This window comes from Streptomyces sp. NPDC006207 (assembly GCF_040613835.1).
GTDB lineage: Bacteria > Actinomycetota > Actinomycetes > Streptomycetales > Streptomycetaceae > Actinacidiphila.
In genome coordinates, this window is the sequence record NZ_JBEXSX010000009.1 from 56751 (window position 1) to 112579 (window position 55829).

Annotated in this window: 59 protein-coding genes (2 of these 59 cut by a window edge); 10 read left to right on the forward strand and 49 right to left on the reverse strand. The window is 71.7% G+C overall.

Annotation, left to right across the window (positions count from 1 at the left end):
• On the forward strand, positions 1–547 hold the final stretch of the coding sequence (locus tag ABZ312_RS09290; RefSeq protein ID WP_500436946.1) for an Ig-like domain-containing protein. Its footprint begins 581 nt before the window's first position; only the last 547 of its 1128 coding nucleotides appear in the window; its start codon lies off the left edge, out of view; its stop codon occupies positions 545–547.
• 12 nt (positions 548–559) lie between these two features.
• On the opposite strand, the gene ABZ312_RS09295 is transcribed toward ABZ312_RS09290, so the two are convergent.
• A complete protein-coding gene (locus tag ABZ312_RS09295; RefSeq protein ID WP_500436948.1) occupies positions 560–2479 on the reverse strand; it encodes a hypothetical protein in 1920 nt (639 codons plus the stop codon).
• Positions 2480–2786: 307 nt separating this feature from the next.
• Here ABZ312_RS09295 and ABZ312_RS09300 point away from each other — a divergent pair, with 307 nt between their 5' ends.
• From ABZ312_RS09300 to ABZ312_RS09310, 3 genes are all read left to right on the forward strand, one after another.
• Positions 2787–3467: a class I SAM-dependent DNA methyltransferase gene (locus ABZ312_RS09300; protein WP_500436950.1), complete on the forward strand. Its 681-nt coding sequence runs from the start codon at positions 2787–2789 to the stop codon at positions 3465–3467.
• Positions 3468–3486: 19 nt separating this feature from the next.
• On the forward strand, positions 3487–5385 hold the full coding sequence (locus ABZ312_RS09305) for a SpoIIE family protein phosphatase (RefSeq protein ID WP_500436952.1): 1899 nt from the start codon (positions 3487–3489) through the stop codon (positions 5383–5385).
• A gap of 124 nt (positions 5386–5509) precedes the next feature.
• Positions 5510–5932, forward strand: coding sequence for a hypothetical protein (locus ABZ312_RS09310; RefSeq protein ID WP_500322624.1), 423 nt, complete (start codon positions 5510–5512; stop codon positions 5930–5932).
• Between the two features lie 135 nt (positions 5933–6067).
• Here the strand turns inward: ABZ312_RS09310 and ABZ312_RS09315 are convergent, their stop codons facing one another.
• From ABZ312_RS09315 to ABZ312_RS09325, 3 genes are all read right to left on the reverse strand, one after another.
• Positions 6068–6652, reverse strand: coding sequence for a DUF4352 domain-containing protein (locus ABZ312_RS09315; RefSeq protein WP_500322623.1), 585 nt, complete (start codon positions 6650–6652; stop codon positions 6068–6070).
• A gap of 713 nt (positions 6653–7365) precedes the next feature.
• Positions 7366–8898 (reverse strand): site-specific integrase, encoded by a 1533-nt coding sequence (locus ABZ312_RS09320; RefSeq protein ID WP_500436954.1) that lies wholly within the window; start codon positions 8896–8898, stop codon positions 7366–7368.
• A 17-nt stretch (positions 8899–8915) separates the two neighbouring features.
• Positions 8916–9692 (reverse strand): helix-turn-helix domain-containing protein, encoded by a 777-nt coding sequence (locus tag ABZ312_RS09325; RefSeq protein ID WP_500436956.1) that lies wholly within the window; start codon positions 9690–9692, stop codon positions 8916–8918.
• Here ABZ312_RS09325 and ABZ312_RS09330 point away from each other — a divergent pair.
• A complete protein-coding gene (locus ABZ312_RS09330; protein WP_500436958.1) occupies positions 9610–9840 on the forward strand; it encodes a helix-turn-helix transcriptional regulator in 231 nt (76 codons plus the stop codon). The genes ABZ312_RS09325 and ABZ312_RS09330 overlap by 83 nt on opposite strands.
• A gap of 96 nt (positions 9841–9936) precedes the next feature.
• On the opposite strand, the gene fabI is transcribed toward ABZ312_RS09330, so the two are convergent.
• The 5 genes from fabI to ABZ312_RS09355 form a co-directional block, all read right to left on the reverse strand.
• Positions 9937–10716 (reverse strand): enoyl-ACP reductase FabI, encoded by a 780-nt coding sequence (fabI, locus tag ABZ312_RS09335; protein ID WP_500436959.1) that lies wholly within the window; start codon positions 10714–10716, stop codon positions 9937–9939.
• 4 nt (positions 10717–10720) lie between these two features.
• A complete protein-coding gene (locus ABZ312_RS09340; protein WP_500436960.1) occupies positions 10721–11482 on the reverse strand; it encodes an acyl carrier protein in 762 nt (253 codons plus the stop codon).
• Entirely contained in the window at positions 11479–12663 is a 1185-nt protein-coding gene (locus ABZ312_RS09345) for a 4Fe-4S cluster-binding domain-containing protein (RefSeq protein ID WP_500436962.1), read from the reverse strand. Before ABZ312_RS09345 ends, ABZ312_RS09340 begins: the two co-directional genes overlap by 4 nt.
• A gap of 125 nt (positions 12664–12788) precedes the next feature.
• On the reverse strand, positions 12789–13262 hold the full coding sequence (locus ABZ312_RS09350) for a DUF6415 family natural product biosynthesis protein (protein WP_500436964.1): 474 nt from the start codon (positions 13260–13262) through the stop codon (positions 12789–12791).
• Complete coding sequence (locus ABZ312_RS09355; protein WP_500436965.1) at positions 13259–13744, reverse strand: hypothetical protein; 486 nt, start codon at positions 13742–13744, stop codon at positions 13259–13261. Before ABZ312_RS09355 ends, ABZ312_RS09350 begins: the two co-directional genes overlap by 4 nt.
• Before the next feature lie 179 nt (positions 13745–13923).
• Between ABZ312_RS09355 and ABZ312_RS09360 the strand changes: the two genes are divergently transcribed.
• Entirely contained in the window at positions 13924–15312 is a 1389-nt protein-coding gene (locus ABZ312_RS09360) for an NsdA family TPR-like regulatory protein (protein ID WP_500436967.1), read from the forward strand.
• A gap of 88 nt (positions 15313–15400) precedes the next feature.
• Here ABZ312_RS09360 and ABZ312_RS09365 read toward each other — a convergent pair whose 3' ends face one another.
• From ABZ312_RS09365 to ABZ312_RS09440, 16 genes are all read right to left on the reverse strand, one after another.
• A complete protein-coding gene (locus ABZ312_RS09365; RefSeq protein ID WP_500436969.1) occupies positions 15401–15610 on the reverse strand; it encodes a hypothetical protein in 210 nt (69 codons plus the stop codon).
• A 229-nt stretch (positions 15611–15839) separates the two neighbouring features.
• Positions 15840–15971, reverse strand: coding sequence for a hypothetical protein (locus ABZ312_RS09370; RefSeq protein ID WP_500436971.1), 132 nt, complete (start codon positions 15969–15971; stop codon positions 15840–15842).
• A complete protein-coding gene (locus tag ABZ312_RS09375; protein WP_500436973.1) occupies positions 15968–16330 on the reverse strand; it encodes a hypothetical protein in 363 nt (120 codons plus the stop codon). The genes ABZ312_RS09370 and ABZ312_RS09375 overlap by 4 nt, the downstream gene beginning before the upstream one ends.
• Entirely contained in the window at positions 16327–16560 is a 234-nt protein-coding gene (locus tag ABZ312_RS09380) for a holin (RefSeq protein ID WP_500436975.1), read from the reverse strand. The genes ABZ312_RS09375 and ABZ312_RS09380 overlap by 4 nt, the downstream gene beginning before the upstream one ends.
• Positions 16561–16574: 14 nt before the next feature.
• Positions 16575–17507: a peptidoglycan-binding protein gene (locus tag ABZ312_RS09385; RefSeq protein ID WP_500436976.1), complete on the reverse strand. Its 933-nt coding sequence runs from the start codon at positions 17505–17507 to the stop codon at positions 16575–16577.
• 16 nt (positions 17508–17523) lie between these two features.
• Complete coding sequence (locus ABZ312_RS09390; RefSeq protein WP_500436978.1) at positions 17524–18048, reverse strand: hypothetical protein; 525 nt, start codon at positions 18046–18048, stop codon at positions 17524–17526.
• A gap of 67 nt (positions 18049–18115) precedes the next feature.
• The gene (locus ABZ312_RS09395; RefSeq protein ID WP_500436980.1) at positions 18116–18475 is read right to left on the reverse strand and encodes a hypothetical protein; all 360 of its coding nucleotides are present in this window, start codon (positions 18473–18475) and stop codon (positions 18116–18118) included.
• 12 nt (positions 18476–18487) lie between these two features.
• Complete coding sequence (locus ABZ312_RS09400) at positions 18488–20773, reverse strand: hypothetical protein (RefSeq protein WP_500436982.1); 2286 nt, start codon at positions 20771–20773, stop codon at positions 18488–18490.
• Positions 20774–20848: 75 nt separating this feature from the next.
• Complete coding sequence (locus ABZ312_RS09405; protein WP_500436984.1) at positions 20849–21646, reverse strand: hypothetical protein; 798 nt, start codon at positions 21644–21646, stop codon at positions 20849–20851.
• Positions 21647–21887: 241 nt separating this feature from the next.
• A complete protein-coding gene (locus ABZ312_RS09410; protein ID WP_500436986.1) occupies positions 21888–22607 on the reverse strand; it encodes a glycine-rich domain-containing protein in 720 nt (239 codons plus the stop codon).
• A 68-nt stretch (positions 22608–22675) separates the two neighbouring features.
• The gene (locus ABZ312_RS09415) at positions 22676–23110 is read right to left on the reverse strand and encodes a hypothetical protein (RefSeq protein ID WP_500436988.1); all 435 of its coding nucleotides are present in this window, start codon (positions 23108–23110) and stop codon (positions 22676–22678) included.
• Positions 23110–24138: a hypothetical protein gene (locus ABZ312_RS09420; protein ID WP_500436990.1), complete on the reverse strand. Its 1029-nt coding sequence runs from the start codon at positions 24136–24138 to the stop codon at positions 23110–23112. Before ABZ312_RS09420 ends, ABZ312_RS09415 begins: the two co-directional genes overlap by 1 nt.
• 35 nt (positions 24139–24173) lie before the next feature.
• The gene (locus ABZ312_RS09425; protein WP_500436992.1) at positions 24174–25502 is read right to left on the reverse strand and encodes a hypothetical protein; all 1329 of its coding nucleotides are present in this window, start codon (positions 25500–25502) and stop codon (positions 24174–24176) included.
• Positions 25502–29971 (reverse strand): hypothetical protein, encoded by a 4470-nt coding sequence (locus tag ABZ312_RS09430; protein WP_500436994.1) that lies wholly within the window; start codon positions 29969–29971, stop codon positions 25502–25504. The genes ABZ312_RS09425 and ABZ312_RS09430 overlap by 1 nt, the downstream gene beginning before the upstream one ends.
• Before the next feature lie 85 nt (positions 29972–30056).
• Entirely contained in the window at positions 30057–30317 is a 261-nt protein-coding gene (locus ABZ312_RS09435; protein ID WP_500436996.1) for a hypothetical protein, read from the reverse strand.
• Positions 30314–30847, reverse strand: a complete 534-nt coding sequence (locus ABZ312_RS09440; RefSeq protein ID WP_500436998.1) for a hypothetical protein — start codon at positions 30845–30847, stop codon at positions 30314–30316. Before ABZ312_RS09440 ends, ABZ312_RS09435 begins: the two co-directional genes overlap by 4 nt.
• Before the next feature lie 99 nt (positions 30848–30946).
• Here ABZ312_RS09440 and ABZ312_RS09445 point away from each other — a divergent pair, with 99 nt between their 5' ends.
• Together ABZ312_RS09445 and ABZ312_RS09450 are read left to right on the forward strand one after the other, a co-directional pair.
• Positions 30947–31501 (forward strand): hypothetical protein, encoded by a 555-nt coding sequence (locus tag ABZ312_RS09445; RefSeq protein ID WP_500437000.1) that lies wholly within the window; start codon positions 30947–30949, stop codon positions 31499–31501.
• A 171-nt stretch (positions 31502–31672) separates the two neighbouring features.
• A complete protein-coding gene (locus tag ABZ312_RS09450) occupies positions 31673–31819 on the forward strand; it encodes a hypothetical protein (protein WP_500437001.1) in 147 nt (48 codons plus the stop codon).
• Here the strand turns inward: ABZ312_RS09450 and ABZ312_RS09455 are convergent, their stop codons facing one another.
• The 18 genes from ABZ312_RS09455 to ABZ312_RS09540 form a co-directional block, all read right to left on the reverse strand.
• Complete coding sequence (locus ABZ312_RS09455) at positions 31820–32197, reverse strand: hypothetical protein (RefSeq protein WP_500437003.1); 378 nt, start codon at positions 32195–32197, stop codon at positions 31820–31822.
• Between the two features lie 10 nt (positions 32198–32207).
• Positions 32208–32372: a hypothetical protein gene (locus tag ABZ312_RS09460; protein WP_500357160.1), complete on the reverse strand. Its 165-nt coding sequence runs from the start codon at positions 32370–32372 to the stop codon at positions 32208–32210.
• Entirely contained in the window at positions 32369–32962 is a 594-nt protein-coding gene (locus tag ABZ312_RS09465) for a hypothetical protein (protein WP_500437005.1), read from the reverse strand. The genes ABZ312_RS09460 and ABZ312_RS09465 overlap by 4 nt, the downstream gene beginning before the upstream one ends.
• Positions 32953–33765 (reverse strand): hypothetical protein, encoded by an 813-nt coding sequence (locus ABZ312_RS09470; RefSeq protein WP_500437007.1) that lies wholly within the window; start codon positions 33763–33765, stop codon positions 32953–32955. The genes ABZ312_RS09465 and ABZ312_RS09470 overlap by 10 nt, the downstream gene beginning before the upstream one ends.
• Entirely contained in the window at positions 33765–34466 is a 702-nt protein-coding gene (locus ABZ312_RS09475) for a hypothetical protein (RefSeq protein WP_500437009.1), read from the reverse strand. Before ABZ312_RS09475 ends, ABZ312_RS09470 begins: the two co-directional genes overlap by 1 nt.
• Entirely contained in the window at positions 34466–35131 is a 666-nt protein-coding gene (locus ABZ312_RS09480) for a hypothetical protein (protein ID WP_500437011.1), read from the reverse strand. The genes ABZ312_RS09475 and ABZ312_RS09480 overlap by 1 nt, the downstream gene beginning before the upstream one ends.
• A 150-nt stretch (positions 35132–35281) precedes the next feature.
• Positions 35282–35596: a hypothetical protein gene (locus tag ABZ312_RS09485; RefSeq protein WP_500437013.1), complete on the reverse strand. Its 315-nt coding sequence runs from the start codon at positions 35594–35596 to the stop codon at positions 35282–35284.
• Positions 35597–35603: 7 nt separating this feature from the next.
• Positions 35604–36077 carry a hypothetical protein gene (locus ABZ312_RS09490; RefSeq protein ID WP_500437015.1) on the reverse strand — a complete coding sequence of 158 codons (474 nt, stop codon included), beginning with the start codon at positions 36075–36077 and terminating at the stop codon, positions 35604–35606.
• Positions 36078–36125: 48 nt separating this feature from the next.
• Entirely contained in the window at positions 36126–36587 is a 462-nt protein-coding gene (locus tag ABZ312_RS09495) for a hypothetical protein (protein WP_500437016.1), read from the reverse strand.
• Between the two features lie 51 nt (positions 36588–36638).
• Complete coding sequence (locus tag ABZ312_RS09500; RefSeq protein WP_500437018.1) at positions 36639–37286, reverse strand: hypothetical protein; 648 nt, start codon at positions 37284–37286, stop codon at positions 36639–36641.
• Positions 37286–37936: a hypothetical protein gene (locus ABZ312_RS09505; RefSeq protein WP_500437020.1), complete on the reverse strand. Its 651-nt coding sequence runs from the start codon at positions 37934–37936 to the stop codon at positions 37286–37288. The genes ABZ312_RS09500 and ABZ312_RS09505 overlap by 1 nt, the downstream gene beginning before the upstream one ends.
• Positions 37936–38622, reverse strand: a complete 687-nt coding sequence (locus ABZ312_RS09510) for a hypothetical protein (protein WP_500437022.1) — start codon at positions 38620–38622, stop codon at positions 37936–37938. The genes ABZ312_RS09505 and ABZ312_RS09510 overlap by 1 nt, the downstream gene beginning before the upstream one ends.
• Positions 38622–38804 (reverse strand): hypothetical protein, encoded by a 183-nt coding sequence (locus ABZ312_RS09515; protein WP_500437023.1) that lies wholly within the window; start codon positions 38802–38804, stop codon positions 38622–38624. The genes ABZ312_RS09510 and ABZ312_RS09515 overlap by 1 nt, the downstream gene beginning before the upstream one ends.
• Before the next feature lie 65 nt (positions 38805–38869).
• Complete coding sequence (locus tag ABZ312_RS09520) at positions 38870–43381, reverse strand: hypothetical protein (RefSeq protein WP_500437025.1); 4512 nt, start codon at positions 43379–43381, stop codon at positions 38870–38872.
• Positions 43378–47340, reverse strand: a complete 3963-nt coding sequence (locus tag ABZ312_RS09525) for a hypothetical protein (RefSeq protein WP_500437027.1) — start codon at positions 47338–47340, stop codon at positions 43378–43380. Before ABZ312_RS09525 ends, ABZ312_RS09520 begins: the two co-directional genes overlap by 4 nt.
• A gap of 3 nt (positions 47341–47343) precedes the next feature.
• Positions 47344–47835, reverse strand: a complete 492-nt coding sequence (locus ABZ312_RS09530; protein WP_500437028.1) for a hypothetical protein — start codon at positions 47833–47835, stop codon at positions 47344–47346.
• Entirely contained in the window at positions 47832–48665 is an 834-nt protein-coding gene (locus ABZ312_RS09535; RefSeq protein ID WP_500437030.1) for a cupin, read from the reverse strand. The genes ABZ312_RS09530 and ABZ312_RS09535 overlap by 4 nt, the downstream gene beginning before the upstream one ends.
• 76 nt (positions 48666–48741) lie before the next feature.
• Entirely contained in the window at positions 48742–50385 is a 1644-nt protein-coding gene (locus ABZ312_RS09540; RefSeq protein ID WP_500324216.1) for a major capsid protein, read from the reverse strand.
• 463 nt (positions 50386–50848) lie between these two features.
• Between ABZ312_RS09540 and ABZ312_RS09545 the strand changes: the two genes are divergently transcribed.
• Positions 50849–51064, forward strand: a complete 216-nt coding sequence (locus ABZ312_RS09545; RefSeq protein ID WP_500324215.1) for a hypothetical protein — start codon at positions 50849–50851, stop codon at positions 51062–51064.
• A complete protein-coding gene (locus ABZ312_RS09550) occupies positions 51064–51618 on the forward strand; it encodes a glycine-rich domain-containing protein (RefSeq protein WP_500437032.1) in 555 nt (184 codons plus the stop codon). Before ABZ312_RS09545 ends, ABZ312_RS09550 begins: the two co-directional genes overlap by 1 nt.
• Positions 51619–51664: 46 nt before the next feature.
• On the opposite strand, the gene ABZ312_RS09555 is transcribed toward ABZ312_RS09550, so the two are convergent.
• The 6 genes in view from ABZ312_RS09555 to ABZ312_RS09580 are tightly spaced (each overlapping or abutting the next) and all read right to left on the reverse strand, a layout consistent with a single transcriptional unit that may run on beyond the window.
• A complete protein-coding gene (locus ABZ312_RS09555; protein ID WP_500324213.1) occupies positions 51665–51850 on the reverse strand; it encodes a hypothetical protein in 186 nt (61 codons plus the stop codon).
• Positions 51850–55164, reverse strand: coding sequence for a phage minor head protein (locus tag ABZ312_RS09560; RefSeq protein ID WP_500437034.1), 3315 nt, complete (start codon positions 55162–55164; stop codon positions 51850–51852). Before ABZ312_RS09560 ends, ABZ312_RS09555 begins: the two co-directional genes overlap by 1 nt.
• Positions 55157–55360 (reverse strand): hypothetical protein, encoded by a 204-nt coding sequence (locus tag ABZ312_RS09565; RefSeq protein WP_500359872.1) that lies wholly within the window; start codon positions 55358–55360, stop codon positions 55157–55159. Before ABZ312_RS09565 ends, ABZ312_RS09560 begins: the two co-directional genes overlap by 8 nt.
• Complete coding sequence (locus ABZ312_RS09570; protein WP_500359873.1) at positions 55353–55565, reverse strand: hypothetical protein; 213 nt, start codon at positions 55563–55565, stop codon at positions 55353–55355. Before ABZ312_RS09570 ends, ABZ312_RS09565 begins: the two co-directional genes overlap by 8 nt.
• Entirely contained in the window at positions 55549–55758 is a 210-nt protein-coding gene (locus tag ABZ312_RS09575; RefSeq protein WP_500437036.1) for a hypothetical protein, read from the reverse strand. The genes ABZ312_RS09570 and ABZ312_RS09575 overlap by 17 nt, the downstream gene beginning before the upstream one ends.
• Positions 55755–55829, reverse strand: the end of a protein-coding gene (locus ABZ312_RS09580) for a hypothetical protein (RefSeq protein WP_500437038.1). 1671 nt of this gene lie beyond the right edge of the window; 75 of the gene's 1746 nt are visible here — the last part of the coding sequence; its start codon lies beyond the right edge, outside the window; its stop codon occupies positions 55755–55757. Before ABZ312_RS09580 ends, ABZ312_RS09575 begins: the two co-directional genes overlap by 4 nt.

Genomic DNA, 55829 nt, shown 5'->3' on the forward strand with positions numbered 1-55829 from the left:
CGCCCTCGCCACCGACCGGGCCGGCACCGTCTACGCCGTCGTCGACGGCCGCGTACGGCGCCTCGACCGCGACGGCCGCGTCACCCCCGTACCGGGCACCGCCCGGGTCTCCTCGGGCGAGGTCCACGGGCTGGCGGTCACGGAGGACGGCTCCCTCTTCTACCCCTCCCCGCGCACCCGCTGGGGCACCGCCCTCGCCCCGGACGGGCGGCTGTACGTCTCCGACCCCGCCGCCCACCGCATCTGGGTCGTCCCCCGCCCCGTCCTCGTACCGGGCCTGCTGCGCGTCACCTCCGGCCCGCACGGCCACGCCACCGGAGACGTCCTCAAGGGCGTCAGCGGCAGCGGTACGGCCGTCACCGCCCACAGCGAACCCGTGCGGGGCGTCGTCGTCCAGCAGGGCAACGGCCTCTTCTCCTACACCCCGCACGAGGACTTCTCCGGCACCGACGCGTTCACCGCCACCATCACCGACGCCTGCCACAACGCGACGACCCGCACCGTCCTGGTGCGGGTCGTCGCGAAACCCCTGCCGCGCGCCGGATGACGCGCGGCCGCGTCAGCCGCGCGCCTCGGCCACGGCGGCGCCGAGGGCCTCCTTGATGCGCGGCCCCAGCCGAGCGAAGCCGAGCTCCTTCATCGCGGCACGCAGCAGTTCGTCGTCCGACCGCTTCTCGCCGTCGCCGTCGATCCACCGCACCAGCGCGGTCAGTTCCTCCGCCGAGTACGCCGTCACGGCCTTCCCCGGCGTGATCGTCGGCTTCCGCGGCCGCCGTCCGACCGGGTTCGCCGCGGCGGGCTCCTCCTCGGGCTCGGCAGCGGGGGCCTCGGCCTCCACGACCGGCTCGGGCTCGGGCTCGGCTGCGGGGGCCTCCTCGACCACCGGCGCCTCGGCGACAAGCTCCGCTTCGGCGGGAGCGGGTGCCTCCACCGTCACGGGCTCCGCGACGGCTTCCACCTCGGGCTCGGGCTCGGCTGCGGGCGCCTCCTCGACCACCGGCGCCTCGGCGACAGGCTCCGCCTCGGCGGGAGCGGGTGCCTCCACCGTCACGGGCTCCGCGACGGCTTCCACCTCGGGCTCGGGCTCGGCGGCAGGTGCTTCCTCCGCCGCCGACTCCGGCTCTGCAGACGCAGTCTCCGGCTCCACGACGGCCCCGGGCTCAGCCTCGACAGGCGCAGCCTCCGCAACCGGCTCGGGCTCCACGGCAGGAGCCTCCGCGGCAACCGGCTCCGCCTCGGCGGGAGCAGGTGCCTCCTCCGTCACGGGCTCCGCAACGGCTTCCACCTCGGGCTCGGCGGCAGGCGCTTCCTCCGCCGCCGACTCCGGCTCTGCAGACGCAGTCTCCGGCTCCACGACGGCCCCGGGCTCAGCCTCGACAGGCGCAGCCTCCGCAACCGGCTCGGGCTCAGGCTCGGGCTCCACGGCAGGAGCCTCCGCGGCGACCGGCTCCGCCTCCGCCTCAGCGGGAGCGGCCGACGCTTCCTCCGTAACCGGTGCCTCGACCACCGCAGCCTCGGCAACGGCCTCCGCCTCCGGCTCCGCAGGAGTCCCCTCCGCCGCTTCCGACGTGGTGCGCGGTTCGGGGACGACGGGGGTCTCCGTCTCGCCCAGCAGCGCGACGACCTCGGCCGTGTCCGCCCGACGCTCCGTCAGCTCCTCGAGCACCGCGCCGAGGCCCTGCTCCTCCAGGCGGTCGCGGGTGGCCTTGAGGTTGGGCAGTCGGTACAGCGTGCCCTCGTCCGCGGCGAGGCGGTCGAGGAGCTCCACGAGTTCCTCGAAGGGCAGGCTGTCCAGCGCGGCCTCGGGGCGCAGGAGGCGGCCCAGTTCGGTGAGCCCGGCGACGGCGGCCTCGGCGGCGCGGGAGGCGTCGTCGAGGAAGTCCGCGTCCGTGGGAACGGCCGGGCGGCCGGCGCCGCCGAGGGCGGCCCAGTCGGTGCGCTCGGACGCCGCGGAGGCCAGGGCGGTGTGGGCGGCGTCGCGCCGCGGCCGCCCGGTGGCCAGCCCGCGGACGCGTCCCCGCAGCGAGCGGCGGCGCAGCCAGGTGACCTTCACCCCGCGGTCCCGGCGCCAGGCGCCGCTCGCGGTGGCGGCGACCAGGTCGTCCAGCTCGGCCTCGGCCACGTCGTACACGTCGGCGTTGAGCGTGCGCAGCGTCAGGCGTACCCGCAGCAGCAGCGAAACGGCCCGGCCGCTCTCGGCCACCGTGCGGGGGGCGTCGATGCCCAGGGCCTCGGACTCCTCCAGGCGGCGTGCGGCGGAGCGCAGCGCGGGCAGGTCACGGCCGCGCAGCTCCGCGAGGACGGTGGAGGCGGCGCGGGCCTCCTCGGGGCCGGCGACGGTGTCCACGGCCGCGTACCAGGCGTGGGTGTCGGTCGTCAGCGTGAAGCCGCCGAGCTCCGCGTAGGCGCGCAGGTCGTCGCGCGCCTCCGCGGGGAGGGAGGCGATGTCGGCGGTGCTGTGCAAGGAGGGTGCGGTCATATGAGGTCCGGTTCGTGGCAAGTGCGGTGGGCGTCGGCGGCGTGCGCGCGGCGGAGCGGCCCCGGTCCGGCGTGCTCGCGGTGGCCCCACGATACGGGCGTGGTCCACCCCGGCGCACGCGCCCCGTCCGTAACGGAGGGCACGGCGGCACCACCCGTGCACGGAGAGAGAGGGAGCGGACGCCCCTTGTGACTCCGGTGGCGTTCCGTGGCTCCTGCGACGCCCGTGGCCAGAGGGTCAGATTCCATCAAGAGGCGACAAAAGGACTCCATGGGATAATTCAAAGTGGGCACGAAAGGGATTTTTCGTGATCGACAAGACCGTGTGGGGCGGTTATGAGAGCGGCCGGCCTGACCGGAGCGGCCAGGCCGAGGCGTTCGACGCCATCGGGGACCGCTACGACGAGGCCTTCCCGCACAAGGAGGGGCAGTTCTCCGCCGGCCTGTGGCTCGTGGACACCCTGCCGCCCGGGTCCCGCGTACTGGACCTCGGCTGCGGCACCGGACTCCCCACCGCCCGGCAGCTGAGCGACGCGGCGTTCGACGTCGTGGGCATCGACCTGTCCGGGGGCATGCTCGAACTGGCCCGGACGTACGTCCCCCACGCCACCTTCCACCAACTGGACATCGCCGACCTGCGCCCCGGCGGCCCGGCCCCGTTGGGCCGCTTCGACGCCGTCGCGGCCTTCTTCTCCCTGCTGATGCTGCCGCGCGCCGAGATCCCGCACGCCCTCCGCACGATCCACCATCTGCTGGTCCCGGGCGGGCTGTTCGCCCTGTCGATGGTGGAGGCCGACGTGGACGACTTCGCCATCCCGTTCCTGGGCTGCACCATCCGCGTCTCCGGCTACCTCAGGGAGGAGTTGCTGTACGTCATCGAGTCGGGCGGCTTCGAGATCGTCAAGGAGTTCTCGTACACCTACGCCCCGGCCTTCAGCGACGTACCGCCGGAGGAACAGGTGTTCCTCTGTTGCCGGCGGATCGGCTGAGGCGGGACGGGACCAGGACGTGGCGCGGCACCGCACCCCAGGCGAAGACCCCGGCCCGACCGGGGGCGGAGCGGAACCTCCCGAGCGGCGCACGCCATGGCCCCGGGACGCCGACGCGCCCCGCGCGCCCGGGCAGCCGCAGACCGACCGGCTCCGCTACCTCGACGCCGCGACCCGGCGCATCGCCGCCGGCATGGACCTGGACGAGACGCTGCGCGAACTGGACACGGCGGCCGTCCCCGCCTTCGCCGACGCGATCTTCGTCCATCTGCACGACCCGCTGCTGACCGAGGAGGGTACGCAGGTCCGGGACACCGCGGGTCCCGTCGTCCTGCACCTGCACCCCACCCGGCGGCGCACCCCGGAGCGGCCGTCACCGGGACTGCCGTCACCGGACGCGGAGGCCGCCGCGCCGGAGCCGCCGCAGATCGCCCTGCGGTGCGTCAACCGCCCCGGAGCGCAGAGGGTGTCGGAGTGCGTCCGGCTCAGCGCCACCGGCCGGCTCACCCGGCTGCTGCGGGAGGGCCGCCCGATCTTCGGCGACGCCCCCGGCATCGCGACCGCCGTCAGGGAGCTGCTCGGCCCGGTGGTCGGGCCGCCCGGCACGCTGCCACCCGGCCGCCGCCTGATCATCGCCCCGCTGCACGGCCGCAACCGCCTCATGGGCACCCTCACCCTGCTGCGCCGGCCCGAGCGGGCCCCCTTCACCGCCGACGACCTGCTGGTCGCCTCGCAACTGGCGACCCACACCGCGCTCGGCGCCCACAAGGCCCTGATGTACGGCCACGAGGCGTCCGTCGCCGACGCGCTGCAGCGCACCATGCTCCCGGCCTCCCTCCCCGAGCCCACCGGGGTCCGGCTGGCCAGCCGCTACCTGCCCGCCTCCGAGACCGCGCGGGTGGGCGGCGACTGGTACGACGCCATCCCGCTGCCCGGCAGCCGTGTCGCGCTCGTCGTCGGCGACGTGATGGGCCACTCGATGACCTCCGCCGCGATCATGGGCCAGCTGCGCACCAGCGTGCAGGCCCTCGCCGGCCTCGACCTGCCCCCGGACGAGGTCCTGCACCACCTCGACGAACAGGCCCAGCGGCTGGGCATCGAGCACATCGCCACCTGCCTGTACGCGGTCTACGACCCCATCTCGCACCGGCTGCTGATCGCCAACGCCGGCCATCTGCCGCCCGTCGTGCTGCTCCCCGGCGGCAAGGGCGAGGTGCTGCCCGTACCCGCGGGCGCGCCGATCGGCGTCGGCGGCATCGACTTCGAGACCGTCGAGATGCCCGCGCCCACCGGGGCCACCCTGCTCCTCTACACCGACGGCCTGGTCGAGTCCCGCGGCCACGACATCTGGACCGGCGTGGAGAACCTGCTCGCCCGCATCCAGACCCCCGGCCGCGACCTCGTCCCGCCGCCCCTGGAAGCCCTGTGCGACCAGGCGCTCGGCGACCTCGGCCCCGGCGGCTCCCGCGACGACGACATCGCGCTGCTCGCCGCCCGCTTCGACGGTTTCCCCACGCACAGCGTCGCCTACTGGTACCTCGCCCCCCAGCCCGAGACCGCCTGCCGGGCCCGCCGCCTCACCCGCCGCGCCCTGCACCGCTGGGGCCTCGACCCCATGCTGGAGACGACCGAACTGCTCGTCAGCGAGGTCGTCACCAACGCCGTCCGCTTCGCCTCCCGCCCCATCACCCTGCGCCTCCTGCGCACCGACGTGCTGCGCTGCGAGGTCGGCGACGACTCGCCCCTGGTCCCCCGGGTGCACCGGGCCGGACCGGAGGACGAGAACGGCCGCGGCCTGTACGTCGTCGACCGCCTCGCCGACCACTGGGGCGCCCGGCGCCTGGGCACGGGCAAGGTCGTCTGGTTCGAACTCCCCATCCCCGACGAGGCCCGCCGCCGCGGCACGACCCCGGCATAGCGGCCGCCGGGGCCCTGCCCGTCCGTCACCACCACCCCGGGGCCAACGACTTGCCCCGCATGTCACACCCCTGCCGCGGGCCGCCTCCACCACCTAAGGCAGGGCGAAAGGCCATAATCCCGACATGCGCACACACATCGCCGCAACCACACTGCTGCTCGCCGTCGCGGGCGCGGCCCTCAGCGGCTGCAGCTCCTCCGCCGACACCGCCGCCACGGCGCCCGAGACCGCCGTGTCGTCCGCGTCCCCGGTCTCCCAGGCCGACCCCGAGAAGTCCCTGCCCGAGGCGGGGATCCCGGCCTCCCCCACGGGAGCCGACCGGGCCGCGCTCATCGCCGCCCTGCAGGCCATCAACCCCGACTTCGCCAAGGACCCCGACAAGGCCATCGACGCCGCCCGCAACCTGTGCGGCGCCATCAACAGCAACGACCCCCAGGCGGACGCGGAGGCCGCCCGGAGCTTCACGTACCACGACAACCAGCTCACCGAAGCCCAGGGCAAGGCCATCAACGACACGCTGAAGCGCCTCAAGTTCTGCGACGGCTGACCCCGCCGTCCGACCCCGCGAACGCCTCGGGCCCCGTCCGGATGCACTCCGGACGGGGCCCCGCGGTAGGGCGCCCGGGCCCCGAACCGGACACCCCGACGCGCCCTCAGGACCGCGACGGCGATTCCCCGGCGGCTACTTGACGTTCCACTGGCCGGTCTCGTCGGCGAAGCCGCTGTCGAGAGCCATCTGGAGCTTGGTGATCTTCGACGCCTTGGGGACCTCGAAGACCACCCACCCGAGACCCTTGGCACCCTTCGCCAGGCGCAGGTCGCTGGACATCGCGGGCCCGGCGGTCACCTCCCCGAAGGTGGTCTGGAACTGCTGTCCGTCGGTGTCGGTGACGGTCAGCCCGTTGCCGGGGCTGTCGGAGTAGACGGCGGTGCCGGCATTGGTCAGGCGGAGCTGGGCGGCGACCCACCGCTTCCCCTTCGCGGGGGTCATGAACTCGTCGCTGCTCTTGGCCGGGTCGACCCACTTGACCAGGGTGACGTCGATCCGGGAGCCGTCGTCCATACCGTGGAGGCTGAGGGTGTCGCCGATGCCGGCGTCCTCCTTCGGCTCGTCCGCGGACTTCGCGGGCTTGCCGGCGCCGCCGTCCTTGCCGGCGGCCTCGGTCTTGACGGGCTTGGTGCTGATGGTCGTCGGCTCGGCACAGGCGGTCAGGCCGGCGGCGAGGACGGCGACGGCCACGATGGGCATGGCGAACTTCGCGTGCATTTGTTCCCCCCAGGGATGGCATATGCGGGTTGGCGAAAATGAGTATGCCTTGGCGCTGGGCATGTGAACTCGGTTTACAGACGTAGTGGCTGTGTCGTGACACGTCAGTGACGAGCCCAAGACCCGCCGCCGCACCCCCGGGCAGGGAGGATGCCGGGCCCGGAGGCCGGGGATCGTCGGCACCCGGCGGCCGTGGCGACACCCGCCGACACCCGCGAGGACGCCGATGGTTGGAAGTGGCCGGCGGACGGCCTTCCGCATGTGAGCGAAGCCACCGAGGAGTTGACCGAGCGCGCCGCCGCCGCGGTCGGGCACGGAAGACGTGGCCCGCCGGCCCTTCCGTTCACGGATCGCTCACGCAGGAGCCTGGGGAAGAGGCTGCGGCCCCACCGGTCCGAACCGGTGGGGCCGCATTCACGCAGGACAGCGGTGGCGAGACCAACCGCCTGCGGGTAGGCCGTGTGGGACTCGAACCCACAACCAATGGATTAAAAGTCTGAGCCCACGTCATATCGGCCCGTACGGGCAGATGATGCTTCGTGTCGTCCTGTGCCGGACCGTGCAGGTCAGCCGCCCCGTCCGTGCCACTCTCGTGCCATCCTGTGCCAGCCCGTGACAGCCCGTTTCGGGGCGTTCGGTTGAGCAATGGTTGAGCAGCGGTTGAGCAGAACGCTCCCGTGACCTGGGACAACGCCCCTCTTCGCTACACACTATTACGCACGCCTCCCGGTGCCGCGACGAGCCCGGGGAACGATCGCGACGGCCCGCTCCGCGATGTCCTTGTCCACCTCGGGCAGCAGCGACGTGTACGTGTCCGAGGTCAGCGTGATCGTGGAGTGCCGCAGCGTCTCCTTGATGGCGTGCAAGTCCCCACCGCCCGCGTGCTGCACCGTCGCCGACACGTGCCGCAGGTCGCGCAGATTGATCGGCGGCAGATCGGTCGCCGCGAGGATCCGGCGGAACGTCGTCGACACGACATCCGGGTGCAGCCACCCGCCGGTCTCCGTCGTGAACACCTTCCCCGTGTCCACCCAGGCGGGCCCGGCCGCCATCCGCTCCTGCAACTGGCGGGCCCGGTGCTCCCGGAGTACCTGCACCGTCACCGAGTCCAGGCCGATCGTGGCCGCGCTGCCGTCCGTCTTCGGCACCGTCTCGATCGGCGTCCAGCCGTCGACCACGATCTCCTTCGCCACGGTGATGTAGCCGCCATCCAGGTCGACGTCCGTCCACTCCTGGCCGACGGCCTCACCACGGCGCAGGCCCCGGAACCCGATCAGGTGGAAGAGGGCGTACAGCCGGTCACCTTCGGCCTCGTCGAGGAACTGGCCGAACTGCGCCGGGGTCCACACCATCACCGAACCGGGCTTCTCCCCGGTCTCCCGCCAGCGGGCCACCCTCTCCGCTGTCCACAGCTGGGGCTTCGGCCGCCGTGCGGCCTCCAGCTCGACGTGCGCGGCCGCGTTGAAGGTGATGAGCTGCCGGGCGATGGCCGCGTTCAGGGCGGCCCGCAGCGTGCGCCGGATTGCCTGCTGCGACGCCTTCCCGGTCGTCCGCCGGTACGGCTTCATCTCCGCCAGCCGCGCCCGCTCCTCCGCCAGCTGCGCACGGTCGGCGGCTTTCGGGGCGCCGGGCCGGCCGAGCGTGCAACGGGCCTCCTGCTCCCGCCGCGCCCTGTTCTCGGCGGCGATGACCTCGTTGTCCTCGTCGATGCCGTCGTACATCGCCACCAGGTGGCCGACGTTGAGCCGGTCCAGCCGCAGGTGCCCGATCCGCGGCGCGAGGTGGCGCCGGATGTGCGACTCGTAGCCGTGGTTCGTCGTGACCCGGGTCCGCTTGTCGGCAATCCACGTGGCCAGCCACTCCGCCACGGTCATCTTGCCGTCCAGCGGCACGCCCACGCCGAGCTTGCGGGACACCTCCGTCGGCTCGGGGATCGGGTCGCGGTTCTTCATCAGCCCCGCGAGGAGATCACCGACGCGGCGCTGCGCGTCGTCGTCGCCACCGGCCAGGTCGAGGATCGCGCGGATCCGGTCCAGGTCGGACTGGGCGTCCTTCGACATGGCGTAGCCGGTGCGCTGGAACCGACGCCGGGTGCCGTCGGCGTCCGGCGGCAGCTCCTGCAGCAGCCGGTAGGCGCCGTGGTGCCTCTTCGACAGCTGGGGGCAGTTCGAGCCGAGCCGCTTGCCGTCGCCGTCTCGGCACTCGCACCTGCGGCTGATGCCGCCCGCGCGACGTGATCCGGGCATTCCTCGTCCTCCCCGCCCTACGCTTCGTTCGGCTTGTCCAGGCCCGCCAGCGGCGGCAGGCGCAGGCCCCGGGCGGCGATCTCGTCACGCAGCTCGTGGAGCTGGGCGGTCAGGTCGCGGGCGACCTCGCGCGCCGCCTCCGCCTCCGGGCCGTCCGGCTCACCGTGCCACTGGTACTCGGCGATGGCCTGCTCCCAGATCCCCCGGTACAGGCTGCGGATGCGGGCCTCCAGCTCCCGGTGCCGCCGCAGCAGTGCCAGCGGCGAGGAGGCCGGGGCCGGTTCGCCGTGCCACCAGTCGGCGGCCACCAGGGGCGGCGCGGCCTGGCCGGGCAGGTGCTCGACCTCGTCGACGTAGCCGACGGGGAACACCAGGGCCGCGGGCGGCACACCGAGCGCGGCGGCCAGGACCATGACGTCCGCCACGGTGACGCTGCCCCGGCGGCCGTTCTCCAGGTTCGAGATCACCGTCCGGGGCACCGGCGCGCCCAACTTCTCGCAGGCGTCGGCGAGCTGCTGCGCGCTCATTCCCTGCCCGATCCGGTGTCGGCGGACCTCTCCGGCGATCGTTCTGCTGACTCGTGTCGGCCAGTCCGGCTCATGCTCCACGGTGACCCAAAGTACGCGCACGGTTGCCCTCTGCCAACCCATGTCATACTGTGCGCCAGAACGGACCAGATCCCCCCGATTCGTCACGAGGAGTTGCGCCGAAATGACCCAAGCCCTGACCGCGGACGAGGTGCTCCGCCTGCCGGCGACGACGAACCTCGAGACCGCCGCCGCGGCGTTCGGCATCGGCCGCGGCACCGCGTACGACCTCGCCCGCAAGGGCGAGTTCCCGTGCCGGGTCATCCGTGCAGGGCGCGCCCTCCGCGTCGCGTCGGCGGACATCATCCGCGCCCTCGGTCTGGAGGACCGAGTCCCAGCCGCGTCCCAGGGGTAAGCGGCCCGCCCCCTGGGACGTCGCGGGCCCGGCAGCTCCCCTTGCTGCCGGGCCCGTTCTATGTCCGCGCGCCTACCGCGTGTCGAAGACTCCCCCTCAGGCGCCCACGGCGGAGAAACCGCCGTCCACGTGGATCACCTGGCCGGTGATGGCGCGGGCCGCGTCGCTCAGCAGGAAGGCGACGGTGTCGGCGACCGGGGTCGCGTCCGAGGTGTCCCAGCCCAGCGGGGCCCGCTCCGGCCACAGCTTCGCGAGCTCGTCGAAGCCGGGGATGGACTTGCCGGCCATCGTCGTGATCGGGCCGGAGTCGACCGCGTTCACGCGGATGCCCTTGGGGCCCAGGTCCCGTGCGAGGTAGCGGTTGATCGACTCCAACGCGGCCTTGGTGGGGCCCATCCAGTCGTAGACCGGCCACGCCACGGTGGCGTTGAACGTGAGGCTGACCACCGACGCGCCCCTGTCGGACTTCTCCAGCAGCGGCAGGACGCTCTTCGTGAGGGCCTGGAGGGAGTACGCCGAGACGTTCATGGCGGTGGCCACCGACTCGAACGGCGTGTTCAGGAAGTTGCCGCCGAGCGCGTCCTGCGGGGCGAACGCCACGGCGTGCACCACGCCGTCCAAGGAGTCCCAGTGGCCCGCGATGTCGTCGGCCAGGGCCCGCAGGTCCTCGGGCTTGGTGATGTCCGCCGACAGGCACGCCACCGGGGCCTTCGGCAGCCGCCCGGCGATGCGGCCCATGATGGAACTGGGCCGCCCCGGGGCGTTGGCGAGGATCACGTCCGCGCCCCCCGCCGTCGCCGCCTCGGCGATCTTGAAGCCCATCGAGGTCTCGGTGAGGACACCGAAGACCAGGATCCTCCTACCGGTCAAGTTCACGCCGTCAGTCCTTTCGCCACAGGCCACAGATACCGTCCTGGTACCGGCCGTAGAAGTTGTGCAGGCTGGTCGTCAGGCCCCACGACTGCAAGGTTTCCTCGTCCAGGGGCGTGACGTGGGTGGGGTCCTGCGCTAGAACATCCACCGTTTTGCTGTTGGGGGTCGTCACGACGAACCCCTTCAGCGCGCTTTCCTTCATTCGGCGGATCAGGACCTCGGGGTCCGCCAGGTGCTCCAGCACCTCCAGGGCGGCGTACCAGCCGACGGGCCGCGCCGGCTGCCACGTCGAGAAGTCGAACGTGCCGTCGACCCACGCGTCCAGGGGGACGTACCGGCCGCGCCACCCGTACTCGGCACGCAGGAAGTAGTCCAGCTCGGTGAAGCCCGCTCCGAGGTCGACGAGGATGTCGTCGTCGACCAGGCCGCTCGACCGCAGGCGTTCGCTGGCCGCGCGGAAGCGTGCGGCCCGCTCGAAGTGCAGGCTGACGTGGCCGCGCAGGTACTCCTCTGCCTGCGCGATCCGGCTGGGGGCGCCACTGGCGCAGCGGCCCACCGCGTCGTGCAGGTCGCCCACCGTCGCCAGCTGGCCGGTGACCTCGTCCGGGATGGTGCAGTGGGTCAGCTTCTCCAGGGCCGTCACCGTCTCCATCAGCGCGAGACTGTCGAGGCCGAGGTCATGGAACAGATGCCGGTCGCGCTCGGCGCAGTCGGTCTGCGGCCTGCGGCTGATGGACGCCAGGGTGTCCGTCACCAGGTGCGTGATCATGCGGTGCTGGGCTCCTTTCGTACGGACAGGCCTTGTAGCGGGATGAAGGTGCGCAGGCGGCCGCCGGGCTCCGGCTGGCCGGTCGCCTCCTCGAAGCGGTCGATCAGGAGCTTGCAGGACCCGCAGAACGACCCGCAGGTCATCTGGTCGGTGACGGACGGCGGAACGACCGCGCTCACGCCCTTGAGCCCGTGGCCCTCGCGCACCGTGCGCACGTACGCGGACGAGTTGACCCGGTCGAGGATCTCCCGGAACGACTCCTGGAACAGGTTGCCGAACCCCAGCTTCTCCGGGACGTTGAAGGCGGCGCACGAGTACAGGTCCCCACTGGCCTTCATGAGCGCGCAGGGCAGGACGTACGTGCCGACCGTGGGCGCGAAGCAGTCGTAGCAAGCACCCATCCACCGCGTCACGGTGGTGTTGCCCGGCCGCTCGATGGCGGCCTGGTTCTCCAGGCGCTCGTTCTCCAGGTACACCCGCATCGTCGAGTGCACCCGGTCGTGCGGGAACTCGCCGTACATCTGCTCGTACAGGGCCAGCAGTTCGTACACGCGATGCTGACGATCGGCGGGGTCCGCCAGGCTGGAGACCGCGATGTTCAGCTCACGGTCGGTGAACTCCGTCACCGCGTGGTGGATGATCCGCGCCACGTACTCCAGCGGCGTGGTCTGCTCCCCGATCGAGACCATGAGCAGCGGCACGAAGATCCGGTTCTCCAGCAGTCCGGCGCCCACCAGCCGCTCGAACGTCGGCGCGCACCGCTTCGCCGACCCCCAGATCCCGTTCGTGGTGAGCTTGCCGATGTCGACGGTGCCGCGCGCCCGGTCGATGAACCGGTAGAGCTGGCGCGCCGCCACGAACGGCTCGCCGCCGGTGATGGCCACAGAGGACAGGGCCACGTCCTCGAACTCGCCGATCAGGCGGTCCACCTGGGCATCGGACAGCGTGACACCGTCGGCGAGCGGCTTTGCGCCCATGCCGCAGGACTTGCAGGTGTCGTTGCAGCGGTCCGTGATCTCGAACTCGACCCGCAGCGGACGGTAGGCGCCGGTGATGCCCGCCGCCTCCCAGCCTGCACGGATGGCGGCGAACGGGTCCTCGGTTCTGACCGCGTACTTGCCCGTGTAGGGCACGACGGCTCCCTGCCCGTCGATGTACGTGTGGGCACCCTCTTTGATCATGGCTACCTCGTTGTTCGTCGTACGGATGGGAGGCTCTGGGGCGTCCGCATCGTTCGGTCTGCGCGGCATCAGGCTGAGTGCCGTCTCGCGTGCGGGCTTCGCTGCACCGCGCGCGAGACGGCGGTCTATGGGGCGGCGGTCGCAGCCAGCTCCCGACCTTCGTCGTCGGTCCACACGACCAGGCGGCGCGTCTCGCGGCACGGCCCGCAGGCGTAGCGGGACCCGAGCAGGGCGCGCCGTCTGTCGGTGTGCCGGACCTCGCGAGTGGTGTCGGTGAACCACCCGCACCAGCTGCAAGGGAACGCCCGGTCGCCGAGGACAGCGGGCAGCAGGAGCCGCCCGGCCATGGCCAGGTTCTCCAGGTGCCAGTAGGCCGACCACATGCCGTCGCCGCAGTCCTCCGCCAGGAACCCCCGGGCTCGTTCCACCAGGACCGCGAGGGACGGCGGGACCGGGTCGAGCTCGGCGAGGAGGAGCTGCACGTGGCCTCGGAGGACCAGCTCGTGCGCCTCGGCCGCCTCGCGGTCGCGGAAGACCGGCAAGGCCCGGCAGTTCGCCCAGATCGTGGCCGCGTCGATCGGCTCGGCCGTGCCGGTCACGCGAGGGCTCCGCGTGGTCGACCGGCCTCGATCACCCGGGTCACCAGGCCGGGCACGCACAGGTCACCGGCTGAGTCCATCGGCACCGACCAGTACGGGCGGCCCACGCGCGGCTGGGTGCGGTCCGGGTACGGCACGCCCAGGCACGAGTTACGGCCCAGGCACACGGTGCCCGCAACGTCCCAGCGGCGGGCAGTGCTTCCGGGCACCAGCGCGTAGTACCGCTCACTGATCCGGTCCACGACCACGGGCCCGCCGTCCAGAGCCTCCGCAAGGTACCCGTCGATCTCTTCCGGCTGACGGGACCGGGCGGCGCCCTCTACGAACCCGGCCGGAATGCGGACGACGGAGAACAACGTGCCGCACTCCAGCATGATCAGCCCGCGCTCCTCCCACACCGCGCGCCGTATGCCGCGCTCGGCGGCCTGCAGCAGCCAGTGCGCCACGGCGAGCTGACGCTCATACAGGGTGCTCACCAGCACGGCGGCGCCGGGCTCCTCGCCAGCGTCGCGGTCTCTCGTCGTCCTCGCCATAGCTCCAGGCCCCCAAGCGGCTGTCTGCTGTTACAGCGAGTACACCGACCGCTACTGTGGAACGGCTATCCCCGTCGAGCACGGAACTGTTCAACGGGTTCAACGCCCTGCTTGGGAGGGTGGACGAAGTGGCGAATCACTCGCGTGCGCGCAATGAGGCCCTTGTCGAGGCCATGCGGGAAGCGGGTTTGACGTACGACCAGCTCGCGGCCGCAGTGCGCGTAGTAGCGGCTGAGGCCGGCGATTCCCTGCGGACAGGACGGTCCGCGGTGGCGTTCTGGGTGGCGGGCGGGATCCCGACTCCACAGACGGCGACGTACATTGCGGAGGCGATCTCAAGGAGGCTGGGCCGACAGGTCCGGCCGTCTCAACTTGCGCTCGGGGCCCTGGAGATGGACGGGCCCCAAGAAGCGCTTGGGACGTTCTTGGGGCCCGATCCGGTAGACATGCTACGGCGCCTCGGGGAGGCCGACATCCAACGCCGCAGTTTTCTCACAAACGCCGCATACAGCGTTGCGGCGGCCGCTTTGCCGCTGGGGATAGAGCAGGCCGTCGACTATCAGCAGCGCGCCCAGCACTCCGGCCCACGAGCCGGCCGGGCGGAGATCGACGCCGTGCGCGACATGACCGACCTGTTCACCAGGATCGACGAACGCCACGGAGGGCAGCACGGCCGGACCGCCGTGGTGCAGTACCTGCGATCCGACGTTGCCGACCTGTGCCGCGCCACGTTCGCCAGCGACGAGGACCGCGCCGAAGCCCTGTCGGCAGCGGCCAGCGTCGCCTACCTGTGCGGCTGGAAGGCGTACGACGCGTCCGAGCACGGTCTGGCCCAGCGCTACTACCTCCAGGCGTACGCCCTCACCCGCGAAGCAGGCGACGACCTGCACGCCGCATGGATACTGCGCATCCTCGCCCACAACGGCATGGACATCCGCCGACCCGAATCGACACTGGAGCTCGCCGACGCCGCACTCGCCCGGATCAAGGGCAAGGCGGCCCCCGCCACCGAGTCACTGTTCGCCATCACCCGCGCCCGCGCACTGGCGAACGCCGGCCGGGGCAAGGAGGCAGCCCGCCAGGTCCGCGCCGCACAGGACCTCGTCCTCTCGGGCAGCGCGGACGAGCTGCCGGTGTGGGCAGCACGGTGGGGCTCACCCCGGGCCACGGTCGCCTCGCACACGGCGAAGACCTTCCACGCTCTCGGTGACCACGCCAACGCCGAGCGGCACTATGCGGCCTCCGCGCGGAACCGGCCCCGCACCGGCCACGAGCGGATCACCGCCCTCACCCTGGCCGCTCAGGGCCGGGAGCAGGCAGCACAGGGCCACGTCGAAGCGGCGTGCGGCTCCTGGGGCAAGTCCCTGGACCTCCTCAACGGGGTCCGGTCCGCCCGGGCCGTCGACGAGGTCGCGGGCATCCGCCGTCAGCTCACCGTGTTCGGCCGCCGCGGCGTGCGGGCCGCACACGACCTGGACGAGCGGGCCCGCGTCTGGCAGGCCGCGCACGCGTCCTGACCCCGGAGACACCTGCGCCCCGCCTAGGTTCCACTCCGGGCGGGGCGCAGTCGGGTCCGAGAAGCCTGGGATTCGGACAAACCGCACGCTACCGGCAGACGTCGGCCCCGCTCAGGACCAGGCTCGCCGGCTTCGGGGCGGCGACGCGGGGCGGGGTGCTCAGCACCCGCGCGAGGTTCGCCATGGCCGTGACGGCCGGGATGCGCGCCCAGGTCTCCGCACAGTCCGCGCACGAGATCCGTACGCCCTCGCCGCGCGAGCAGACCCGCACGCCGTCCTCGATCGCGTGGCTCAGCACCGGGTGATGGCACCGAGGGCAGGTCCGCACCTGCGCGACTCGTTCGATCTGGTGGTAGGCCCGCTCAACGCTGGGACGCGGGCGGCGGTTGGGGCGGGTGTAGGGCCTCATGGGTCTCCCCGGAATGGTCGGTCGGCTCAAGTCGGCCCAGATGATGACAGAAACGGCGGAACGCCCGCCTCCGGAGGACGGGCGGGCGTCCCGGTCTATGGGGGGCCGGGGGGGCCGGTCAGCCGTTCTTGGGGGCCCCCGCGCGGACGCGGACGATCTCGACAACGGCCCGGATACCGGCGACGCCGACGATCGTGCCGCCGGTGACGATGCCGAGGATGACGAGGGTCAAGGTCGCGTTGCTGCTCATTCCTGTCCTCCTGGCTGGTCGTGGTCGCAGTCCGGGCACATCAGGCGCAGGCGGCGGTTCGCCTGGTCGACGGCGTCACGCAGGCTGCCGCCGTCATTGGGGTACAGCTCGTGCTGGAAGCTGCCCAGCCGCTCCTCCATGGACCCGACGCGTTCCAGCAGGCCCGGCCTGGCCGGGACACCGGGACGGGCCTCCTCGCCGTAGAAGTCGTCGATGAACTGGTTGATGCGGCGGCCGAGGAGGACGGCCCAGCGGACGACCCGCCACGCCACCGCGCAAAGCCCGGCCAGAGCCGCCGCAACGGCACCCCACAGGAGGATGGCGTCGACGAGGCCGTTGCCGGTCGCGTCGACGCTCACCGGCCCACGCCCCCGATCCTCGGCGCGTGCCTGGCCTTCCACCCGGCCGCGAACGTCAGCAGCGTCGGCACGATCGCCAGCACGAACGGGGCGAGGCTGTCGGGCAGCGGGTCCAGGAGGCGGGCGTGGTCCTGGACGGCGGCCAGGACGCCGAGCAGGCCGGTCGACGCGAGGTACGCGGCCGACGTGGCCGCCTTCACCTTCGGCTCGATGCGGGCGTGACGGGGCATGGAACAGGGGCCTTTCAGGAGTGGAGGAGCTTCCAGGTCAGCGGACCCGGGTAGCCGTCGGGGTCGCTGCGGAGCTCCGGCTCGGTGCGCTGGAAGTCCGCGACATTGAGCCGCGTGTACTCGGTGAACAGCGGCCCCTTCTGGTAGCCGTTGCCGTCGTGGTGCCTGGTGCACCCCTTGGCGATGAGACAGGCGTCCAGCTCCACGACCGCGGGGTGCCGGCGCCCGACGACGAACGCGTCCACACCGGGGAACGGAGGGATCTCGAGAACCGGCTTGCCCGGCACGTGAAGCTGCTGCTCGGGATAGATCGTGTACGGCGCCTTGATGCCGTTGACGGCCGCCAGCTCCTGCCACGACACGTTCAGTCGGCGGGCGATGGCCGCGATCGTGTCCTGCGCCCGCACAACGTAGATCCCAGGTGGCGGCGTCGGGGTCTTCACCCCGGCCGGACGCTTGGCGCCCTGCTCCACCCACGCGTACAGCTGGTCCCCCGGGCACGCGGTGGCGTAGCCGTCGCGGTGCCCGCCGACCCACAGACCGGCGTCGCCGCTGCGCCGGAGCCACTCGATCGCGTCGACCAGCCCGTTCAGCATGGCGTCGGTCGGCACGGTCATGCCCTTGCTGCCGAGCAGGGCGCACACCGCATAGTCCTGCTCGTTCAGCGCCTGGCTGCCGTTGGCGCCGGTCCGCCTGTGCGTGCCACGGCCCTCGAAGACGCTGCCGTGCTCGCAGACGAGGGCGGTGTACGCGATGTCGACGTAGTTCTCTTTCACGTTGGCCAGGTGCTCGGCCCGGATGCTGCGCACCATGTCGTCGCACAGGCTGTGGAACCGGCTGGCGTACGGCGCGCCCAGGTAATGCACCTTCACGCCACGCGTCTTCGCCAGATACGCAGCCGGCGAGGCGGCCGGGGCTCCCCAGGCTTCACGCGCTACGAAATCCATGACAACTCCTCGGCGGTCAAGCAGCTTCGTGAATGACGAGCTTGAATTCGGCGATATTCAGCAGGCGCGGATTGACGTCGTTGTGAGTGACGCGGAGAGCAACCGGCGTATCCGGGTTCACAAAGATCCCGTGCGACTTGCTGAAAAAGTTCTGCCCGATGCTGGGTGCGCGGTGGTCGGTCGCCGTGGTGTCGTTCGGCGTTGGCGAGCCGAGACTAAGAGGGTCGCGCACGTACTGGTCCCGCAACTCGGTATATCCGCCGGTCGCGCTGGCCGCTTCCCACTGGATCAGCGCATACAGATGGCCCCACCCGGCTTTTGACGGCCAGATGAGGCCACTGCGGTCATCCGTGGCGTAGTTGGTGACGACATATCCGTCGGGCTGCACCGCCTGATGCATCCCGAAACGGTCGGACGGCTCGGCGGCCCCGAAAGGGAACCGGACAATCTTGTACGCGGTCCCGGGAGCGATGAGCTGCGGCACATCGACTTTGAGGGAACACACCTGCACACCGGGGGCGACAGTTCCACGCGTGGCCAAGAGATTCCTCCTGACGGAGAGTCTTGGCCCGGCCCACAACCAGCGGCCCCCAGAGTGTAGCCGCGTGCTACTTCTTCGTCCTCGCCGCCTTCGCCGGGGCCACCGCCTCCACGACAGCCTCGCCCTGGTAGCCGGACATGCGTCGCGCGGTCGCCTCCGGGACACCGGCCCCGATCAGCGCGTCGTAGTCCTCGCGGGTGCGCTGCTCGTCCTCGGCCTGGAGCTGGGCGACGTGCGCCTCATGCGCGGCCCGCAGTTCCTCGAACTTCGCGGTGTACTCGGCCTCCGTGACCAGCTGGCCCGGCTTGGTCAGGACGGGCTCCTCGCCGGTCGTGGTCTTGATGAGGCCGGCCGAACCGTCCTCGTATAGAGCCCAGTACGTGACGGGCTCGGTCTCCGGCTCGTCGGTGGGAATGGGGAACGTCATGGCACTCTCCCGTTAGTGGCTGATCATCAGGCCGCGAAGAAAGACCTGAATTCGGTTGTAGGTGGCGCCCGCCGATCCCCGGCCCAGCGTCACAGGGAAATTGACCGTCGCGGATCCCCCTGGCGGGACATTCGTGGTGTGCAGGAACAGCTTCGTTGTCTGCACGTGCGCGTCATTGATCGTCGAAGTGCCGGTGTTCCGGGTGTAGTACACCTCGTCGGTGTCCTGCCCGTACGCGGCGCCTGCCCCAGCCGGGAGGTTGAAGTCGACGTCCAATTCCCGTTCCACGACCAGCATGGCCGGGCGGCACGTGTCTGGGTTCGTGAAAGTCGTGCTGAACGTATCCACCACGTTGTCGAATCCAGCCGGGACGGTCAGGTCGGCGTAATTCCGGCTCTCGGTGAAGTTGAAGAACGACACCTGCGTACGGGGCTCGCCGCGCAGCACACCGTCCGTGCCACAGGAGATGACACCGCCGAGGGCGTCCACGTCGCACGGGTACGGCCAGGCGGCTGTCGCCACGGCGAGCGGGGCGGCTGTGGAGCCGTCGCCAGTGAGGCCGCATGCCGTGTCGACGGTGGGCTCCGCGGCCGGGGGAACGAGCAGGCCGCCGTCGGTACCGAGCACCAGCTGGTTCCCGGCGTCGGCGGACAGGTCGGCGGTGATGATGCCGGTCGCCGGGTCGTACGCCGCGCCGCCGTCCGCGCTGATGCAGCCGCGCACGTCGGCGCACTCGACATAGACGCCGTCGGGGCCGGCGTGGAGGAGGTTCGTGCCGCCACCGGGCGGGGCCGGGTCCGGGATCACTGCGGCGCTCACCTGGTACGGGTCTCCGGCCGTACCCGTACCGGACACGGTGACGTCGACCGTGGGGGTGTCGGCGGCCTGCACGATCGTGCCGCCGCCTCCTCCACCTGCGGGGACGTACAGGCCGCCGTCGCCGCCCAGGACGAGGGTGTTCCCGGCGTCGGCGGACAGGTCGGCGGTGATGATGCCGGTGGCCGGGTCGTACGCGGCCCCGCCCTCGGCCGAGATGCAGCCGCGGACGTCCGCGCACTCCACGTAGACGCCGTCCGCGCCGACGTGCAGGAGATTCGTCCCGCCACCGGGCGGGGCCGGGTCGGGGACCACCGCGGCGCCGACGAGGTACGGGTCACCGGCCGTGCCCGTACCGGACACGGTGACGTCCACGCTCGGGGAGTCGGCGGCTTGGACGATCGTCCCGCCGCCTCCGCCGCCGGTGGGCGCGTACAGGCCGCCGTCGGGTCCGAGGACGATCGCGTTCCCGGCCTGGCTGGACAGGTCGGCGGTGATGATGCCGGTGGCCGGGTCGTACGCCGCGCCGCCCTCCGCCGAGATGCAGCCGCGGACGTCCGCGCACTCCACGTACACCCCGTCAGGGCCGACGTGCAGGAGGTTCGTCCCGCCGCCGGGAGGCGCGGGGTCGGGGACGACGGCCGCCCCGACGAGGTACGGGTCACCGGCCGTGCCGATGCCGGACACGGTGACGTCCACGCTCGGGGAGTCCGCCGCCTGGACCACGGTGGGCGTGCCACCGGCCGCATACAGGCCGCCGTCGCCGCCGAGGACGATCGTGTTCCCGGCGTCTGCGGACAGGTCCGCGGTGATGATGCCCGTCGCCGGGTCGTACGCCGCGCCGCCCTCCGCCGAGATGCAGCCGCGCACGTCCGCGCACTCCACGTACACCCCGTCAGGGCCGACATGGAGCAGGTTCGCCCCGCCACCAGGAGGCGCGGGGTCGGGGACCACCGCGGCACCCACCAGGTACGGGTTACCGGCCGTGCCGGTGCCCGAGACCGTGACGTCCACGCTCGGGGAGTCGGCGGCCTGCACCACGGTGGCGGCCGCCCCGGGCACGAACAGGCCGCCGTCGCCGCCGAGGACGATCGTGTTCCCGGCGTCGGCGGACAGGTCCGCGGTGAACTCGCCGGTCGCCGGGTCGTACGCGACGCCGCCCGTGGCGGTGAAGCAGGTCCGCACGTCAGCGCACTCCACGAACAACCCGGCCGGGCCGGAGTGCAGCAGGTTGGATCCGCCGCCGGGCGGGGCGGGGTCGACGACCACCGCGGCGCCCACCAGGTACGGGTCCGCCATGGTGCCCGTGCCGGACACCGTGACGTCCACGCTCGGGGAGTCGGCTGCCTGGACGACGGTCGTCGACGGGCCGGCGGAGATGACGTACGGGGCACCGGCCGAGCCGTTGCCCTCAACGGTGACGCCAGGGCCCGCCGTGACGGTGCAAGCGCACTGGCGGGGGCCGCATCCGCAGCTGGACAAGGGGTCCTCCCAGGGACGTTCCTTGCCCGGCCCAGAACCAGCGGCCCTACGAGTCTAGCCAGCCCACCAGGCGGTTCAGCGGCTGATCATCAGGCCCCTGATGAAGACCTGGATTCTGTTGTAGGTCGCGGATCCGCTGCCCCTGCCCAGGGTCACGGGGAAGGTCACGGTCACCGAGGCGCCCGGGGCGACGCTGGCGGTGTGCAGGAAGAACTTCGTGGTCTGGCTGTGGGCGTCGGTGATCGCCGAGCTGCCGGAGTTCCGGACGTAATAGACCTCGTCGGTGTCCTGCCCGTAAGCGGCGGCGGCGCCCGCCGGGAGGTTGAAGTCCACGTCCGCCTCGCGCTCGACGAGGAGCATCGCCGGGCGGCACGTGTCGGGGTTCGTGAACGAGGTCGAGAAGGTGTCGGCGACCACGTCCGTTGCGGCCGGGACCGTCAGGTTCGCGTAGTCGCGGGACTCGGTGAAGGAGACGAACGACAGTTGCGCCCGGGGCTCGCTCCTGAGATTGCCGTTGGCGTCGCAGGAGACCACACCGCCAGCGGTCTCCGCCGCGCACGCGTACGGCCACGTGAGGGCGTTCACGCGGGCCGGACTGGCTCCGGACCCGTTGCCGGTGAGGCCGCACCCGGTGGTGATCGTGGCCGCGCCGGTCGGCACATACAAGCCCTGCGGGCCGACCTGGAGGTTGTTCCCGGCAGCGGGCGAGATCAAGGCGGCGATGGCGCCGGTCGCCGGGTTGTAGCTGATGCCGTTACCGGCCGACAGGCAGCCGCGCACCGCCGCGCAGTCCGTGCCGCCGCTCGCCGTGATGATGTACGGGTTGGCGGGGCTACCGCTGCCCTCGACGGTGACGCCAGCACCGGCGGCCACCGTGCAGTTGCACGCGCCTCCGCCGCAGCCACAGCGAGCCATGGGGACCTCCCACTCGGGGGTTGCTCGCCCGGCCCAGAACCAGCGGCCCGACGAGTCTAGCGACGCTGTCCGGACAAGATCCGGACACGTCCGGACACCCGCCCCGGACACGCCCGCGCCGCCACGAGCGCAAGGCCGTGACCTGCGCGGACACCGTCCGGACACGCCCGGCTCGCGCTGTCCGGATCTTGTCCGGACGTCAGCCGTGCAGCTCGATGATCACGCAGCCTTTGCCGCCGTCGAACCCGGCCTGCGCGCCCCCGTAGGACAGGGCGCCGCCGGCTCCTCCGCCGTAGCCACGAGACGCGGTGCCGGGGCCGTCCGAGGCCCGGGGAAAGCCGCCGTGGCCCATGCGGCTGTCGCCTCCGGCGCCGGACAGGCCGTTGACTCCGGACAGGCGGATGCCGCCCCCTCCGGCGCCACCGCCGGACACCTGCTGTCCTGTCCCGGCGAAGGGACCGGCAACGCCCGACACCGCGTCAGGGCTCGTGCCGGAACTCTGGGCAGCGGTGCCGCCGTCCCCGCCGGGCGCGATGACCAGGCCACCGAAGGAGGAGGAGCCGCCCGCGCCGCCCGGGGAGTTGCCCGAGCCGGCCACGCCTCCCGCGCCCACGACGATCGTCTCCGACGCGCCCAGCGAACTGACCGGGATCAGGGACTCCGAGTAGCCGCCGCCCGCACCACCGGGCCGGACGATGCACTGGTTGGCAGCAGCGTTGGCACCGGCCGAGCCGCCGCCCGCGCCCTGGGCCAGGACCCTGATGCGGGCCAGCCACGGGTACGACGCCTTCGTGAACTGGAACGTGCCTGGGTCGGTGAAGACGAGGACCTGGCGCAGGCCCTGCTGGCCAGGGACGAGGCACAGTTCGCCCTCGTCGTTGACGACGAAGTAATCGTTACAAACGCAAACGCTGGCCACGGCTCACCTCTGAGTGACGAAGTGAGTCCGGCCCAAAACCAGCGACTGCCCCAGCAGGATAGGCCCGGTCAACCGGCAGCCGTCGCGGTCAGGTGCACGGCCTGGCCCGGGTCCACCGCATACGCCCGTCCGCCCTCGTGCCGCCACACCCTCACCACGGCGTACGCCGCGGTGACCTCGTCCAGCGTCGCGGTCAGCAGCTGGCCCCCGCCGGGTGCGACCAGGAGCGCCCCGACCACGGGCGGCGCGTCGAACGGCTCGGCGAAGTCCCACCGCACGGACCCGTCGGCGCCCGTCTCCGCCACGGCGGCGGCCGTCCGCGCAGCCGGCGGCCCGAGCGGGCCGACAGGGCCCGGCGGCCCCACGCGGCCCTCCACGGGCTGGGCGACGGGCCCCCGGACGCGGGTCGTCGACCGGGAGCGCCGGTCGACCTCGCGGAGCACGCCGACAAGCGGGCCGCCCACGACTGCGGCCCGCCGGGCCGGTGTTCCTCGCATCGCCATCAGGCCGCCTCCGCTCCGCTCGCCGCCACCTGGACCTGCACGCTCTCCCCGCCCGGGGCGGTGTCGCTGCCGCCTGTCTCGGTGACCTTGACGCTGACGATCTTCAGCCGCTGGGCGACGGTCCGGCACGTCGCGGCACTGGTGACATCCAGGCACCAGCCCGGCACGAGCTGGGCGACGTCGACCGCAGCATCGGGGCTGATCGTGACCTCCTGGGTGTCGATGAAGACCGGCACGATCTGGGACGACCGCACGAGGGCCTGCGCCGCCGACGTCGCCGAGGCGGTGTCGGTGATGCTGGTCTGCTCCACGTACCGCTCGTGCAACCCGTAGTACGGGTCGACGCCCCCGGCCTCGCCGATCACCTGGTCCGTCACCGTGCCGTCCGTGGCGGTCTGCTGCTGCCCTGCGACGATCACGCGGGTCGCCAGGCCCTTGCCGTCTTCCGCCACCGACAGGCCCTCGGGGAAGTCGGCATCGGAGAGCCGGCCGACGCGCTCGCGCCACGTCTCGGGCAGCAGCAGGATCGTCGAGCCGATCGCGGTGAAGTCGAGCCCGGCCTCGGCGAGGTCTTTCAGGTGGTCGAGGGTCTGCCCGACGTTCTTCGTGTACTGGCGGGAGCCGGTGACTTCGGCCGGGGCCAGGATCTGCACGTCGTGACCCGGGTCGTCCGGGAAGAAGCCGTCCGCGATCAACTCGGCCGCGACGGTCGCCAGGTCGGCGTTCTTGTACGTCATGTTCCGGTGAGGGACGCGGTTCCCGAGAAAGGCCAGAACGTCCTCGGCGAACAGCTCGACGCTGTCGATGCCCCAGTTCACGTTGGTGATCGGCCCGTCCCACACGTACTTGTCGTCACGGTAGATGACGAGGCGGTGCCGCCAGGCGCGAACGCCGCCGAGCGGGCCGCAGCAGTCGCCGTCAGGGTTGATCACCGCCCGGGCCGTGCTGACTTCATCGAGCGTGCGACTCCATTCGACCTCTGTGAGGATCGAGCCGGAGGCGACGATGCCGCCGCCCCGGTCGACCACCCGGACTGAGTGGCTTCCGCATCCGGCTACGGCCATTACCGCCCCCGTCCCGAGACACCGACAGAGACCATCGCGGACGGCGACGGCGGGTTGCTCACGTCTGTCGTAAGGCAGAGGACGTAGGAGGCGCAGCCGAGCGTCCGCCACGTCGGCGGGAGCCCATCGTGGCCGTAGACGTCCGGCGAGGACTCGCAGACGCCGCCGCACTCGACGGTGGCCCGCCCGACCTGCCCGTCCAGCGTCAGGGCGCCACCGGCAGGCACGTACGTCACGTGGAACGCCGAGAACGGCGTGCAGCGGTACAGGTCGGCGACCTCGCCGGGCGTCAGGGCCTCGTCGCCGGCCGCCCGCTCGAAAATTTCGAGGGTCACATTGCGTAGGTCGCTGCTGCCCGCCCGCACCGTGATCATGGGGGCGTCCGTCGACCAGGCGGGCCGGTCGGTCAGGTCGAGGTCGTAGCACTCGCGCTCGACCGCGACCGGCAGGCAGTAGCACGTCTCGCTGGGCAGGGTCGGTGTCGGTGGAGGTGGAGGCGCACACCGCGGGTCGGCGCAGGCCGCCGTCGGGTCGGGGCACGGCGCGAACCGGCACGGCCCGTCACAGCCCGGCCCGTCGGGCGGGTGCACGCACCAGTCGATGCAGTCCGTGGAGTCGTTCCCGGGCGGCTCAACCTCCAGCACGGGTGTGGTGTCCGTCCACAGCCACGGCATGGCCGCCGTCAGCACGAACTCCACGGTGATGATGTCGGCGCCAGACTGGCAGTCGCCGGTGGCGCAGCCGGTGCCGCTGCGGGCAACGACGTTCGGGCCGTCGACGAGGGCGACCCGGCGCAGCGTCCGCCGGTGCGCGGCGTTCAACAGCTCCGGTGTCAGGTCCTCCTCGCCGGGGCAGCAGCTGTACACCGTCAGGCAGTCCCCGTCGCACGCGCTGCCCGTACAGCCTTGTAGCACCTCGCCGAGCCAGTGCAGGCCGTACTCCACGCCGCAGCAGGTGGCGCCGAGGACGAGCGCGGTCACGGTGATGGTGCGGGGCAGCGCCCGGGCCGGCCCGATCGAGCCGCCGCCGGTGACGCCGCCGGTGACGTTCCGGCGGACCGGGAAGTCGTCGATGCCGGACATCTCCAGGACCATGATCCCGGCGAAGTCGGCGGACTCCGGCACATCCGGGTCGTACCAGGGCGCGGGGCTGTCGGCGTCGTCCGGCGTCGTGTACGGCAGGTCTCCGAGCTGGGCCGCCCCGACGGTGGGGCAGCCGCACGGCCCGTACGACGTCAGTGGCGACCCCACGGTCTCCAGGTAGACGGCGAGCCTGGCATGGTTGGCGACCTCCACCCCGCCGTAGCTCAGGAACCAGTCGGCGGTCATCAGCTCACCCCTGCCGCGTACGTGAGGCGGTTCAGGACGCGGTGCGCGGTCGCTCCGGCGTCGCCGACCTCGGTGATGTTGAACGTGTTGTTGAAGACCGTCCCGGCCTTGTCCACGGCAGTCCGGGCGCGGGCCAGCTCGGCGGCGCTGATCTCGGTGGCGGCCTGGCGGCGCCGCTGGGTCTGCGTCAGCGGGATGACGTTGCCGGTGCCAAGGCCGTCCAGGGACGACCCGACCCGGCCGGGCAGCGCGTCGAACTGCCCGCCCACCGCGTCGACCACGGCGCGGGCCGCCGACGTCGACGCCTTCTGCAGCGCGGCGATCTGCCCGACCAGGCCGAGCCGGAGACCGAGGCCGGTCATCTCGCCGATCTTCCGGAACACCACCGACGGCGACTTGATGCGCAGCGCCGTGCGGATCGCCTTCTGCATGCCCTTGGCGATGTCGAGCATCAGCGCCTCGATCGCCTTGCGCTGCCCCTGCAAACCGGCGAGGAAGCCCGCACCGGCGTTCTTCCCCGCGTCGAACAGCGCGTCCGCGCCCGTCCGGCCGAGGACATTGGAGGCGTCGACGAGCTGCGCCTGCATCGAGTTGATCCGCTTGAACGTGGCCTTGTCCGCCGTCGACAGAACCCGCGCGAGCTCGGCGCCCTGCTCCGGGCCGAGCCCGATGATCTGCTGCAGCAGGTCCTTGCGGAGTCCCCGCCGGGCGAGGGCGTTGATCTGCGACGTGAACGCCCGCACCTTCGACAGGGCCCCGTCCAGGCCCGCGACGATGCTGTCCGCGGTGAGCTTCCCGCCGCCCTGGGTGAGGCTCTGCAGCGAGAACGCCTGCAACGCCGCCGCGGTGGTGTCCGCGGCGAACTTCTGGGCGTCGGCGATCTTCTTCACCAGCGCGTCACGCTGCGCGGCCAGGCCCGTCAGCTTCTTGTTGCCGGTCTGCAGCAGCGTGACGAGCCGGTCGTCGACCTTGGTGGCCTTGCCCTTGAACGCGTCCGTGATGGACTTGATCAGCTTGTCGGTGGTCGCCTTGATCTGGTCGGCGGTGCCGGTCAGGCCGACGATGAAGCCCTTCCCGGTGTCCTTCCCGATCCGGGCGAACACCTTGGAGGGGCTGGCGATCTCGAGAACCTTCTCCGCCGTGGTGATGGCGGTGCCGACCAGGTCCCGCGTCGCCTCGTCCACGTCGCTGAGCGAGGCGCGCAGCCCCGCCACGAGGCCCGCCGCGATCTGGAGGCCGACGTTCTCAAAGTCCTTCGCCGAGCCGCCGCCGCTCAGGGTGGGCGTGGCGCCTGCCGCGAGGGTGGCGGCCTGCGTCGGCCCGGCCAGGATGTTCAGCAGCCCAGACTTCGCGGCCAGCTCCCGCGCCCGCGCGGGCTTGGTCAGCGGGATGATGACTTCCTTCTTCCGGCCCTCGCCAACCATGGCGACCATCGGCCGGTCCACGATGCCGCCGTTGGCGAAGCCGGGCAGCAGGCCGCGCACGGACGCCGGCAGGCCCCCAGCGATCTTCCGGCGGATGGCGCCGCCGATGTCGCCGATCTTCGCGAGGATCAGCCTCGGCAGCTCGGTGAAGGCGCTCGCGATGTTCGAGATCAGGTCACGCGCGCCGCGCAGCGCCGCCGAGCCGGCGCTCTTGATCTTCTCGACGAGCTTCGAGCCGAGCGAGGTCACGCCGCTGGCGATGCGCCCGGGCAGCTCCCGGAAGAAGTTGACCACGGTCGTGCCGAAGGACCGCGCGGCGGAGAGAGCGGAGGAGCCGGCCGACCGGAAGAACCCGGCGATCCGCCCCGGTAGTGCGGCCAGGAACGAGGCGATCTTCCCAGGTAGCTCCGAGAAGAACGTGACGACGCTGGAGATGAAGCTGCCCACTGCGGAGACGACCGTGGTGAACGCGGTGGTGAAGAACGTCAGCAGGGTCGAGCCGAGCGACGCCAGCGCGGTGACGATCTTGCCTGGCAGTTCGGTGAAGATGAAGATCAGCGCGGCGATGCCGGTGAGGATCGCGATGCCCAGGCCGGCCACCGCGTTGATGAAGAAGCTGATCAGCAGGCCCGGCAGCGCGGCCAGCCCGGCGACGATCTTGCCTGGCAGTTCGGTGAAGAACTGGACCACGGCGTTGAAGCCGTTCGAGACGGCCGTGGAGACCGTCGTCCACAGGTTGGAGAAGAACGTCGCGATCTTCTCCGGCAGGCTGGTCAGCGCGTCGAGGATGCCCGAGCCCAGGTCGGTGAAGAACCGGATGGTGCCGGTGATGAACTCTCGCGCTTTCGTCTGGGCGCTCGTCACGGCGCCCACGAGGAGGCTTAGGGCGTCGACCAGCCCTTGCAGCAGAGCGAACGTCGTCTTGGACGACACGAACTGCGCGATGGTCGTGCCGAGCCGGATCAGCGGCGGCAGGATCGGCGCGATCGCGGCCAGCGCCATGATGAAGTTCACCGACAGGTCGGCGATCATGTCGACGAGCTGAGGCAGCATCGGCAGCAGTGGCTCGATGGCCATGACGACGAGGTTGACCAGCTGCGGGATCAGCGGAGTGACCGCCTCCGCCAAGGCGATCCAGGCCGGGACCATCTTGTCGGCGATCTGCGGGATCAGTTCCAGGATCGGCGGCAGCAGCCGGGTCAGGGCGTCGCCGAGGCTCTTGCCGAGGACGTCGGCGACCGGCCCCAGGGCTGCGGCGAGAGTCGTGAACGCGGAGGCGACCTGCGGCAGTACGGGCAGGAGCGCGGCCACGAGCGCGTCGATGATCGGCGACAGGACCGACGTCAGGATGTCCAGCGCGGGGGCCAAGATCTGGGCTACGACGCTGGCGACCTCGCCGACCAGCGGCAGCAGTGGGGCCAGTGCTGTGACGGCGCGGCCGATGGCCTCGCCGAGCGGCCCCAGGGACGGGCCGAGCGCGCCGAGCCCTTCGGCGAGGGCCTGGCCGACGGTGGCGAGCGCGGGGGCGATCGCGGCCAGCGCGGGCCCGAGCGCGTTGACCAGGTTGACGATGGCGGGGCCGAGGGCGGTGAAGATCGGCGCCAAGGCCGGTGCGATGGCGCCGACCTGGGTCACGACGGCGGACAGGATCGGGCCGAGCTGCGCGGCGACCGTGGCCAGCGTCGAGAAGATGTTCCCGATCGCCTCCTGGCCCTTGGCGGAGTTGACGAACTCCGCGAAGCTGGCGGTGATCTGCTTGAGGTTGTTCAGCAGCCCGCCGCCGGACGCGTTGGCGGCCTGGAAGACGCCGCCGAGGATCTGGCCGACGTTCGAGATGACCGCGCCGAGCTGCTTGAAGACCGTCAGGGCGCCCTCAACCCACGCGACGGCCTGACCGTTGTTCGCGATGCGGGTCAGGAAGTCCCCGAGCTGCTGGCCGAGGCCGCCGATCGCCGTCCCCAACCGCGCCCCGAACGCGGTGGACACCGACGACGCCACACTGAGGAGGCCCTGCGCCAGGGGCTGTACCGCGGCGGACAAGCCCTCCACGGCATCGGACGTCCCGGACAGGACGCCTTGCACGGAGGCGAGGGCCTGCCGCGTCTGCAAAAACTTCAGGCCCTCCGACGCGGCCTGCCCGAACCCGGCCGCGATGGCCCGAAGCCCGCTCTGCATCGGGAGAAGGTTCTTGACCGCGCCCGAGATGTCGCCGGCGAACTGCTTGAAGAACGCCTCTTGGACGGACTGCTGGACCTTCTTCAGTTCCGGCGCGAACGCTTTGACCGCGAGGACAGCTTTCTGCGCGGACGGCGACAGCTTCTCCAGGGCCTCCTGGAACTTGGCGGCGTCGCCGGCGAACGCCGCCCCGAGGGCGTCACCGACACCGACAACGGCCAGCCGCAGCGTGCCGAGGGCGGCCTGGAACCCGGCGACGGCGGCAGGGAGCGCGGCGATGATCCCGGCCGCGGGGGCGAGCGCGGCCGTCAGGCCGATCACGCCCTGCGCGGCGCCCGCCGCGGCGATGCCGACGGCACCGAACTGCAGCAGGCTGGTCAGGCCGGAGCCGACGCGCCCGGCGATCCTGCCGAGACCCGCCATCGCCCGGGAGAATCGGTTGCTGTCGACGTCGGCGTTGACGCCGACCGTGACGTCCGGCGGGTTGTGGGCCCGGATCCGGTCGTCGAAGCCGTCCATGTCCGGCACGACCCGGACGGGGAACTCCTCCCCGGCAAGGACCCCCCGGATCCGCTCGACGAAGCCGGTCAGGTCCGGCGTCACCGGGACGTTGATGGACTCCAAGGAGCGCAGGCCGCGCAGGAGCGCCGCGTCGAACCGGCGAAGGTCCGGCTCCACGCGCACGGTGACCGCAGCGGCGTCCAGGCCGCGCTGGATGTTGCGGCGGATCCGGTCGCCCGTAGTGCGCGTCGCCCGGTCCAGGGCCCGCTGAATCCGCAGACCCAGATCGCGGGCATCGTCAACGGTCTCGCTGTCGTCGAGCGAGATGCTGATCCGGGCGGTCCCGTAGTCGATCTCATCGCCGGGCACCGGGCAACCTCACGGGGTGTGTAGGTTGCCCGGCCCAGAACCAGCGGCATCGGCGGCGCCCCAGGGGCCCTCCGGTGATCCCAGACTAGCCGCTGCGCCCGCCCGCAAGCTGGGCGTCCTGGGCCGCCAGCTGCGCCATCATCTGCTGCGCGTCACGCATGCTCATGCCGCCGCCCGCCGGCCGGCCGCGGTCGCCGTCCCGAGTGCGGCGGCGTCGCTCCCCGGCCGGTGGGGCGTACAGCTCGGCCCGGATCCGGGCACGCTCCGCGTCGTCCTTGGCCGTCTGATCCATGGTGGCCTCGGCCGCGGCGAGCATCTGGCGCAGCGTGAAGCTGCGGATGTTCACGCCCTGGAGGAGGGCACTCCCATCCCACGCCTCCCAGCCCTTCGCGATGCTGTCGCAGAGCCGGTAGACGACGTAGGAGGGCGCTCGTCGGCGCCCCCGCCGTACAGCTCCACGACCCACTCCAGCAGCTGGACCAGGATGCGGTCCGGCAGCGGGAACGCGTCGACAACCTGCACCGGACCGTCTTCGACCTCGTCGGCGTACTTCTGGGCGTCGGCCCGGTCCGGGAAGTTCTGCAGGACGACCTCGCCGTCCTTGACCACGTTGACCCGGGTGAACAGCTCGGCGGACTGCGGGAGCATCAGCTCCGCGAGGAAGGTCCGCATCGCACGGGCCGCACCACGCAGCTGGTTCGCGTCGATGGTCGACAGGTCTTCCAGGTCGATGCCGCTGGCCGCCCGCTGGGCCTGGATCAGCCCGCTGTAGGCGTCCATGAACTGATCGCCCATCACCTCGGGCTGGAACAGCAGTTCCCTGCCGCCGACCTCGGCGACGTGCGGCTCCGTGTGCAGCGCAAACGTCTTCTTCACGGGTGTGCCCTTGTCTCCCGCGCTTCGCCCGGCCCAAAACCAGCGGCGTACTGCGAAGAGTAGCCGCCGCCCCCTGCGAACCATGGTCATACTTTCGGCATGGATGCAGGCTTGGCGGCAGTGCTGGGAGCGCTGGCGGGATCGGTTGGCACCGTGCTCGCTGGGGCAACAACTGGTTGGTTCAGTCGCGAACAAGCACGAATTTCCGCCCGCGCGGAACATGTGCGCCAACGTCGGGATCCACGAGAAGAGGCCTATCGCGAATTGATTGAGGTCATCTCCAAATTGCACAGCGACATCGGAAACCGTCTCATCGTCGGCCCACCCCAAGCCTTCCTGCATTTCCGAGATGACGAAGCGTTCTTTGATCAAGTGCGCCAGGCTAAGGTCACCATCTACGAACAGTGGCCACGCGTGGCCCTGGCAGGTCCCGAGAACGTTGTCGTTCTGGCAAAGGCAGCCATGGAGCGATCCCAAACCCTCATCACTCACGTCCTCATGTACCGGACACTCCAGACGATGCCGGGACGTTCCGAAGAAGACCCACGCAGCTACCTGAATCTCGTACGCGCGTCGGCAGGCGCGCTGAACGACGCGCTCGAAGCTTTCGTCCGAGCTGCCCGGGAAACGCTCGATGTGGACGGCACCATTTGACCCCTGGGTCCCAACTCGTAGATCTACCTCCCCTTCTGGAGCTTGCGCGCGACACTGGAGCGCATGAAACTGCCTCGCATCGCGTGCCCGACGTGTGGCCGGCCCATCGCGGCCGGCCCCGTGGCGGGCAGTCTGGGAAGGGGCCGCCTGCGACGGCACGACGAGCCCGGCATGCGGGATGACTTCGCCGGGATCCTGGTGTCGTGCTCGGGCTCCCGCGCCGTCGTCAACCTGCCCGCCGACGGTGCTCTACAGCTGGAGCTCGGCGCCGACGAGTCCGGCCACGTTGTGGACGAGGACGCGCTGCCCCTGTTCTGATCAGCGTCCGCGCTCGAGGGCCCGCAGCATGAAGTCGTTGGGCTTCGTCCCCGGGTGCCGCACGTACGCGGCGAACACCTCGCGGCCGCCGATCTCGAACCGCAGCACCTTCTTACGGCGCGGGCGGATGATGTGCGGCCGGGTGCCGTTGAGCACGTAGTGCACGGCCGGGTGGTCGCAGATGATGACGCCCTGCAGACCCCTCGGGCCCTCGGTCACCTTCCACGACACGTAGGCGCCCATGCGGCCCGGCGCGCCCTCCTCGGCGTAGCGGGCGACGCGGGCCGTGCGCTCCCGCAACTTGCGCTCCACGCGGCCACCACGCAGCCGCAGGAGCCGACTCAGTCGGCCCTGGTCGATGTGGACCTCAACGCTCACAGCGGCCTCCTCACGGGCGGAGCAGCAGGTACGTGTCGCCCTGCCCGTCCCTGTGGAACTCGCCGGTCGCCACGGCGTCCGGGGAGATCTCCGCGTAGTCGTAGGCCCGCACCTCCACGACGCCGCGCTCCTCCTCGATGCGCTGGAGCAGCGCGATCAGGTCGCTGCTGTTCACGAGGTGTCTCCTCCGGGGCAGGGCGAGCAGCCGGGCAGGGCCACAGTGACGCGCTGCTCCAAGCCGACGCAACCGCCTTCCGGGCCGACAACGCGCTGCGCGCCGAGGACGAACTTGCGGCCGCGGCGGCGGCCCGGCTCGGTGCCGGGCAGGCAGCACAGCATGGCGTTGTAGACCGTCACCTGGTCGATGTGGAGGATGCGCGCCGCGTCGGCCAGCTCGTCACAGGACGGCGGGCAGCCGTTCTCGTGGAGCGTCGGCGCGCACCGCAGCAGCGTGATGACCAGCTCGACGGCGGTCGTCGGCGGGGGCGTGCAGCCGCGCAGGCCACGCACCTCCCGGTCCTCTGCAGGGAACGTCGTCGATGGGTAGATGCGGGCGACGTTGACCGACAGCTGTCCGCCGGTCGTGGCCTCCGAGCACGGGTCGTCGCAGCGGTCCCACGCCGGCGAGCCAGGCACCACGCACGCCCCGCAGTCGGGGCAGCCGGGCTGGCCTTCGATCTCGGCAGCGGTGGTCTCCAGCGCGGCGCACACGCAGGCGAGGACGGACTCGGCCAGGTCGTGCAGGGCGAGCGGGGTCAGGGCCATGTCTGGACTCGCGGCCTCTTGTAGTCAGGTGAGTAGACCCGTGACGGTGACGCGAGCCGGTACGGGTTCACGACGCTCAACCACAGGTCGACGATGGGCAGGCCGGTGCGTCCGTCGGCGTACAGCAGCGTCGGATCCGGCATCTCCATCTCGAAGCCCTGCCGAACCAGGCGCGTAGCCCGCGGGTTGGCCTTGCAGCCGCACGACCCGGCCCCGCCGCACCCCCGCATCAGGTGGCAGGTCAGCTCGGACACGGCGGCGATGGCGGCCTCGTCGAGCGGCAGCCCCCACCGGTACGTGACGGTGAACGTCCCCGGCGTGCCGGGCGGCTCGGCCATGTCCTGGCAAGTCGGCCACTGCTCGCCGTCGGTCCGTACGAGCCGGCCGGGCGCGTCGACCCGGTACGCCTCGGGGACCAGGACCTCGCCGTCGACGTTGACCTCCGTCACGTCGAAGACCGGCCCGGGCAGGTAGACCTCGGACAGCTCGCCGCAGGAACAGTCCGACTTGCAGCCGCACGCGATCGACGCGTTCCGCCACATGCCGTCGACGCCGATGTACGGGATCCAGCCGCCGGTACCGGCGTACCCGGCCTGGAACGAGACCGGACCGGAGTCCAGGCAGGCCCGGCGGCACGGCCTCACGGTGACGGGGCACGGGCCCCAGCGCATACCGGACAGGCGCCACAAGATCTGTGAGGCGACCTTCTGCCACCGCTCGACGACGGCCGGGTCCTGGTCGTCGGGCACCTCACAGCACAACTCGACTTCCCACGGGTCACACGGACCGATCTGCAGCGGCATCAGCGCCTCTTCTCGTACGCGCAGGCCTGCGGAAAAGCGCGGCGGATGTGGTGGCCGACGGCGCCGTTGGTGAAGGCGTCCGGCATCGTCGACAGGAACGGCGAGTCGGCCGGGAAGCGGGGCATGCGGTGCAGCACCTTCACGTCGTCGATGCGCTCGCCGCCAAGGCCGGCGAGGTTGCCGTACAGCGTCCGCTTGTGGATCACGTCGAGGTGGCGGCCCGCGTCCAGCGCCGCCAGCATCCCGGCCTTCCCCACGGAGAGCGGGACGTGCAGCTCGTACGACAGCGGGTCCTCGTGACCGAGGCTCACGAGGAGATCCCGCGTCTCCCGCAGCCCCCGTAGGTAGCTCCCGTTGCCCCGGCTCGCGTAGTACGCCTCCACGTTGCGGACGGGCCCGCGGTGCAGGACGGGCATCTCCTCGATGGGCTGCATCACGAAGAAGTCGTCATTGCACAGCAGGAACGGGTCGCTGATCTCCGGGTGCTCGCACGCCAGCCGCACCGCGCTTGTCGTGTTGGCGTACTTGGTCCGCCCGGCCTGCTCGGTCGAGACGTGCCGGACACCGGCCACCCACGCAGGCAGGTAGCCGATGATCCACACACGCCCGTGCGGGAGGTGCGCCGCCCAGCTCCTCAGGGCGTACCTGAGCTGCTGGTTGACGGCGCCCTCACGCACGGGCACGACCAGGTCGGGCAGCATCAGCTGGCGAGGCAGAGGCCGCCCGTGACCGGGGTGTACTCGCAGACCGGCTCCGGCGGAGCGACCGACGTCAGGAACGTCCGGCGGTGACAGGTCGCCCCAACCGGGGTGAGGAGCGGGCCGGGAGTGCCGGCCGCGTCGATCGGCATGACGTCGTACGGGCCCGTGCCCCAGCCGCCCCCGGCACGCGTCGCGCCCTGCAGCTGGAGCGTGACGGCCTCCGAACCGATCTCCAGATCACCGAGGATGCCGTTCGTCACCCACGGCAGCAGGAAGTAGATCCAGGCGCCGTCTCCCGTACCGTCGGCGGCGCACACGTCGTCGCCGAGGACTTCGGCCCAGAACTCCAAGGCAAAGCCACTGTCGCACTTGATGGAGCAGTCGTCGTAGCCGATCGGCTTGCCATCGAAGCCGAACACGACCGGGTTGCCGGTGGTGATCTCCAGGAACTCCGGGCTGACACTGAAGAAGTTGATCTCGACGTCGTAGTTCTGCAGCGAGGGGCAGCCCTTGCGGAACCCACACTGGCGGCCATTCGCGGCCTTGTACGTGATGTCCTCGCCCTCCTCGATGGAGGGGTTGAGCGCGATCGAGGCCAAGCAATCGAACACGAATCCGTTGTCGTCGCCACAGACGGGGCGGCCACAGCTATCGAGCCTGGTCACGCGGACCGTGTCGAGGTTTGCGATCAATGGGCATGACATGGGCGTCAAAACCTCCCCTGTGAAGGAAGGGCCCGGCCCAGAACCAGCGGCGCCGTCAACAGCATAGCTAGGTGACGGCGCCGCGGGCCCTGGCTCTTACGGCCCGTCAGGTCAGATCGGCCCCGCCTCCACAGCCGTGCAGTGCACGGTCACCCCGGGCGCGGCCTGCGGGACCTGGAGGATGGCGATGCCGAGGAGCGTGACCGCCGGGGAGCGGCGGACGGAGAACGTCACCGAGGCCGCCGACAGGGCGGTGATCCGGCACTCGGTCAGGTCGGCCACGGCCGTCTGCGTCGCATGCGAGACCACGGGCGCGGCGGCGAACGGCGGCACGAAGTTGAACGTGACCGTGCCCGCCGCGTTGCTGACGCCCGTAGCCGCGAACACCCGCCGCCCAGACGTCTTGACCGTTCCGTTGGTGCTCACCGGCTGCTCAGACCTGCGTGGTCCACAGCACCTGCCACGACGCGGCCGGGGCCGTGCCGTCGATGCTGAGCGTCCCGGCCAGCCGGCCGTCGACCTCGTCGCCGTCCACGGACCACGACAGAGCCGTGCCCGCGGGCACGGTCAGCGTGCCCTCGGCCGTGGTCACCGTCACGGTGCCGGTGAAGACGAGGAGCGTCACGGACTGAGTGCCCGGGTTCGACGCCAGGGACCAGTCCGTGTTCTCGGCGCCGTGCGGGACGACGTCGACCGGCGCAACCTTCCCGCACAGGCCGATCGTGCCCGCCGCGGTGTACGGCGTGGTGCCGTCCAGCTCGGTATCCACGGTGGTGACGGCCCCGGCCGGGGTCGTGGAGAAGCGGCGCACGAACGGGGTGATCGTGCCCGCCCCGTCGTCGTCACAGAGGACGACGAACTCGGCGTCGACGCCGGCGACACTGACGCTTCCTACAGTTCCGGACATGGGCTACTCCTCGCCGCTGGGCGTTGTCGGGGTGAACAAGGGGGGGGACTATGCGACGCGCTCGTAGCTCAAGGTCGTGTAGCCGAGAGCCGGGGTACTCAAGATCGAGACGACCGGCGCGGGCGTGCCGGACCCGGTCGGCTTGACGGCCTCCAGGCGCACCACTGTCGCCTCCGTCACCGTCACCAGACCGGACGCGGCGCCTGTCGCCTGGAGGGTGTAGGCCCCCGTAGCGGGCTCCGTGCGCTGGATGACCATCCGGCTGGAGTTGGCCACCACGGCGGCAGCGGTGACGTTGAACAGCCGCACCGTCAGGGCCGTGCCGCCCGGCCCGGTCCCGGAGATGTTGCCGTGGACCTCCGCCGTGACCTTCCACGTCCCTGCCCGGGGCAGCGTGACGGACAGGCCCGTGTCCGTGTAGGTGGTGCCATCGGGCACGGTGAACCCGCCCCGCATGATTTCCTGGGCTGCCTCACGCGGCGTGCTGTAGCCGCCTGATGTGCCGGTCATGACGCCCCCTCCCGTTTGTGGTCCGAGCCGATGTCGCCTCCGTGCCGATCACTAGTCGCTGACCTTTCGGAAGCGGAAGTTCGTGGCCCAGACGACTTTCTGGGAGGTGATTCCGGAGTCGGTACGCCAGGACCCCTCAACCCGGATCGTTGTCGGGCCGGCCACCTGGTACAGCGCCCCGGCGGAGGCGTTGGCCTGGATGCCGTTCGTGCCGGTGGCGTTCTGGTCGGTGAACAGGATGATGCGCCGTGCACTCAGCGGGATCGCGGCACCGGCCGTGACGTTGAAGATCTGGGCGTCGATGATGGCGTTGGTGACGCCGGCTCCCCACGCGATGGACCCCTGTACGTCGGCGACCACCTCGTAGACGCCGGCCTCGGGGAGCACCAGTTGCGCCCCGGTGACGGGAACCCACGTGTTGGCGGGAGCCCCGTCCAGGGCCACGACCCCGGAGGTCTGCCCGGAGACGGTTGTGAGCCGGGCGCCCACGGTCCAGGTCTCCGGGCAGGCTCCGGCGGCCGGTGCCTGGACGTCGATGTCTACGGAGCGCGCCGTGCCGACTGCCCCGCCCGGGGCGATGCCCTGGAGGACGGCGCGCGGCACGAGGAGCCCGCCCACCGTCCGGGTTAGGGCGTTGCACGGCGCAGGGTCCACGGGTGCGTCGACGCGGTACGTGCGCCCGCCGCAACTTCCGGCCATCAATCGCTCACCTTCACAAAGCCGAGGCGTGGCCCTGCTAGGAGGGCCTGGGTGGAGTCGTTGAAGCCGACGTGCTGCCGCTGCCCTTCCACGCGGATCGTCGTCGCTCCGGTGACGGTGAGGAACGTGTTGAGGCTGCCAGCGTTCTGCAGGGACATCACCGTGCCACCGCCGGGATCGTTGATGTTGCCGAACTGGATCCGCCGGTTGGTGCCGGGCACGGGTGCCCCCGCCGTGACGTTGAACAGACGGGCGTTGATCGCCACCGCCCACGGCGTGGTCGCTGCGATGTGCGAATAGAGGTCTGCGGACAGGGCGTACGTCCCGGCCTCGGGCAGCACGACTTGCGCACCGGTCGCCACCCATGTCCCGGATGCAGCGGCTTGGAGATCCGTGTCTGCCCCAAACGCTTCACCGCTGACGGGGGTGAGGCGCGCCCCGACCGTCCAGGTCTCCGGGCAGGCGCCAGCGGCCGGTGCCTGAACGTCGACGTCGACCGAGCGGGTGGCCGAGACCGCGCCACCGGGGGCGATGCCTTGGAGGACTGCGCGCGGCATGAGGAGCCCGCCCGCCGTCTGCTGGAGGGCGTTACATCCGGCCGGGTCCAGCGCCATCGCCCCGCCGCGCAGCGCGGCATCCGTACCGGTCATCAGTCGCTGATCTTTGTGAAGCCCAGGCGGGTGTTTCCCGTCTGGATGGCGGTGACGTTCACCGCCGCGCCGTTGATGGTGTTCCGGTTGGCCTGGATGCCGATGGTCGTCGGCCCCGTTGCTGTCACGAACTTGTGGAAGGTGGAGAGCGCGACCTGCGTGGTCTGGCCGCTGCTCGGGGATGCCTCGTTGACCTGCTGCACGGTGTAGTCCGTGTTCGGGATGGCGTTGCCGCCGGTGAGGTTGAACAGGCGGGCGGAGATGTTGACGGCGAACGGCGTGGTGACCGCCCCTCGGGCGATGGAGGATCGCACGGTCGCGGTGACCTCGTAGACGCCGGCCTCGGGGAGCACCACCGTCAGGCCGGTGTTCACCCAGGTGTCGTTGGCGACGGGGACCAGGTCCACGATGGCCGGGAGGAAGGACTCCCCGAGCACGGGCGTGAGCCGCGCCCCGACCTGCCAGGTTGCGGGGCAGGCGCCGGCCGCCGGGGCGGTCACGTCCACGTCCACGGAGCGCTCGGCGGAGACGGCGCCGCCGGGGGCGATGCCTTGGAGGGCGACGGACGGCACGAGGAGGCCGCTCGCCGACTCGGTCAGCGCGTTGCAGGGCGCGGGGTCGACGGTGGCCGCCGAGGAGCCGGAGCGCACGACCATGGTTCCGCCGCCGCAGCACTTACCGGCCATCAGTCACCGTCCACAGTCGAGGCGTCGGCGGCGGTGGGCAGGCTCGCCAGGTAGGCGGCTTCGTCCACCTCCTCGTATCCGAGATCCAGGTAAGGCGCGGCGTCCCGCAGGTTGTAGACCACCTGGACGCCCTCCCCCTGCTTGGCGAAGTAGCGGGGGTTCGGGGTGGGCTCGTCACTCATGACGGCTTGTCTCCTCACGGCTGGAGGGGCCGCCGCCCAGGGCGTGGGCGGCGGCCCCGGGCGGGTCAGCGGAAGGTGTAGTTCAGGAGGTAGGAGGCGGCGGCCGAGGCGCCGGCGAAGGAGGCCGCCGCCAGGGCGCTGTCCTCGTCCTTGGCGACGGACCACGTCATCGTGGTCCCGGCCGGGATCGGCACGGCGCTGCCGTCCGTCATGGTCACGTTCACCGCGCCCGCCAGGACGGTCAGGCTGACGCTCTGCAGGCCGGGGAAGCTCCCGGCGAGGTTCTGGGCTACGGTGCCCGTCACGGCGCGCACGCCCGTGCTCAGCGGGCTCGGTGCGGCGTCCTCCTCGACGGTGCACTCCACCGGGGCGACGGGCGTGTACGGCTGGGACGGGTCGCCGTCCAGGTAGGTGCCGAGGAGGACCGGGGCGGCGCCGCCGCAGGGGTCGACGGCCCACAGCTCGGTGTACATGACGTCACCGATGCCGTCGCCGGTGGTGTCGTCACAGCCGCACCGCTCCACCACCTGCTTGGCGCAGTCGGTGGTGCTGCCGCCTGCCGCGCCAGCGCATGGTGCCACATGCCAGCCGTCCGGGACGGCGTCCTGGCGCTGCCCGTCCTCGTCCAGGTAGTAGAGCGAGTCATCGCAGCAGACCATCCGCGTCCAGGAGCGGGTCTCGGGGATGACCTCGTACGTGACCTTGAGGTGCACCATCAGGCCGGAGCCGCCGCCGACGGTCTCCTCCACGTCGAGGTAGAGGAAGTTCCGTCCGGCCTGCGCGCCCGGGATGGTGGCGGGGCCGAACGTGTACGTCGTCCCGTTGTGCGTGGCCGTCGCCGGCAGGCTCTGCCAGGCACCGTTGTTGAGGCGGAACGCGCGGCCGATCTGGTCGGCGTTGAACACCGTGGCCTGGATCTGGATGGTCGCCGGGTCGGCGTTGTCCGGCAGGTCGAAGAACGCGCGGGGGTACCAGTGCGCGTTGAGGAGCGACGGCCCCTCGTTCGGCTGGGCAGGGCTGGACTGCGCGGAGGCGCCGTTCGGGTGCGGGCTCACCCACCACGCCGGGCGGGCGGTGTCGGAGTCCACGACCGACCACGCGCCCGAGTACTGGAACTCGTACATGTCGTACCAGGGCGGATTGGCCGCCGTCAGGTCCGTGGTCCACTTCCACACCGGGTCCACCGAGTTGTCGTTCAGGTGGCCCTCGTTGGAGATGAACTCGACTTCCTGCGTCGGGTCCTGCTGGATGCAGACCTGGACCGGCTGGCAGCAGGACTCCGGCTCGGGCGGCGCGGGAGGCTCGCACACCCCGGCGATCCCGGCCACCGTGTAGGGGGTGATGCCGTCGAGGAGGGTGTCCGTGACGGTGGCGGTGCCGTCACAGGAGCGGCAGATCTGCCGAAGGAACGGCCCTCCGGGCAGGACCGACACGGCGCCGGCCCAGTAGGTGAAGAACACGCCGCACGCGGCGACGCGGCTGTTGGGCGCCGGTGCGGTGGTGAAGGAGGTGACCGCACTGGCAGTACGGAACCGGGCGCTGCTCGCGATCCGCGGGTCCGTCACGTACGAGCACGGGTCGGTCGGTGCGGCGTCCGAGGTGCGGGTCAGGACTCCGGTGGTCTCGTTGTAGGAGTAGCCGTCCGGCAGGCTCACGACTTCCAGCCCCGGCGGGAGCTGTGCGTGGCTGATCGTCGGGTCCGTCGCGAAGTAGCGGACGTATACCGAGAACTCCACGATCGAGGGCCGGGAGAACGTCCACTTTGTCGGTGCTGTGACGGCGTGGGGGAAGGAATGCAGTCCCCACCAGGAGCCGTCAGCGTTGCTGAGGTTGGCCGCCATCGCCGTGGTGTTCGTGGCGCCGGTGGACGTCCAGCCGACGCCGTTGGACAGGGTGCCGGATGCGGCGGTCCCGGTGATCGTGACCGGCGCGGCGGTGGGCACATCGCACAGCACCAGCGTTTCGCAGTCGCGGCACTCGCTGCTGCCGCAGCTCGTGGTGGGGGGCACGCATTGGGCGACGTCGCCGCTCACCGTGTACGGGGCGCCGTCCAGGTCGGTGTCCGTGACGGACAGGACCGTGCCGGTGGAGCACGCGGTCCGGATGGTGCGGAGGAACTGGGTGCCGCAGCCCGCGGCGGGGGCGAGGGTGGCGGTGACCGCGAACTGGTCGGCGATCCACGTCTTCTCGCCGCCGTTCTCGTCGTGGGTCTCCAGGTCCAGCGAAACGGCCAGGTCCCCGGACAGCAGCTTGTCGTACGAGACGGTGGCGGTGGCCGTGAGGTCGCGGCAGGACGGGAAGTTCCCGGACGCGCCGACGTTGGACAGCGTCAAGTTCGCGAGCGTGGTCGCCGGGGTGGTGCTGGCGTCCACGATCCGCCACCGGCCGCAGGTGAGCACGCCAAGGACGGGGCCCTGGTTGCAGGCGCGGCCCGTGACGGTGATCGTGACGTCGCCGGCCGGGCCGCACGGCGGGCACTCCACCGCAGCGGCGCCGATGCTGGCGGCGATGTACCGGTGCGTGCCCGAGTTGCCCGTGCCCTCGCCGCCGACAGGCGGGGCGAAGGTGACGGCGCCGCCGTCCCAGAACGGCTGTCCGGGTGCCAGGTTGACCCGCTTCACGTTGCCGTCGGGCGGGTTCGGCTGGAACAGCGGCGTCGGGTCGGTGTCGGTGAACGTCAGGAGCGGCCCGAGGTCGACCGGCGTCGAGTCGCACAGGACGAGCGACGACTCCGTGACGCACGGCTCGGCGCACGCGCCGACCGTGCCCGTCACCGCGTAGGGGGCGGTGCCGCCGAGGTCGGTGTCCAGGACGCTGATGACCGCGCCGGTGCAGTCCCGGCACACGGTGCGCAGGAAGCTGACCGGGTCGGCGCCGTCGACCGTGTCGCACAGGACGACGGCCTCGCAGTTCCGGCACTCGGCGGGCGCCTCGGTGGGCGAGCACTGGCCGACCTCGCCGGTGACGGTGTAGGGGGCGCCGTCCAGGGTCGTGTCCGTGGTGGAGACGACGTCACCGGTCACGCAGTCCGTGACCAGCGTCCGGAGGAACTGGGTGCTGCTGGTGGCTTCGCAGCCCTCCAGCACGAGGGAGGCGTCGAACTGGTCGGCCGTCCACGACTTGGCGCCGAGGTGGTAGGTCTCCAGGATCAGCGCCACCCGGATGTCGCCGGCGGCGATGTCGGCGGCCGTGACGGGCGCGGATACGGTGAGCGTCCCCTGCCAGCCGACCGGCGCCCACTCCAGCGCGTTGTGCGTGGCGATGGCCGTCGTGCCCCGGAAGAGGCGCAGCGCGCCGTCCCATGCCTGGCCGGTGTCCGGGCCGTTGTTGCGGACGCGGACAGAGATCGTCAGCGTGCCGGATGCCCCATCACAGGCGCTCATGTCGGCCGTGATCTGGCCGACGGCGCTGAGGTGCTGCTGGGCCGGTCCGGGCCCGGCCGGATAGGCGAACGTGCCACCCGACCACAGGGCCGTGTAGGGGCCGGGGTGGTTCTGGAACTGGGTCTGCCCGACCGCGGCGACGTTGCTGTCCACCATCGTCGGCGTGATCTCCGACGAGGAGTCGGCGGGCACGTCGCACACGAGGACCGTGGAGGAGTTCCGGCACTCCGCGTGGCAGACGCCGACGGTGCCCGTCGGGACGTACGCCGTGCCGTCCAGGAGGTAATCCGAGTGGCCGGTGATCGCGCCGAGTTCGTCACGCCGGTAGTCCCGGATGAACGCGGTCGACGTGCCGTCGACGGCGACATCGCAGAGCTGGACGAGGTCCTGCTCCGGCTGCTCGACCCCGACCGGGCACGTGGTGATCGTGCCGGTCGGGGTGTAGGTGCCGCCGGTGGTCGCGTCGACGAGGCGGACGGAGTCGATCGTGCCGTCCGCCGCGTAGCTGTACTCGATCAGGACCAGGCCGACGACCTCGCCGGTGCCGTCCACGTCGCAGAACGTCCCCGAGACCTGGACGCTCTGGGAGTCGCCGCACGCCACGGTGCCGGCCGGGGGCGCCCCGGCGGAGAACGCGCCGGTGGTCAGGTTGATCCAGCCCTCGGAGGTGACCACGCCGTCGCAGTCCCGGACCACAGTGACGGCGATCGGGGTCCCGTCGGCGAGGCACAGTCCGACCGTGGCGGTCGGGGTGGTCGGCGACTCGCAGTCCGGGGAAGACGGGCAGGCGCCGACCGTGCCGGTGACGGTGTAGTCGGCGCCGTCGAGGGTGCGGTCCAGGGTGCCGAGGAGCGCGCCCTCGCAGTCGTAGGTGGTGGCCCGCACGAAGTGCGTCAGGGTGCCGTCGGGGGCCTCGTCGCACAGGACCAGCGCGGACGTGGTGGCGTTGCAGCCGTCCGGCTGGCAGGGCTGGAGAGTGCCGACCGGGGTGTACGCGGCGCCAGTGACCGGGTTGACGGTGCGCGTGCCGACCCGGTCACCGGTGTTCGTGTCGTAGATCGGCTCAACCAGCGCGACGCCGGCGACCGTGCCGTCCGGCAGGACATCGCACAGCAGGACGGTCTCCACGTCCACGCGGGGCGTGGCGGCCGCCCCCGAGACAATGACGGGCCCCTGCCCGCAGCATCCACTCATGACAGGGTCACTCCTTGGGTCCACGTGACGGTGACGGTGCCGCTATCGGCGGTGATGGTGAGCGGGCCGGTCAGGGCGGCGTCCTCGGCGCGGGCGACGCTCCAGGTGGCCGCCTCGCCGGTGTGCAGGGTGCTGGCCCCGTCGCTGGTGGTGATCGTTCCGGTGCCGCCGTGCGCGACGGCGGTCACGGACTGGAGGGCCACCACCGCAGTGGCGTCCCAGGAGGCTCCGGAGCTGAGTTCGATCCGGTGCGCCTGGACGCCGACAGCCGGGTCCGCGCCTTCGTCGACCTGCTCGCAGTCGACCGGGGCGACCGGGGTGTACGGGGCTGAGAGGTCCGGCAGGTAGGTGCCGAGGCTGGTGAGCTGGCCGTCACAGTCGACGCCCAACAGGTCCAGGTATTCGGTGTCGGCGAGGCCGTCGCCGTCGGTGTCGTCGCACCGGCAGCGCTCGAGGACGTTCTGCACGTCGCACGGCGTTACCGACCCGGCAGCCGTGCCGTCACCGGCGCAGTTGCTTGCCTCACCCTCCACAACGTACGGCGTGGTGCCGTCCAGGCCGAGGTCCTGGGTCGAGGTGAGGCCGCCGTCGCAGTCGAAGGTGAAGCGCCGCAGGAACGGTGTCCGCGTGACGGTCAGTACCGCCGTCCGCACCTCCAGCGGCGTGAGGAACAGGTCGCGGTCGTTGATCGGCCCGCCGGTCGTCTGGTCGGTGAACCGGATCGTGACCGCGCCCGTTGCGGGGGCGATGAACGCCAACGGAGGCATGTCCTCGGACAGCACACCGCCGGGGAACACGTTCGACCCGTTGGAGACGTTCCGCGTCCGCGTGGCGAGCACCGTTGCGCCGTCGAGGACATCCAGCCGGTAGATCGCGGCGTTGCCGACCGGGTCGGAGCCTCCCGCGCCGACCCACGCGGACGCGAACCGGAACTCGTACAGCGTGGCCGGGAGCAGCCCGGAGACGAGGAGTTCGGCGACACCGTCAGCCGGCTGGTTGGCCTGGGCGAACCACAGGGTCGTGCCGTTGTTGGCGGCCACCACGTTCCCGGTCAGCGTGAAGTCGCCGGCCGGGGTCGGGATCGGGGCTTGCGGGTCGTAGGTCAGGTCACAGAGCTGGACGACCTCGGTGTCCCCGCACGGCTCGACGACCGTGCCGCCGCTGCCAGTCGGGGTGCACTGGCCGGGCTCGCCGGTGAGCGTGTAGGGCTGCCCGTCGAGGGTGGTGTCTGCGACGGCGGTGACCGCGCCGGTCTCGCAGTCGACGGTGACGGTGCGGAGGAACTGGGTGTCGCATCCGGTCTGGTCGTACGCCGTGGTGGCGGTGAACGCGGAGAGCTGCCAGGCGGTGCGGCGCGGCGGCGGGCAGGTGGCGCCGCTGTCGTCGTAGGCGTCGAACGCGACCAGGGCGACGATGTTCCCGGCGGCGAGATCGGCGGCGGGGACGTCGGCTTCGGCGGTGAGCGTTCCGGACCACCCGGCGGGCGTGTCGAGCGGGGCGAGCGCCAGGGCTACCCGGTTCGTGTCGCCGGGGCCGTTGTAGAGGCCGAGGAAGCCACTGTTCCGGCAGCCGTTGTCGGGGCCGAGCTGGGTGACGTCGACCTGCACCGTCACGCGGGCGGTGCCGGCGTCGCACACTGGCCGCGGCGCCTGGATGACCGCCGCGGCGGTGCGTACGGTTCCGCCCGTTCCCGGCTGCGGACCCGCCGCGTCCGGGAAGACGAGCGTGCCGCCGTCCCAAAGGGTTTGAGCCCCGGGCATGGCCACGCCCGTGGTGTACGGGTAGTACGGCCCCCCAGGGGTGTCTGTGACGGTCGGCGCAGGGTCGCCGTCGGTGGGCAGGTCACACAGGAGCAGTGTGCTGGAGTCCCGGCAGTCCTCCGCCGGCGTCGAGCACGTGCCGACGGTCCCGGCCGGGGCATATGGCGTGACCCCGTCCAGGCCAGTGTCCAGGACCGTGGGGGTAGCCGCGCCGGGCAGGTAGACCAAGTGCCGCAGAAACGGGACCGGATCAGCCCCGCCGACGACGTCGCAGAGCGGGATGACCGCGACGTCCGGCGAGGGCTCCGGCTGCTCCTCGGGGCACACATCCAGGTGGGTACCGCCGGGCATCGCGACCGGGCCCCAGGTGAGCGGGTCGACGTAGTTGACCGACAGCCGGTCGCCGCTCTCGGTGTCGTACCGGACTTCGGCGAGGATGCGTTGGATGATCCCGCCGCTGGCGTTGTCGACAACGCACATCGGCAGCAGTTCGACGTCCACGCCGGGCTCGTCGGCCGAGGCCGGGCAGACGCCGACCGTGCCCGTCACGGTGTACGGGGCGCCGTCGAGGCCGTAGTCCGTGTGCCCGGTGACCGCTCCGGTGATGGGGTCGCGCCGGAAGTCCCGCACGAACGGCACCGAGGAACCGTCCGGCCGGACGTCGCACAGGACCGTCAGGTCCTGGTCGGCGGCGTTCGAGGCGGCCCCGCCCGGGCAGATCCTCAGCTCGCCCTGCAGCGTGTACGTGGTGCCGGTGGCGGGGTCGACCAGGCGCACCGAGGACAGCGACCCGTCCGGGTTGTACTGGTACTCGACGAGGACCAGGCCGAGGACGTCGCCCGTGGCCGGGTCGACGTCGCACAGCAGCCCTGCCAGCTCGAACGCCCGGGAGTCGCCGCACGCCTGCGCCCCGGCCGGAGGCGCGCCCGCACTGTAGGCGCCGGTGGTGAGGTTGAGCCAGCCGTCCTGTGTGACGGTGCCCGCGCAGTCACGGGTGACGATGACCGCAATCGGCGTGCCATCCGCAAGGCACAGGCCGAGCGTCGCCGCCGGGGTCGTAGCTGCCTCGCACTCGGCCTGGGCGGCACAGACACCTGGGGTGCCGGTGACGACGTGCGGGGTGACGCCGTCCAGCTCGACGTCCTCGAAGCTGGCGGTGTCGCCGAGCCAGGAGTAACGGCGCAGGAACGGCCCGGTGTCGTCGCACAGGGTCAGGACTTCGGTCGTCTCGTTGGCGTACTCGCAGTCGACCGGGGCGACTGGCGTGTACGGCACCGACGGGTCGTCCTGGTAGGTGAGGACGAGCTCCGCGGTGCCGTCCGCGTGGACGCACCACAGTTCGCTGTAGGTGGCGTCGGGCTGGCCGTCGCCGTCGGTGTCGTCGCAGCGCTGGCGACAGACGGTGTCGACGCAGTCCGAAGAGGTGTCAGTCTCACAAACGCCGACGGTGCCGGTGACGACGTGCGGGGTCTGCCCGTCGAGGGCGACGTCCTCGTACGTTGCCGTCCCGTTGAGGAAGCTGTAGCGGCGCAGGAACGGGCCGGTGTCGTCGCATAGCGTCACCGTCTCCGACTCGGGGCACCCGTAGGTGCAGTCGACCGGCGCGGTCGGCACGTACGGCACCGACGGGTCGTCCTGGTAGGTGAGGACGAGCTCGGCGGAGCCGTCTTCGTGGATGCACCACAGCTCGCTGTACGTGGCGTCGGCCTGACCGTCGCCGTCGGTGTCGTCGCACCGCTGGCGGCACACGGTGTCGATGCACTCGCCGGCGCAGGGCACGGGCGAGACCGGCACGTAGGGCGTGGACGGGTCGCCCTGGTACGTCAGCAGCAGCTCGGCTGTGCCGTCGGCGCGGACGCACCACAGCTCGCTGTACTCGGTGTCGGCCTGGCCGTCGCCGTCGGTGTCGTCGCACAGGTCGCGCGGCACGATGTCGGCGCACCCGGACTCGCACGGCCCGGCATCGGCAGGCGGAGGCCCGGCGGTGAACGTGCCGGTGGCGGCGTCGATCCAGCCGACGACCTCAGGATCCGGCGCGGCCTCGCCGCACTCGACGCAGCCGGACCGGACGACGAGGAGGACCGTCGAGCCGTCCGCACGGCACAGCGCCGCCGAGGCGATTGACGGCGCGCAGCAGGTGGTGACCTCTACCGGGGTGCTGCCCCCTCCAGGGGCACAGGGGACCGGCTCAACGGGCATGGGTTACGCCTCCGGGTGTGCCTGGCGCTGGTGGAGGTCCCGCCCGCGCTTCGTGGAGAAGTCGCGCGGGCAGCCGCCGCACGCGAACCTGCCGTCGGAGTTGGGCCCTTCGTCCGGGCTTGCGTCGCTCCTGTCACTGTCGTTGGCGTCATCGTCGGCGGGCGCGTCCTCCAGCGGCGCGAAGTCCGGCGGCGGCAGCGGCACCGCATCCGGCCCGTACGCCGAGTCCGGGACAGGCGGCAGCGGCTCTCCGGGGATCCCCTCCCTCTCCGGGACCGCTGCCGCCTGCGGCTCATCAGGTGACACGTACGGCCGTCCGTCGACGACAGCGCCGATCAGCAGCTCCTCCGCGATGTCGGGGAAGAGGCGGGCCGGGACGGCGAACGTGTGCGGGCCGACGGTGCCGACCTTCGGGCGCTGCGCCACGGCCCAGCGGGCGAAGCCGACACGGCGGTCCCTGGTCGGCTGAATGTGGATGAGGTTCCTGCTGCTCACGGGCAAGTCACCACCGAGATGGCGCACACGACGCAGGTCGTGGCGACGACATAGGTCCGCTCGACCAGAACGCGCCGGTCGTTGTTGCGGATGTTGACGGACTGGCCGGGCTGGTCGGGCACGGTCACGGTCGGGCCCCGGCGGACAACGACCGGACCGGTGATGTACAGCCAGGCGGTGCCCGGGTCGGCCGGGATGTTGCCGGGGCCGGTGTTCATCGCCGAGTACCCGGCGCCGATGATCGTGCAGTTTCCGGCAAGGGTCCGCAGGGAGCCGCTGGCGGGGTCCTCGCGGACGAGGTTGCAGCAGCCCAGCAGGGCGGCCGCGCCGGCCGGGACGTGGAGGGTGCCGACGCCGCCGTACGACTCGGCGAGGCAGCCCTCAAGGGCGGCGACGCCCTGCGCGATGTTCACCGGACCCTCGGCCGGGGTGAGGTCGACGGCGCTCGTCGCGAGGTGCTGCGTCCAGAACCCGGCCTCTACGGCCTGCTGCTCGCCGAGCTCCAGCGACGCCTCGGCGTGGGCGCGGGCCTCGGCGTAGGTCCAGCCCATCGTGGAGCACTCCGACCCGGCGTACACCGTGATGGGCTCGGCGTGCTCCAGCTCGGGGCGGCAGAACGTCTTCTGTGCCGGGGCGCCCGGGGACTCGTCATCGTTGATGCACGGGTCTTGCCACACCTGGACGGGGCAGCAGCCCAGCGCGAGCCACTCGACACCCAGCAGCTCGTGGACGTCGTCGACGTCGCGGACGTCCGTGCACGTGTTGAGGATGCCGTGCGGGAGCGCGGTGCCGGGGATGGCCTCGACGTACCTTCGCAGACCTGCGGCCACTGCTCGCCTCCGTGTTCATAGGGGTGTGCCGGGCCCGCGCCTCGGACGGGCCCGGCACGACTGGGGCGGGCAGGGATCAGACTGCGGGGCAGGTCAGGAGCTGCTGGCCGCCGGTGGTGCCCGAGGGGCAGACCGGGACGGTGACGTACCGCGTGTCGACGGAGCGGTCGATGAGCGCGATGCACTCCTCCGCGAACAGCGCGGTGTAGTCGTTCGTGGAGAACTTCGTGCTGTCGTGGATGACGCCGAGGTTGACCTCTTCGCCGCGGCCCAGCTGGAGCTGGCCGGCCGGGTAGATCAGGAACGAGACCTCGTCCGGCCAGGCCGTGGCGGGGGTGGCGCCGCCGATGTCGGTCGGCACGGCCGGGGTCAGGTTGCGGGCCCACTGGATGCGGACGCCGAGCGGGCTGAACACGTCCTGCACGTCGGCGTTGGAGACCTCGTCGATGCTGACGCCGTTACGGCGGGCGATGTCGGCGAGGAACAGGTTCCGCGACCACCACGGGAAGACGACTTCCAGCGAGATCGAGTCACAGAAGCTGTGGCGCTCGATCATGTCGGCGGCCTGCAGCGCAACCGCGGCGAAGATCGCCGACACGGCGCCGAAGGTGGCGGGGATGGCGACCGGCGTGGCGAGGGCGATGGCCTGCGTCCACAGCTCGGAGCGGATGCGGATCTCGTGGGCCACCATCGTGTTGCGGAGGTACCAGGAGACCAGCTCGGGGAAGTGGCGCTGCGTCAGGATGCCCGCCTCGAGGCAGACACCGACCGCGTCACAGCGGACCTCGACCGGGTCCGGGCACGGCACCTTGAAGCAGGGCTTCGTGGCGCCGGAGATGTCGTCGGCCTCGGTGTGGACCCAGGTCAGCGCGCCGACGTCCAGCGACGGGGTCTTGTAGTAGCGCAGGCCACCGCGGGCAAGCTGCACCTCGGGCAGGTCCCACAGCATGTCCGGGCAGGACACGTCGGTGATCTCGTACAGCGTCTCGGACGGGGCGCACCAGCCGCCGGACGCGACAAGGTTGCTCTGCGGCAGGCGCCGCTGGTCGGCCGCGCGCATCGCAACCTCGGTGCCCTCCGGGGCCGACGAGGAGTCGGTGACGATCAGCTCCTGCGGGTACGGGTGCCGGTAGGAGATGACCTGCCCGACGCCGCCGCCCGCCGTCTTGAGGGCGTTCGCGCGGGAGATGATCCCGGCGGTGATCTGGCCGAACTCCAGAGCCGAGCCCGGGGTGTAGCCGGGGACGTCGACCGCCGCGGTGATGGACGTGGTCGGGGCCGGGGGCTCCGGCAGGACACGGGGCTGACGCTGCCGGACGTGCGACAGGTTCAGGGAGCGGCGCGCCATCGACGCGGTCTGCGCCTGCGGGACCGGCTCCGGCTCCACGGGCGCCGGAGGCTCCACAGCGGCGGCGGTGGCCGGCTCGACCACCGGCTCCGGCTCAACCTCGGTCTCCGCGCCGCCCTCGTCGCCGCGGACCTGCGCGGCCAGGGCCTCGATCTCCGCGGCGGCCTCTTCGGCGGCCGTGACCCGGGCGGCCTGCTCGGTGCGGATGGCTTCGACACCGGCCGCCAGCTCGCGCATGCGGACCAGGCCATCGGGGGTGACGTTGTCGGCGGCGGACAGCTGCGCGAAAGCGCCGCGGGCCCCATCGAGGGCCGCTGCCAGCGCATCGTCGTCGAGGGAAGTGATGTCCTCGGGAAGCTCGAACTCCGGCATGGGACGGATCTCCAGTGATCGATCACGATCCGTCCGGCCCATAACCAGCGACGCTGTCCGCCTAGCATAGCCAGACCGTCATGCGAACGATGCGGGAAGCCGAGCTAGGCCAGTGGCCCCGCGGGACTCACCCGGTCGGCCACTCAGTGTGCGCAGCTCGACACGGAGAGCGACTCTTTCTTTGGGCTCGCGGCTGTTGATGACCGCTCCTCTCTGCCAGTAGCGGCGGCTGCCGCCCGCTGCGGGCCCCTTCCTGGAGGTGACGTGTTGTCTCGAATAGCCATACCTCGGGCGTTTTGGGCGGGGGCCGTGAGCGTGGCCCTGGCGTCCAGTGCTCTGACAGGTGCCGCGTACGCCGATGGTGGCGAGGCTGCCGCCGTGAAGCCTGACGCTCAAGTCGGGCTCGCTGACCCGTGCTTCCTCTTCCCGTACTTCCCCGGTTACTGCCCCAGCCGCCCGGGCCATGGTCACCCGGGCCGCCCCGGCATTCCCGGACCTCCCGGCCCGCCCGGGCCTCCCGGCCCTGCTGGTCCTGCTGGCCCTGCTGGACCCGCCGGGCCGCAGGGACTTCCGGGCGAGACCGGCCAGCAGGGACCTGCCGGACCCGCCGGACCTGCCGGACCTGCCGGACCTGCCGGACCCCAGGGCCTGCCCGGTGTCGCCCCGGCTCACGGCCTGATGGACTTCCAGAGCGACGGTCAATTCATGCCGCCCGCCGATGTCACCACGGTCTTCGTGCAGGCATGGGGCGCCGGCGGGGGCGGTGGAGGAGGCGATTTCGCCCGCACCGGAGGCGGTGGCGGCGCCGGGGGCTTCGCCTGGTGCGTCCTCACCGTCCAGCCGGGCACACCGGTCGCGGTAGACGTCGGCACAGGAGGAGCGGGCGGGCCCGCAAGCGGCTTCCCCGGCACACCCAGCACGGTGGACAACGGTCTCAGCGAGGTCGTAACCGCCGGTGGCGGCGCGCTCGGGGGAATTACAGCCGGTGGCGCCGGCGGCACAGCCTCCTGCCCCGGCCAGGGCACGGTCCGCCAAGGCAACAACGGCGCAAACGGCACGCTGATTGGTCCGATCGGTGCGCCGGGTGGTCAGGGAGGCCGTCCTGCGGTGGACGGCATCATCCAGCCGGCGCCCCAGGGTGCGGGCATCGGCGGATCAGGTGGCGCACGCACCGCCGGCCCCATCACCACCGGCGAGAACGGCGGCCCCGGATACGTCGTCATCTGGTGGTAGCCCCGCGTGGCCCGGCGCACCATCCGGTGCGCCGGGCACGGGCGGGTCAGGTGCCTGCGGCCTCCGTGGCCTTCGTGTCGGCCGGTGTCTTGCCCTTCTCGCGGACCTCGCTGTCCGGGTACCGCTTGGAGACGGCCTCAGCCGTTGGCTTCGAGGCGGACGTGAAGACGACCTTGCCGTTCTGGGCGACGACCTCGAACTGCTGCTTCTTGGACTGGCACGAGCACGGCATCAGTGGGCTCCCTGGGGTGCGGTGGGCTCTGCGGGCTGGGGGGCGATGGAGGCGGCGAGCGCGGCGGCTTCGGCGCGGCGCTCCTCGTCGCGGCGCTGGATGGCAGCGGTCAGGGCGTCGAGTAGCTCGGGATCGGCGAGGAGGGCCGCCACGGTGGAGGCGTGATCCACAGGCGTTTCCACAGCGGGGGATACCGTGTCCGGACCGCGTCCGGACACTGCGTCCGGGTGTCCGGACACGGTGTCCTCGCTGGTCAGCAGCGCGGCAGCGGACGCGGCGAGGGCCAGGTTGGCGCGCTCAGCCACGGCGGTGGCGACGAGCGGGGACGAGTGTCCGGGCACCGGTACGGACAGCACGGCGCGGAGCTGCCAGCGCCCGGCCGCGCCCTTCGTCATGTGGTAGCTGGGCTGGCACGCGGAGAACACCTGCCGGTCCCACTCGGACAGCCACGGCGCGGCGGCACCGGAGAACCACATGCCGCGCTCGTTCATGCCGACGGTGACGATCCCGGCGACGGTGCGGGTGTCGTCGAACTGGCAGGCAGCGGACTCGCACTCGGCTCCGTCGCGGTGGTGGCCGACGTTCATCGTGAAGGCCCCGGCGCGGACCTGCTTGCCGTTGTCGAGCTTGAAGCGGGCCCGCAGGAAGTGCGACAGGTCGATGCGGCCCAGGGACTCGATGGTCAGGTTCCGGCCGGGGAACCCGGCGTGGGGTTCGCCGGCCTGCGCGACCCAGCCGTAGATCCGGCCGCCCGCGTAGTGGACGCCTCCGGAGCCCGGGGGCAGTTCCTCGGCGGTGGGCTCCCGGAACCAGGCGGCGGGCATGGGGTCCGTGTCGCGCATCGCCGTCCACGCCGACGCCTCCAGCTCCGTCAGGTCCTCGCCGGCGGACGCGGTGACGTGCTGGCCCTCGGGGATGGTGGAGGAACCCACGTACTGGCCGGGGGCGAGGCGGACGATGCGGCCTGCCTCAGCGGCGCGGACGAGGTGACCACGGGCGACGTCCATGCTCATGCCGAGGGCCTGGCAGACCTGGCGGGCGCCGACCGGCACCGGCGACGACCGTACGTACGTGACGACGCGCTGGTGCGGGTCCTGGTCGGCGGCGACGATGACCGGCGCGGCCGAGGCCTCCTGCTCCTCGGGCGGGTCGAGGACGATGCGGGCCCGGTCGTAGGCGGGCATGGAGACGAGGGTGGCGCCCCGGACGCGGGCCCGGGTGATGCGCAGCAGGAAGTCCCCGGACGACTCGGAGTGCACGACGACCCCGCCCTCCGGGTCGTCGGCGTCTCCGGCGGCCGCGGTCAGCATGTCTCCGAAGGCGAGGCGGGCCGCTGCGGCGGAGACCCGCCCGCCGGGGCCGGTGATGAGCTGCACGGCCCGGCCGGTACGGGCCAGCGAGGTTCCGGCCGCGGTCCAGTCGGCGACGGTGCGTGCCGACAGCATCCAGCCGCCGTCTTCGAGGCGGATGACCGACGCCGACGGCAGAGCCGCAGCGAAGATGATCATGCCGTCTTCGTCGGTGGTCAGCGTGCGGTCGACGAACTCCACGTCGACGTCGTCGAGGTCGACGGATACCCCGAGCGGGGCGCCCTGGTCGAGGAGCGTGCACGCGTCGGCCCCGGCCGGGCGGTCGGCGTAAAGAACGCCCGCCGCGGTGATGCGGTCGCCGTCGCGGCCCATCGTGTCGATGGCGCCGGCGAGCTCGGCGCCCTGGTGGCCCATCAGCATCTCGTCGGCGTACTGGAGCGGGAACGGGCCGCTCTCCCAGTACAAGGAGCCTGCGGCGAAGATCCGGCCGTCGCCGGTCTCCTGGTTCTCGAAGGCGATCGCGGTGTCGTCGGGGGTGGACCAGGAGCGGGCGGACGGTGCCGCCGCCGCGGTGGTCTCTTCCATGGGGGCCTCCTCCTCGTCGGGGCCGAGCGGGATGTCCGTGTGGTCACCGGAGAAGGCGACCCTGATGCGGTCGAAGGTGATCGAGCCGAGGCGTTCCACGAGCGCGGCCAGCAGCCCGAAGTCATCGCTGTACTGGGCGCACACGTGCGGCTGCCATGGGGAGTGCTGCACGGGGATCTCGGGGCCGCGTGCGTCGTCCAGGGCCACGCCTGCAGCCGCGCGGGCCTCGCCGAGCGTGGGGGCCCCGCTGGGGCGGTCGCGGTCATCGCCGACGGACCACACCCATGACGGTTCGTCGCTTCCGGCGTTCCAGTGGGCTGCGCCGAACGCGCGGGCGTGGACGGGCCCGCCGAGGTCGGCGGCGGCATACCGGACCTGTTCGGTCAGGTCGGTGCGGGACTCGTCGCTCCAGTCGGCGCCCTGGCCGAGGAAGTACAGCGTCAGGTGCAGTTCCTCGGCGGCCTCTCCGCCGTCGAGGGCCAGGCGCTGCGCGTCCTCTTCGGACGGGATGAGGGCGATCATCGCGCCGTTCAGGTGGGAGCCGTCAGCGGCGGCCTGCAGAGCGGGGCTGGGGGCGGTCGTCACGGGCGGCTCCTGCGATTCGAAGACGCGGGCCCGTGGGCTCGCTTGAGAATCAAATGCGGCACTTCGGATTTCCGGGTACAAAGCGAGGACGCAGCGGCAGTTCACGACCTCCGACGCAGGAGCCGTGGGGTCGTGCGGCGAGTCCATCTCGATCCCGGACACCGTGAACGTCTCGTCGACGAGGCGGATCTGTCCGTTGACGTCCTCGTGGGACTCACGGACCCGGCTGTCCCGGCGGGTGATCCACTGCTTCACGATGGGCCGGTCCGGGCCGGTGACCTCCCGCGCCGCCGCGAGGGTCGCCGTGTTCCAGGCGCGTCCGGCTTCGGTGCGGGCGATGCGCTCCTCGCGGGCGTCGCCGAGCTGGGCGCCCTCGCGGGCGAACGCGACCCGCAGCCGGGCCCGGAGCTGGTCGATGGTCTCCCCTGCCTCCACGCCTTCGGACAGCTCGCGGGTAGCGACGTCGGACAGCCGCTCCCCGACCGCGCGCAGCAGGTGCTCTGTGGTCTCCACGTACGCCCGGAACGGGCCGGGCAGGGTGTCGTCGTCGTACCGGCCCGGCAGGTCCTCCCACGTGTCGGGGAGTTCGGCATCCACGGACTCGGCGGCCTGGTGGGCGGCGTCCTCCGCGACGCCCAGGAGCCGGCGCACGATGCGCGGCATGCGGGAGGTGAACATGCGGCGAATCCGGGACACGGAGAACCTGGCGGCCACGATCTCGTCGGCGTCGGCCAGCTCGCGGGCGAACTCGGCGGCGACCTCGCCGAGGACCTCGGAGACCGTGCGGGCCACCTGCTCCTCGGCCGCGTCGAGAGCAGCGTCAAGGTCAGCCACGGCGCTGCACCTCCGGGCTCGGGCCGACGGCCTTGTCCGGCACGCCCGGCTCGCCCTCCAGCGTGTTCTCCCGGATGCGCCAGGCGTGCAGCTCCTCCCAGACCTCCCGGCCCGGGCAGCGGGAGCACCAGCCGTGCGCGCGGTGGGAGGCGCGGCTGTGCCCGGGTGGCGCCACGTGTGGTGTCTCGTCAGCCACGGGGCAGCTCCAGCCGTGGGTGGGGCAGGGCGTAGCACGCCGTGCAGTACGCCCAGCCCCCGGCGGGTCGCGATCCGTCCGGGACCACGACCGACACCGTGACGATGGTGAGGAAGTCCCCGCCGCATTCGGGGCACCGCTGGTTGATGTCCGCGACGGCGGTGGGCGCGTACGACGGCTGGTTCTCGCTAGGCGGCTCCGCCACGGCGGGGCACCTCCTGTTCGCTGGGGTCCTCGCAGATCTCGCACCACGACCAGGTGCCGACCGTCGACACCCCTTCGGCCGCGAGCAGCAGGAGTTGGCCGTCGAGGCGCGTCCACGCCTTGCAGCGGTAGCACCAGGCCGTGACGACGTTGCCGGGGACGACCGTGAGGAGCGGGGCGGGGGCGGGCATCATGCGGCCGCCAGGCACGAGGTGAGAACACCGGGGACCACGCCGTAGTCGTGCTCTACTCCGGCGGCGATCAG

What these genes read in the sequence shown, in the direction of transcription:
- ABZ312_RS09555 (WP_500324213.1), bottom strand. Translation starts at nt 51,850, where the DNA reads ATGCCGTGCTCGTGCCAGTCCAAGAAGCAGCAGTTCGAGGTCGTCGCC.
- ABZ312_RS09295 (WP_500436948.1), bottom strand. Translation starts at nt 2,479, where the DNA reads ATGACCGCACCCTCCTTGCACAGCACCGCCGACATCGCCTCCCTCCCC.
- ABZ312_RS09340 (WP_500436960.1), bottom strand. Translation starts at nt 11,482, where the DNA reads ATGATCACGCACCTGGTGACGGACACCCTGGCGTCCATCAGCCGCAGG.
- ABZ312_RS09540 (WP_500324216.1), bottom strand. Translation starts at nt 50,385, where the DNA reads ATGCCGGAGTTCGAGCTTCCCGAGGACATCACTTCCCTCGACGACGAT.
- ABZ312_RS09465 (WP_500437005.1), bottom strand. Translation starts at nt 32,962, where the DNA reads ATGGCCCTGACCCCGCTCGCCCTGCACGACCTGGCCGAGTCCGTCCTC.
- ABZ312_RS09500 (WP_500437018.1), bottom strand. Translation starts at nt 37,286, where the DNA reads ATGGCCGGAAGTTGCGGCGGGCGCACGTACCGCGTCGACGCACCCGTG.
- ABZ312_RS09395 (WP_500436980.1), bottom strand. Translation starts at nt 18,475, where the DNA reads ATGACGTTCCCCATTCCCACCGACGAGCCGGAGACCGAGCCCGTCACG.
- ABZ312_RS09510 (WP_500437022.1), bottom strand. Translation starts at nt 38,622, where the DNA reads ATGGCCGGTAAGTGCTGCGGCGGCGGAACCATGGTCGTGCGCTCCGGC.
- ABZ312_RS09545 (WP_500324215.1), top strand. Translation starts at nt 50,849, where the DNA reads ATGGTCACCCGGGCCGCCCCGGCATTCCCGGACCTCCCGGCCCGCCCG.
- ABZ312_RS09445 (WP_500437000.1), top strand. Translation starts at nt 30,947, where the DNA reads ATGGATGCAGGCTTGGCGGCAGTGCTGGGAGCGCTGGCGGGATCGGTT.
- ABZ312_RS09470 (WP_500437007.1), bottom strand. Translation starts at nt 33,765, where the DNA reads ATGCCGCTGCAGATCGGTCCGTGTGACCCGTGGGAAGTCGAGTTGTGC.
- ABZ312_RS09550 (WP_500437032.1), top strand. Translation starts at nt 51,064, where the DNA reads ATGGACTTCCAGAGCGACGGTCAATTCATGCCGCCCGCCGATGTCACC.
- ABZ312_RS09315 (WP_500322623.1), bottom strand. Translation starts at nt 6,652, where the DNA reads ATGCACGCGAAGTTCGCCATGCCCATCGTGGCCGTCGCCGTCCTCGCC.
- ABZ312_RS09370 (WP_500436971.1), bottom strand. Translation starts at nt 15,971, where the DNA reads ATGAGCAGCAACGCGACCTTGACCCTCGTCATCCTCGGCATCGTCACC.
- ABZ312_RS09520 (WP_500437025.1), bottom strand. Translation starts at nt 43,381, where the DNA reads ATGAGTGGATGCTGCGGGCAGGGGCCCGTCATTGTCTCGGGGGCGGCC.
- ABZ312_RS09450 (WP_500437001.1), top strand. Translation starts at nt 31,673, where the DNA reads ATGCGGGATGACTTCGCCGGGATCCTGGTGTCGTGCTCGGGCTCCCGC.
- ABZ312_RS09310 (WP_500322624.1), top strand. Translation starts at nt 5,510, where the DNA reads ATGCGCACACACATCGCCGCAACCACACTGCTGCTCGCCGTCGCGGGC.
- ABZ312_RS09490 (WP_500437015.1), bottom strand. Translation starts at nt 36,077, where the DNA reads ATGTCCGGAACTGTAGGAAGCGTCAGTGTCGCCGGCGTCGACGCCGAG.
- ABZ312_RS09475 (WP_500437009.1), bottom strand. Translation starts at nt 34,466, where the DNA reads ATGCTGCCCGACCTGGTCGTGCCCGTGCGTGAGGGCGCCGTCAACCAG.
- ABZ312_RS09575 (WP_500437036.1), bottom strand. Translation starts at nt 55,758, where the DNA reads ATGATGCCCGCCCCCGCCCCGCTCCTCACGGTCGTCCCCGGCAACGTC.
- ABZ312_RS09495 (WP_500437016.1), bottom strand. Translation starts at nt 36,587, where the DNA reads ATGACCGGCACATCAGGCGGCTACAGCACGCCGCGTGAGGCAGCCCAG.
- ABZ312_RS09515 (WP_500437023.1), bottom strand. Translation starts at nt 38,804, where the DNA reads ATGAGTGACGAGCCCACCCCGAACCCCCGCTACTTCGCCAAGCAGGGG.
- ABZ312_RS09380 (WP_500436975.1), bottom strand. Translation starts at nt 16,560, where the DNA reads ATGCCCCGTCACGCCCGCATCGAGCCGAAGGTGAAGGCGGCCACGTCG.
- ABZ312_RS09320 (WP_500436954.1), bottom strand. Translation starts at nt 8,898, where the DNA reads ATGCCCGGATCACGTCGCGCGGGCGGCATCAGCCGCAGGTGCGAGTGC.
- ABZ312_RS09345 (WP_500436962.1), bottom strand. Translation starts at nt 12,663, where the DNA reads ATGATCAAAGAGGGTGCCCACACGTACATCGACGGGCAGGGAGCCGTC.
- ABZ312_RS09525 (WP_500437027.1), bottom strand. Translation starts at nt 47,340, where the DNA reads ATGCCCGTTGAGCCGGTCCCCTGTGCCCCTGGAGGGGGCAGCACCCCG.
- ABZ312_RS09385 (WP_500436976.1), bottom strand. Translation starts at nt 17,507, where the DNA reads ATGGATTTCGTAGCGCGTGAAGCCTGGGGAGCCCCGGCCGCCTCGCCG.
- ABZ312_RS09330 (WP_500436958.1), top strand. Translation starts at nt 9,610, where the DNA reads ATGACCCAAGCCCTGACCGCGGACGAGGTGCTCCGCCTGCCGGCGACG.
- ABZ312_RS09505 (WP_500437020.1), bottom strand. Translation starts at nt 37,936, where the DNA reads ATGACCGGTACGGATGCCGCGCTGCGCGGCGGGGCGATGGCGCTGGAC.
- ABZ312_RS09415 (WP_500436988.1), bottom strand. Translation starts at nt 23,110, where the DNA reads ATGGCGATGCGAGGAACACCGGCCCGGCGGGCCGCAGTCGTGGGCGGC.
- ABZ312_RS09425 (WP_500436992.1), bottom strand. Translation starts at nt 25,502, where the DNA reads ATGACCGCCGACTGGTTCCTGAGCTACGGCGGGGTGGAGGTCGCCAAC.
- ABZ312_RS09325 (WP_500436956.1), bottom strand. Translation starts at nt 9,692, where the DNA reads ATGCCGAACGCCGCGGCGGCGGTCTCGAGGTTCGTCGTCGCCGGCAGG.